This is a genomic window from Micromonospora chokoriensis (assembly GCF_000718555.1).
GTDB classification, from domain to species: Bacteria; Actinomycetota; Actinomycetes; order Mycobacteriales; family Micromonosporaceae; genus Micromonospora; species Micromonospora chokoriensis_B.
In genome coordinates, this window is sequence record NZ_JOAN01000010.1 from 1 (window position 1) to 57,671 (window position 57,671).

45 protein-coding genes (1 of these 45 running past the window's edge) are annotated in these 57,671 nt (G+C 72.4%); 17 read left to right on the forward strand and 28 right to left on the reverse strand.

Annotated features, from left to right (window positions below; all coding sequences use genetic code 11):
* Window positions 1–28 precede the first annotated feature (28 nt).
* Window positions 29–964, reverse strand: coding sequence for a S66 peptidase family protein (locus IF46_RS0114420; protein WP_030488845.1), 936 nt, complete (start codon window positions 962–964; stop codon window positions 29–31).
* A gap of 178 nt (window positions 965–1,142) precedes the next feature.
* Here IF46_RS0114420 and IF46_RS0114425 point away from each other — a divergent pair, with 178 nt between their 5' ends.
* Together IF46_RS0114425 and IF46_RS0114430 are read left to right on the forward strand one after the other, a co-directional pair.
* Window positions 1,143–1,910 (forward strand): type 1 glutamine amidotransferase, encoded by a 768-nt coding sequence (locus IF46_RS0114425; RefSeq protein WP_030488846.1) that lies wholly within the window; start codon window positions 1,143–1,145, stop codon window positions 1,908–1,910.
* Window positions 1,910–4,963 (forward strand): bifunctional [glutamine synthetase] adenylyltransferase/[glutamine synthetase]-adenylyl-L-tyrosine phosphorylase, encoded by a 3,054-nt coding sequence (locus IF46_RS0114430; RefSeq protein ID WP_030488847.1) that lies wholly within the window; start codon window positions 1,910–1,912, stop codon window positions 4,961–4,963. The genes IF46_RS0114425 and IF46_RS0114430 overlap by 1 nt, the downstream gene beginning before the upstream one ends.
* Window positions 4,964–4,968: 5 nt before the next feature.
* Here the strand turns inward: IF46_RS0114430 and IF46_RS0114435 are convergent, their stop codons facing one another.
* Window positions 4,969–6,624, reverse strand: a complete 1,656-nt coding sequence (locus IF46_RS0114435) for a hypothetical protein (RefSeq protein WP_030488848.1) — start codon at window positions 6,622–6,624, stop codon at window positions 4,969–4,971.
* 44 nt (window positions 6,625–6,668) lie between these two features.
* Here IF46_RS0114435 and mptB (IF46_RS0114440) point away from each other — a divergent pair, with 44 nt between their 5' ends.
* Together mptB (IF46_RS0114440) and mptB (IF46_RS32540) are read left to right on the forward strand one after the other, a co-directional pair.
* On the forward strand, window positions 6,669–8,069 hold the full coding sequence (gene mptB / locus IF46_RS0114440; RefSeq protein WP_030488849.1) for a polyprenol phosphomannose-dependent alpha 1,6 mannosyltransferase MptB: 1,401 nt from the start codon (window positions 6,669–6,671) through the stop codon (window positions 8,067–8,069).
* Between the two features lie 83 nt (window positions 8,070–8,152).
* Window positions 8,153–9,838, forward strand: a complete 1,686-nt coding sequence (mptB, locus tag IF46_RS32540) for a polyprenol phosphomannose-dependent alpha 1,6 mannosyltransferase MptB (protein ID WP_420063570.1) — start codon at window positions 8,153–8,155, stop codon at window positions 9,836–9,838.
* A 481-nt stretch (window positions 9,839–10,319) separates the two neighbouring features.
* Here the strand turns inward: mptB (IF46_RS32540) and glnA are convergent, their stop codons facing one another.
* Window positions 10,320–11,744, reverse strand: coding sequence for a type I glutamate--ammonia ligase (gene glnA, locus IF46_RS0114455; RefSeq protein WP_030488850.1), 1,425 nt, complete (start codon window positions 11,742–11,744; stop codon window positions 10,320–10,322).
* A 263-nt stretch (window positions 11,745–12,007) separates the two neighbouring features.
* Here glnA and IF46_RS0114460 point away from each other — a divergent pair, with 263 nt between their 5' ends.
* A complete protein-coding gene (locus IF46_RS0114460; RefSeq protein WP_030488851.1) occupies window positions 12,008–12,406 on the forward strand; it encodes an RDD family protein in 399 nt (132 codons plus the stop codon).
* A 249-nt stretch (window positions 12,407–12,655) separates the two neighbouring features.
* On the opposite strand, the gene IF46_RS0114465 is transcribed toward IF46_RS0114460, so the two are convergent.
* The 3 genes from IF46_RS0114465 to lipA form a co-directional block, all read right to left on the reverse strand.
* A complete protein-coding gene (locus IF46_RS0114465; protein ID WP_030488852.1) occupies window positions 12,656–13,342 on the reverse strand; it encodes a DUF4191 domain-containing protein in 687 nt (228 codons plus the stop codon).
* Between the two features lie 148 nt (window positions 13,343–13,490).
* A complete protein-coding gene (locus IF46_RS0114470) occupies window positions 13,491–15,155 on the reverse strand; it encodes a hypothetical protein (RefSeq protein WP_030488853.1) in 1,665 nt (554 codons plus the stop codon).
* 53 nt (window positions 15,156–15,208) lie between these two features.
* Window positions 15,209–16,204 (reverse strand): lipoyl synthase, encoded by a 996-nt coding sequence (gene lipA / locus IF46_RS0114475; protein WP_084597910.1) that lies wholly within the window; start codon window positions 16,202–16,204, stop codon window positions 15,209–15,211.
* Window positions 16,205–16,656: 452 nt separating this feature from the next.
* Here lipA and aspS point away from each other — a divergent pair, with 452 nt between their 5' ends.
* The gene (gene aspS, locus IF46_RS0114480; RefSeq protein ID WP_030488855.1) at window positions 16,657–17,943 is read left to right on the forward strand and encodes an aspartate--tRNA(Asn) ligase; all 1,287 of its coding nucleotides are present in this window, start codon (window positions 16,657–16,659) and stop codon (window positions 17,941–17,943) included.
* 55 nt (window positions 17,944–17,998) lie between these two features.
* On the opposite strand, the gene lipB is transcribed toward aspS, so the two are convergent.
* Window positions 17,999–18,640 (reverse strand): lipoyl(octanoyl) transferase LipB, encoded by a 642-nt coding sequence (gene lipB / locus IF46_RS0114485; protein ID WP_030488856.1) that lies wholly within the window; start codon window positions 18,638–18,640, stop codon window positions 17,999–18,001.
* A gap of 67 nt (window positions 18,641–18,707) precedes the next feature.
* On the reverse strand, window positions 18,708–20,540 hold the full coding sequence (locus tag IF46_RS0114490) for a hypothetical protein (RefSeq protein ID WP_030488857.1): 1,833 nt from the start codon (window positions 20,538–20,540) through the stop codon (window positions 18,708–18,710).
* A gap of 192 nt (window positions 20,541–20,732) precedes the next feature.
* On the opposite strand from IF46_RS0114490, the gene IF46_RS0114495 reads away from it, so the two are divergent.
* Window positions 20,733–21,956: a PHB depolymerase family esterase gene (locus IF46_RS0114495; RefSeq protein WP_030488858.1), complete on the forward strand. Its 1,224-nt coding sequence runs from the start codon at window positions 20,733–20,735 to the stop codon at window positions 21,954–21,956.
* Between the two features lie 93 nt (window positions 21,957–22,049).
* Here IF46_RS0114495 and IF46_RS0114500 read toward each other — a convergent pair whose 3' ends face one another.
* The 3 genes from IF46_RS0114500 to IF46_RS0114510 form a co-directional block, all read right to left on the reverse strand.
* The gene (locus tag IF46_RS0114500; protein WP_030488859.1) at window positions 22,050–22,949 is read right to left on the reverse strand and encodes a TIGR01777 family oxidoreductase; all 900 of its coding nucleotides are present in this window, start codon (window positions 22,947–22,949) and stop codon (window positions 22,050–22,052) included.
* A 159-nt stretch (window positions 22,950–23,108) separates the two neighbouring features.
* Window positions 23,109–23,585, reverse strand: a complete 477-nt coding sequence (locus IF46_RS0114505; protein ID WP_030488860.1) for a hemerythrin domain-containing protein — start codon at window positions 23,583–23,585, stop codon at window positions 23,109–23,111.
* A 93-nt stretch (window positions 23,586–23,678) separates the two neighbouring features.
* Entirely contained in the window at window positions 23,679–25,019 is a 1,341-nt protein-coding gene (locus tag IF46_RS0114510; protein ID WP_030488861.1) for a low temperature requirement protein A, read from the reverse strand.
* A gap of 152 nt (window positions 25,020–25,171) precedes the next feature.
* Between IF46_RS0114510 and IF46_RS0114515 the strand changes: the two genes are divergently transcribed.
* Complete coding sequence (locus IF46_RS0114515) at window positions 25,172–26,107, forward strand: SDR family NAD(P)-dependent oxidoreductase (protein WP_030488862.1); 936 nt, start codon at window positions 25,172–25,174, stop codon at window positions 26,105–26,107.
* A 62-nt stretch (window positions 26,108–26,169) separates the two neighbouring features.
* Here IF46_RS0114515 and sucB read toward each other — a convergent pair whose 3' ends face one another.
* Window positions 26,170–28,005, reverse strand: coding sequence for a 2-oxoglutarate dehydrogenase, E2 component, dihydrolipoamide succinyltransferase (gene sucB, locus IF46_RS0114520; RefSeq protein ID WP_030488863.1), 1,836 nt, complete (start codon window positions 28,003–28,005; stop codon window positions 26,170–26,172).
* 66 nt (window positions 28,006–28,071) lie between these two features.
* On the reverse strand, window positions 28,072–29,463 hold the full coding sequence (gene lpdA, locus IF46_RS0114525; RefSeq protein WP_036392184.1) for a dihydrolipoyl dehydrogenase: 1,392 nt from the start codon (window positions 29,461–29,463) through the stop codon (window positions 28,072–28,074).
* Window positions 29,464–29,641: 178 nt separating this feature from the next.
* On the opposite strand from lpdA, the gene IF46_RS0114530 reads away from it, so the two are divergent.
* A complete protein-coding gene (locus IF46_RS0114530; protein WP_030488865.1) occupies window positions 29,642–29,971 on the forward strand; it encodes a hypothetical protein in 330 nt (109 codons plus the stop codon).
* A gap of 51 nt (window positions 29,972–30,022) precedes the next feature.
* On the opposite strand, the gene IF46_RS0114535 is transcribed toward IF46_RS0114530, so the two are convergent.
* A complete protein-coding gene (locus IF46_RS0114535; RefSeq protein WP_030488866.1) occupies window positions 30,023–31,597 on the reverse strand; it encodes a leucyl aminopeptidase in 1,575 nt (524 codons plus the stop codon).
* 162 nt (window positions 31,598–31,759) lie between these two features.
* Between IF46_RS0114535 and gcvT the strand changes: the two genes are divergently transcribed.
* Complete coding sequence (gene gcvT / locus IF46_RS0114540) at window positions 31,760–32,890, forward strand: glycine cleavage system aminomethyltransferase GcvT (RefSeq protein WP_030488867.1); 1,131 nt, start codon at window positions 31,760–31,762, stop codon at window positions 32,888–32,890.
* Between the two features lie 72 nt (window positions 32,891–32,962).
* On the opposite strand, the gene IF46_RS0114545 is transcribed toward gcvT, so the two are convergent.
* The 4 genes from IF46_RS0114545 to IF46_RS0114560 form a co-directional block, all read right to left on the reverse strand.
* Complete coding sequence (locus IF46_RS0114545) at window positions 32,963–34,261, reverse strand: DUF2314 domain-containing protein (protein ID WP_030488868.1); 1,299 nt, start codon at window positions 34,259–34,261, stop codon at window positions 32,963–32,965.
* A 67-nt stretch (window positions 34,262–34,328) separates the two neighbouring features.
* Window positions 34,329–35,102 carry an adenosylcobinamide-GDP ribazoletransferase gene (locus IF46_RS0114550; RefSeq protein ID WP_030488869.1) on the reverse strand — a complete coding sequence of 258 codons (774 nt, stop codon included), beginning with the start codon at window positions 35,100–35,102 and terminating at the stop codon, window positions 34,329–34,331.
* Window positions 35,092–36,990: a bifunctional adenosylcobinamide kinase/adenosylcobinamide-phosphate guanylyltransferase gene (locus IF46_RS0114555; RefSeq protein ID WP_030488870.1), complete on the reverse strand. Its 1,899-nt coding sequence runs from the start codon at window positions 36,988–36,990 to the stop codon at window positions 35,092–35,094. Before IF46_RS0114555 ends, IF46_RS0114550 begins: the two co-directional genes overlap by 11 nt.
* A 61-nt stretch (window positions 36,991–37,051) precedes the next feature.
* Window positions 37,052–38,821 carry a serine/threonine-protein kinase gene (locus IF46_RS0114560; RefSeq protein WP_157563032.1) on the reverse strand — a complete coding sequence of 590 codons (1,770 nt, stop codon included), beginning with the start codon at window positions 38,819–38,821 and terminating at the stop codon, window positions 37,052–37,054.
* Between the two features lie 144 nt (window positions 38,822–38,965).
* Between IF46_RS0114560 and IF46_RS0114565 the strand changes: the two genes are divergently transcribed.
* On the forward strand, window positions 38,966–39,166 hold the full coding sequence (locus IF46_RS0114565) for a hypothetical protein (protein ID WP_030488872.1): 201 nt from the start codon (window positions 38,966–38,968) through the stop codon (window positions 39,164–39,166).
* Complete coding sequence (locus IF46_RS0114570; RefSeq protein WP_030488873.1) at window positions 39,166–39,963, forward strand: site-2 protease family protein; 798 nt, start codon at window positions 39,166–39,168, stop codon at window positions 39,961–39,963. The genes IF46_RS0114565 and IF46_RS0114570 overlap by 1 nt, the downstream gene beginning before the upstream one ends.
* A gap of 52 nt (window positions 39,964–40,015) precedes the next feature.
* On the opposite strand, the gene IF46_RS0114575 is transcribed toward IF46_RS0114570, so the two are convergent.
* The 5 genes from IF46_RS0114575 to nadA form a co-directional block, all read right to left on the reverse strand.
* Window positions 40,016–41,014: an aldo/keto reductase family protein gene (locus IF46_RS0114575; RefSeq protein WP_030488874.1), complete on the reverse strand. Its 999-nt coding sequence runs from the start codon at window positions 41,012–41,014 to the stop codon at window positions 40,016–40,018.
* Window positions 41,015–41,058: 44 nt separating this feature from the next.
* Window positions 41,059–45,540 carry a WG repeat-containing protein gene (locus IF46_RS35515; RefSeq protein ID WP_269639117.1) on the reverse strand — a complete coding sequence of 1,494 codons (4,482 nt, stop codon included), beginning with the start codon at window positions 45,538–45,540 and terminating at the stop codon, window positions 41,059–41,061.
* Window positions 45,541–45,992: 452 nt separating this feature from the next.
* Entirely contained in the window at window positions 45,993–46,586 is a 594-nt protein-coding gene (locus tag IF46_RS0114585) for a DUF3043 domain-containing protein (protein WP_030488876.1), read from the reverse strand.
* Window positions 46,587–46,702: 116 nt separating this feature from the next.
* Window positions 46,703–48,058, reverse strand: coding sequence for a UDP-N-acetylglucosamine 1-carboxyvinyltransferase (gene murA / locus IF46_RS0114590; RefSeq protein WP_030488877.1), 1,356 nt, complete (start codon window positions 48,056–48,058; stop codon window positions 46,703–46,705).
* Between the two features lie 212 nt (window positions 48,059–48,270).
* Window positions 48,271–49,470 carry a quinolinate synthase NadA gene (gene nadA, locus IF46_RS0114595; RefSeq protein ID WP_030488878.1) on the reverse strand — a complete coding sequence of 400 codons (1,200 nt, stop codon included), beginning with the start codon at window positions 49,468–49,470 and terminating at the stop codon, window positions 48,271–48,273.
* A gap of 68 nt (window positions 49,471–49,538) precedes the next feature.
* Here nadA and IF46_RS0114600 point away from each other — a divergent pair, with 68 nt between their 5' ends.
* The 3 genes from IF46_RS0114600 (at window position 49,539) to IF46_RS0114610 (ending at window position 52,407) form a co-directional block, all read left to right on the forward strand.
* Window positions 49,539–50,678: a glycerate kinase gene (locus IF46_RS0114600; protein ID WP_030488879.1), complete on the forward strand. Its 1,140-nt coding sequence runs from the start codon at window positions 49,539–49,541 to the stop codon at window positions 50,676–50,678.
* Between the two features lie 181 nt (window positions 50,679–50,859).
* Entirely contained in the window at window positions 50,860–51,228 is a 369-nt protein-coding gene (gene erpA / locus IF46_RS0114605) for an iron-sulfur cluster insertion protein ErpA (RefSeq protein ID WP_030337969.1), read from the forward strand.
* A 201-nt stretch (window positions 51,229–51,429) separates the two neighbouring features.
* The gene (locus IF46_RS0114610) at window positions 51,430–52,407 is read left to right on the forward strand and encodes a carbohydrate kinase family protein (protein WP_030488880.1); all 978 of its coding nucleotides are present in this window, start codon (window positions 51,430–51,432) and stop codon (window positions 52,405–52,407) included.
* 115 nt (window positions 52,408–52,522) lie between these two features.
* Here IF46_RS0114610 and IF46_RS0114615 read toward each other — a convergent pair whose 3' ends face one another.
* Both IF46_RS0114615 and IF46_RS0114620 read right to left on the reverse strand, forming a co-directional pair.
* Window positions 52,523–52,756 carry a sulfurtransferase TusA family protein gene (locus IF46_RS0114615; RefSeq protein ID WP_030488881.1) on the reverse strand — a complete coding sequence of 78 codons (234 nt, stop codon included), beginning with the start codon at window positions 52,754–52,756 and terminating at the stop codon, window positions 52,523–52,525.
* On the reverse strand, window positions 52,753–53,904 hold the full coding sequence (locus IF46_RS0114620) for a cysteine desulfurase family protein (protein WP_030488882.1): 1,152 nt from the start codon (window positions 53,902–53,904) through the stop codon (window positions 52,753–52,755). Before IF46_RS0114620 ends, IF46_RS0114615 begins: the two co-directional genes overlap by 4 nt.
* A gap of 171 nt (window positions 53,905–54,075) precedes the next feature.
* On the opposite strand from IF46_RS0114620, the gene coxB reads away from it, so the two are divergent.
* The gene (coxB, locus tag IF46_RS0114625) at window positions 54,076–55,047 is read left to right on the forward strand and encodes a cytochrome c oxidase subunit II (RefSeq protein ID WP_030488883.1); all 972 of its coding nucleotides are present in this window, start codon (window positions 54,076–54,078) and stop codon (window positions 55,045–55,047) included.
* Between the two features lie 9 nt (window positions 55,048–55,056).
* Window positions 55,057–55,482: a cytochrome c oxidase subunit 4 gene (locus IF46_RS0114630; RefSeq protein ID WP_030488884.1), complete on the forward strand. Its 426-nt coding sequence runs from the start codon at window positions 55,057–55,059 to the stop codon at window positions 55,480–55,482.
* Between the two features lie 197 nt (window positions 55,483–55,679).
* On the opposite strand, the gene IF46_RS0114635 is transcribed toward IF46_RS0114630, so the two are convergent.
* From IF46_RS0114635 to IF46_RS0114645, 3 genes are all read right to left on the reverse strand, one after another.
* Entirely contained in the window at window positions 55,680–55,877 is a 198-nt protein-coding gene (locus tag IF46_RS0114635; protein ID WP_030488885.1) for a hypothetical protein, read from the reverse strand.
* A 292-nt stretch (window positions 55,878–56,169) separates the two neighbouring features.
* Complete coding sequence (trpD, locus tag IF46_RS0114640; RefSeq protein WP_030488886.1) at window positions 56,170–57,213, reverse strand: anthranilate phosphoribosyltransferase; 1,044 nt, start codon at window positions 57,211–57,213, stop codon at window positions 56,170–56,172.
* A gap of 91 nt (window positions 57,214–57,304) precedes the next feature.
* Window positions 57,305–57,671 carry the 3' portion of a hypothetical protein gene (locus IF46_RS0114645; protein ID WP_030488887.1) on the reverse strand. Its footprint extends 29 nt past the window's final position, so the window shows 367 of its 396 coding nt (coding positions 30–396); its start codon lies beyond the right edge, outside the window — the gene reads right to left on this strand; the stop codon is at window positions 57,305–57,307.

Sequence of the window (57,671 nt, forward strand, 5' to 3'; positions counted from 1 at the left end):
GGGGGGGGGGGTGGGGTGTGGGGGTGGGTTAGTGGACTGCGGGGGCTGTGGTGAGGGTGGCGGTGGTGGTGTCGAGGGTTGCTTCGGTGCCTACTGGGACTGTTAGTTGGTTGGGGCCGTGGCCGATGGGGAGGCCGCCGAGGACCGGTACGCCGAGGTCGCCGAGGCGTTCGGTGAGCACGTCGACGATCGTGGTGTCCCAGCCGTCGCCGCAGTCGGTGAACTGCCCGACCGCCACTCCGGCCAGTCCGTCCAGCGCGCCGGCCCGGCGCAGGTGGGTGAGCATCCGGTCGACCTTGTACGGGGGTTCCTGCACGTCCTCGATCAGCAGCACCGCACCGGTCAGGTCGGGCAGGTCCGGTGTGCCGATCGACGCAGCGATCATGCACAGGTTGCCGCCGAGCAGGGTGCCGGTGGCGCGACCCGGGACGCGTACGCCGAAGGTCTCCTCGGTGGGCACTGCGGTGATCGACACTGGTTCGGTCGTCATCAGCGCCGCGTGCAGGGACTCGGCGGAACGCAGCGGCGTCCGCTCGTCGCGCCAGGCCGCCCCCGGGCCGTGCACCCCGGCCAGTCGGGCACCCCGCCACAGTGCGAACTGCAACGCGGTGATGTCCGAGAAGCCGGCCACCACCTTCGGATCGCGGCGGACGGCGGCCATGTCGATGGCGTCGACGATCCGCTGGGCCCCGTAGCCGCCCCGAGTGCAGATCACTCCGCGGATCTCCGGATCGGCGAAGGCCGCGTTCAGGTCGGCGGCGCGCTGGTCGTCGGTGCCGGCGAGGTAGCCGTGGCGGGCGTACGCGTTCGGCGCCGGTACCGGGCGCAGACCCCAACCGGTGAGCAGCTCCATGCCCCGGGCCACCCGCTCCGGCGAGGTCGGCCCGGACGGCGACACCAGCAGCACCGGGTCACCAGGGCGCAGCACGGGCGGGCGGACGGTGGCGGTGTCCTCGCTGATCACAATCGAGGAGCCTAACGACCCCACCGTCGTCGGGAGGCCGCGCGGGCGGTGGGAGGCCGCGCGGGCGGTGGGAGGCCGCGCGGGCGGTGGGAGGCCGCGCGGGCGGTGGGAGGCCGCCCGGGCGGCATCGCTTGTGCCGGGGCGTGGCAGCGCGTGCCGTACCAGCTAGCCTCGACGGGTGGCAACCGCGCTGGTGATCGAGAACGACCCGACGGACGACGCGCGCCGGCTGGGTGAGTGGCTGACCGAGGCTGGGCTGGAGCTGTGGGTGGTTCGCCCGCACGCCGGCGACGAGCTCCCCGCCGACCTGGAGGGGTACGCGGCGCTGGTGGTGCTCGGCGGCGACCAACAGGCGTACCCGCTGCCGGACGGCTCGCCCGGCGCACCCTGGTTTCCCGCCGTGGAGGGCCTGCTGCGCAAGGCGGTCCGGCACCGGGTGCCGACCCTGGCGGTGTGCCTGGGCGCGCAGTTGCTCGCCACCGCGCACGCTGGGCTGGTGGAGCGCAGCCCGTCCGGGCCGGAGATCGGCCCTGGCGTGGTGGGCCGGCGCGACGCCGCCGAGGGCGACCCGTTGTTCCGGTACGTGCCGTTGATCCCGGACGTGCTCCAGTGGCACTCCGACGAGATCACCGAGCTGCCTCGGGCCGCCACCCTGCTGGCCGCGTCCACCCGCTACCCGCATCAGGCGTTCCGGCTCGGCGACCGGGCGTGGGGGTTGCAGTTCCACATCGAGTGCGACGCCGCGATGATCGCCGGCTGGGCCACCGACTCGACCCAACTCGCCGAGCTGGGCTACGACCCGGAGTTGGTGGTCGCGGCCTGCGCCTCGGTGCTGCCCGACATCGAGGAGGTCTGGCAGCCGTTCGCCGCCCGGTTCGCCGCGCTGGCCCTCGGCGAGTTGGACGACAGCACGATGCGGCGCGGCCTGCCGTTGCTCGGGCACTGATGAGCCGGCCGACCAGGGCACCGGGCCGGCTCGCCCGGTACGGCTTCGGCACCGCCGAAGGCGACGGCGGCGCACGCGCCGCGGACCTGCTCGGCCCGGATGGGCTGCGGCTGTGGCGGCTGGAGGAGCAGGAGCCGGCCGACGCGCTGGCTGCGGAGCTGCTCGCCGCGCTGTCCCGGGCCGCCGACCCGGACCTGGCGCTGCGCCAGCTACACCGCATCGTGGAGGCCGAACGCCGCACGACCGAAGGCAGCGGCGAGTCGCCGCTGCTTGCGGAGCTGCACGCCGACCCTGGCCTGCGGCGACGGCTGATCGCGGTGCTCGGTGCGTCGGCGGCGCTCGGTGACCATCTGGTGGCCCATCCTGAGCAGGCCTTGACGCTGCGGACCGCCCCGGACGGGCTCGCCCCGCTCGCCGAGGGGCGGCTGGAGCCGACCGACGGTGACAACCCGGTGGCGGCGCTGCGGACCGCGTACCGGTTGGCGCTGCTGCGGATCGCGGCGGCCGACCTGACCGGCGGGCGTGGCCTGGAGCAGACGATGGCAGCGCTCTCCGCGCTGGCCGACGCGACGCTCTCCGCGGCGTACGAGATTGCCGTCGCGGAGTTGGCGGAGGGCAGCGAACGGCCCCGGCTCGCGGTCGTGGCGATGGGCAAGTGTGGCGGCGATGAGCTGAACTACGTCTCCGACGTGGACGTTATCTTCGTGGCCGCCGAGGACGCGGACCTGCCCGCCGCGACCCTGGTGGCGACCCGGCTGATCTCCATCTGCGGGTTGGTCGCCTGGCCGGTGGACGCCGCGCTGCGCCCGGAGGGCAGCCGCGGCCCGTTGGTGCGGACCCTCGCCAGCCACCTGGCCTACTACCGGCGATGGGCGCGCACCTGGGAGTTCCAGGCGCTGCTCAAGGCCCGCCCGGCCGCTGGTGACCTGCCGCTGGCCCAGGAGTGGATCGACCAGCTCGCGCCGCTGGTCTGGCGGGCGGCCGAACGACCCGAGGCGGTCGAGGACGTCCGCGCGATGCGCCGCCGGATCATCGACCACATCCCGCCGAAGGAGCTGGAACGCGAGATCAAGCGCGGTCCCGGCGGCCTGCGCGACATCGAGTTCGCCGTCCAGTTGCTGCAACTCGTGCACGGTCGCGGCGACGAGACGCTGCGCAGCCCCGGCACCATCCCGGCGCTGCGCGCGCTCGTCGCCGGCGGCTACGTCGGTCGGGCCGACGGCGAGGCGCTGCTGCGCGGCTACCGCTTCCTGCGCAGCGTCGAGCACCGGCTGCAACTACAGGGCCTGCGCCGTACGCACACCGTGCCCGCCGATCCGGGCGCGCTGCGCTGGCTCGCCGCCGCGCTGGGTTTCACGGCCACGCCGGGGCGCAGCGCCGTGGAGAGCTTCCGGGCCGAGTGGGTCACCCACGCCACCGAGGTACGCCGACTGCACGCCAAACTGCTCTACCGGCCGCTGTTGGAGTCGGTGGCCCGGGTGCCGGCCGACGGGTTGCGACTCACCCCGGAGGCGGCCCGGAATCGCCTGGAGATCCTCGGCTTCGCCGACCCGGCCGGGGCGTTGCGTCACCTCCAGGCGCTCACCGGCGGGGTGAGTCGCACGGCGGCCATCCAGCGGACGTTGCTGCCGGTGCTGCTCAGCGAGTTCGCCGACGCGCCGGAGCCGGATCGAGGGCTGCTCAACTACCGGAAGGTCTCCGACAAGCTGGGCAGCACGCCCTGGTATCTGCGGCTGCTGCGCGACGGCGGCCCGGTCGCCCGTCGGCTGGCCCGGGTCCTCGCCCTGTCCCGGTACGTCGCCGACCTGCTCGCCCGCGACCCGGAGGCGCTGCGGCTGCTGGCCGAGGAGAACGAGCTGGTGCCACGCTCCCGCGAGGTGCTGCGGGAGGGGTTCCTGGCGGCGGCGGCCCGGCACACCGACCCGGTCGAGGCCACCCGCGCGGTGCGCGCGCTGCGACGGCGGGAGTTGGTCCGGGTGGCCTGCGCCGATGTGCTCTGCCGGGCGGGCGCGCTCGCACCCAGCCCCACTCGGCCGGACGGCGCGCTCGCTCCCAGCCCCACCCCGCCGGACGGCGTCAACCGACCGGCCCCCGGTCTGTCCGACATCACCGAGGTCGGTACGGCGCTCGCCGACGTCACCGACGCCACCCTGGCCGCCGCGTTGCGCGCCGCTCAGGCCAGCCAGCCCGCGCCGGCCGGGCTACGGTTCGCGGTGATCGGCATGGGTCGGCTGGGCGGGTACGAGTCGAACTACCTCTCCGACGCCGACGTGCTCTTCGTCTACGACCCGCCGCCGGGCAGCAGCGAGAGCGCCGCCAGCGCCGCCGCGCACGCGATCGCCGAGGAGCTGCGCCGACTGCTCGGCGTACCCGCCCCGGACCCGCCGTTGGGCGTCGACGCCGACCTGCGCCCGGAGGGCCGCCAGGGTCCGCTGGTGCGCAGCCTCGCGGCGTACGCGGCGTACTACGCCCGCTGGTCGCGGGTGTGGGAGGCGCAGGCGCTGCTGCGTGCCCGGTTCGTCTGCGGTGACGCCGACCTGGGCGCCGAGTTCGAGGCGATGATCGAGCCGGTGCGCTACCCGGCCGACGGGCTGACCCGCGAGCAGGTCATCGAGATCCGGCGGATCAAGGCCCGGGTGGAAAATGAGCGGCTGCCCCGGGGCTCCGACCCGGCCACCCACACCAAGCTCGGTCGCGGCGGGCTGGCCGACGTGGAGTGGGCGGTGCAACTCGTCCAGCTCCGGCACGCCGGGGCGATTCCGGCGCTGCGCGGCACGCGTACTCTCGATGCCCTCGCGGCGGCCGAGCGGGCCGGCCTGGTCGACCCGGTGGACGCCGCGGAGATGGCCGCCGGATGGTCTCTGGCCGCGCAGGTCCGCAACGCGTTGATGCTGGTCCGGGGCCGGGCCGGCGACCAGCTGCCCCGGCACGGGGTGGAGCTGGCCGGTGTGGCCCGGTTGCTCGGTCGAGACGATCCGGGGGAGTTCCTCGACGAGTACCTGCGCACCGGCCGCCGCTCGCGCGCCGCCGCGCAGCGCGTGCTGGAGGGGTAGCGGCGTCAGCTGCCGAGGGTGTATTCGCCGGGGTGGGGGACCACGACGGTGGTCCAGTCGCCGTCGGCGGTGACGGTGGCGTCACCGGAGGCGCTCAGCCAGCGGCTGTGTCGCACCCGGACCGCCACCGGGCCGGCGCTCGGGGCCCGGAAGGTCACCGTGGCGCCATCGAGGCGGACCAGCTCGGCGGGGGCGGCGACAAGTGGCAGCGGGTCGGCCACCGCCCAGACCCGCCAGTGTGGGCCGGACCAGACCGGCGTCAGGTACGGCAAACCGCCCTCGACCAGCTCCGCCTCGGCCCGTCCCACCCAGGACAGCGGGGCGTCCGGCAGCGCCACGTACTGCACTGCGTTGTCGGTCAGCCAGGCCCGGTAGCTGTCCGGGTTCAGTGGTACGCCGGTGCCGGTCGCGCCGGGCACGGTCGTGAAGAACAGCGGGTTGCGGTCGATGTCGGCCTGCCGCAGCCACCCCCGGGCCAACGGCACCTCGCCGAGCCGCGCCGCCTCCCAGTAGTTGCGCGTCGGGGGAACCTCCACCCGCCCGGTGAGCCGCTGCCCGGCCAGGAACGCGCGCAGCGGCGCGTGGTAGCCGGGCGTGCTGGTCGGGTCGCCGATCCCGCGCAGGTCGGCGGGGACCGCCGGCGGCTGCCAGACGCAGACCGCCGCCAGCAGCGCGGTCAGGCCGACCCCGCCGACGAGCCGGGCACGGGTGAGCCCGGCCGCCCGGCGGGTGAGCCAACCCGGCGGGCTGGCGGCGGCGGCCAGCACCGGCAGCGCGAACATCGTGACCAACCGGGTGGCGTTCAACCCCACCGGTGTGTGCACCAGGGCGGCGGCGAGCACCCCCGCCGCGCAGAGCAGCGCGCCGAACCGCACCGGCCGGTACGCGACCAGAGCGGCCACCACCAGAGCGGTCAGCACCGCGCGCAGCGTGTCGGTGCGGCTGATGTTCATCCAGCCGCCGTCGCCGAAGAGCAGCGCGGTCGCGGCCAGCGGCACGGCCGCCGCGACCCCGAGCGCCACACCGTCGGCGTACCGGCGGCTGAGCAGCAACGCGACCCCCACCAGGCCGACGAAGAGACCGGCCACCGGGCTCGTCGCCGAGGCCAGCAACGCGGCGACCGCGGCCAGCCCGAGCCGTGACAGCGTCCGCCCGCCCGTTCGCGCCTGTTCGGGGTACGCGGCGGCGTGGCTTTCGGGGTACGCGGCGGCGTGGGTTTCGGGGTGCGCGGCGGTGCGGCCGAGCGTGAGCGCGAGGAGGGCAGCCAGCCCGAACGCCACCCCCAGCGCATACGTGACCCGGCCGGAGACCAGGTTGCCGGTGAGCGTGACCACCCCGACCAGGCTGCCCAGCAGCGGCCGGGGCACCGGACTACGGGTCAGCAACGCGGCCAGCGCGGCAGCCGACGCCACCAGAGCCAATGCTCCGGTCACCCGGACGCCGAGCAACGCCATCACCGGCTGGGAGACCAGGCTGTAGCCGAACTGCTGCACCCCGCCGTACCAGCGCAGATCCACCGGCGTCGGACCGTGGGCGGCGAAGAAGTCGGCCCGGGCGACCTGCGCGGCGAGGTCCGAGCCCATCAGCGGCAGGGCCAGCCAGAGCGCGCCGAGCACGACGGCGGAACCGGTGGCCACCGCCACCACCCGACTGCGCCGCATGCCCACCTCCGTACCGCGACCACCGTACTGGCAGCATGTCCGGCGTGCCTCACCACCTCGCGCGTTGGACCGGACTGGCCGGCTCGGCGCTGCTCGCCGTCGCCGCGTTCCTCGGCGGTGCCCTGCCCGGGGCACCCCTGCGCCCCACCCCGGTCAGCATCTGGCAGGGCCCGAACGGGCCGCTGGTCATCGCCGCCTGGCTGGTCGGCACCGCGCTGATGGCGTACGCCTGGTGGTCGCTGCGGGACCAGGTGCCGTCGACGCGCTGGGCGCTGATCACCGTTGGGCTGTGGCTGCTGCCGGTGCTGATCGCGCCGCCGCTGGCCAGCCGCGACGTGTACGCGTACGCCTGTCAGGGCGCCAGCTACGCCGCCGGGATCAACCCCTATGAGCAGGGCGTCTCCGCGCTGCCCTGCCCCTGGCTGGACACCATCTCGTACATCTGGCGGGACACTCCGGCGCCGTACGGGCCGCTGTTCGTGGTGCTCTCCGGAGCGGTGGTCACCGCCACCGGCTCACTCACCGGCGCGATCGTGGCGTTTCGGCTGATCGCGGTGGCCGGGGTGGCGCTGACCGCGTTCACCCTGCCGGTGCTGGCTCGGCGAGCCGGCGTACCCGCCCCTCGGGCGGTCTGGTTGGCGCTGGGCTGCCCGCTTGTCGCCGTACACCTCGTCTCCGGTGCCCACAACGACGCGCTGATGGTCGGGCTCCTGGTCGCCGGGCTGGCGGTGATCGCCGCCCGGCCCGGCCGCACCGGGCCGCTGCTCGCCGGCGGCGCGCTGCTCGGGCTGGCCGCCGCGATCAAGGTGACGGCGCTGGTCGTGGTGCCGTTCGCGGCGCTGGCCGCCATCGTCGGCGGGTACTCGGTCCGGGCCCTGATCCGGTACGGCGGATGGGTGGTCGGCGGCGCGGTCGCCGTCGTGGCCGGGGTGACCTACGCGGCGGGGCTGGACTTCGGCTGGGTGAGCGGGCTGGCCCGAGGCAGCGACGTGATCGCCTGGACCTCACCGTCCACCGCCGTCGGGCAGACCGTCGGCTACCTGGCGGTGCCCTTCGGCGCGAACATCGACGCGTTGCCGGTGACCCGGGGCATCGGCATGGGGGTGCTGGCGCTGCTGCTGATCTGGCTCTGGTGGCGAGCCCGCACCCGCGATCCGCTCTGGTACGCCGCACTGGCGCTGGCCGCCACTGTCGCCCTCGCGCCGCTGTTCCACCCCTGGTACTGGATCTGGCCCCTCGCGGTGCTGGCGGCCACCGCCCGTCGGACCGGATGGTTCACCGTGGTCGCCCTGATCGCGTCGTTCCTGGTGCTGCCCGACGGCACCGGGCTGCCCCGCTACACCAAGACGGTCGGGGCGCCACTGATGACGCTGTTGGTGATTGTGCTGGTCATCCGGTTGGTACGGTCGGCTCGGGCGGCCCGTCAGCCGGTCGCCGCCGACTGAGGGAAGGTGCGCCGGTGACCGCTCCCGGCGCGTCGCCCCCACCGGCTGGTCGACGGGCCGGGCGTTCCGCCCGGTACCCGGGCCTGGCCGGCGCTGCCCGGTACGCGGGCCTGGCCGCGCGTCGTGCCCGGTACGCGGGCCTGGTTGGCGCGGTTTTGCTCGCCGTGGCCGGATACCTCGGTGGGGCGTTGCCTGACGCCCCGCTCGGCGCGACACCTGAGTCGATCTGGCGAGCCCCGGGCGGCCCCGCGACGCTTACCTGTTGGCTGGTCGGCACCGCGCTGCTGGTCGGGGCGTGGTGGTCGCTGCGCTGGGGAGTGCCGTCGACCCGTTGGGCGTACGTCACCGCCGGACTGTGGGCGCTACCGCTGCTGCTCGCGCCGCCAATGGGCAGCCGGGACGTCTACTCGTACGCCTGCCAGGGCTGGACGTACGCGCACGGCGTCGACCCGTACACCGTGGGGGTGGCAGCGGCCGGCTGCCCGTGGGTGGACGCGGTGGCGCCGATCTGGCGAGACACCCCGGCACCGTACGGGCCGGTGTTCGTACAGCTCGCGGCGCTCGCGGTGCGCCTCGGCGGCGGGCTCACCGGAACGGTCATCCTGCTGCGCGTGATCGCCGTGGCGGGGCTACTGCTGGCCGCGTTCTGCCTGCCCGCTCTGGCCCGGGCCGCCGGGATGGCGGATGAACGCTCTGCTGGGGTGTCGACGGGGCGTTCTCCTGGGGTGCCGACGGGGCGGTCTGCTGGGGTGACGGCTGGGGTGACGGCTGGGGGGTCTGCCGGGTGGGCGGGTGGTGTGCCGGTGCGGCGGGCGGCGTGGTTGGCGCTGGCCGGTCCGCTGATCGGCGTGCACCTGGTGGCCGGCGCACACAACGACGCGGTGATGCTGGGCCTGTTGCTGGCTGGGCTGCTGATCGTGCTCCGTCGACCAGGTCGGCCGGCGACGTTGCTGGTCGCCGGTGTTCTGCTCGGGCTGGCGGTGACGGTGAAGGCCAGTGCCGTGGTGGTCGCGCCGTTCGCCGCGTTGGCCGCAGTGCGGGGTCGTCACACCGTAGGGGCGTTGCTGCGCGACGGCGGCTGGCTGGCCGGCGGGCTGCTCGCCGCGCTGCTGGTCACCTCGGCGGTGTCCGGCCTCGGATTCGGCTGGGTGGGTGGGCTCACCCACAGCGGGGACTCCGAGCAGTGGACGTCGCCACCCACTGCCGTGGGCCTGGTGGTGGACTACGCCGGTGCGCTGTTCGGCCGGGATCCCGGGGCGGTGCCGGCGGTCCGGGCGGTCGCCCTGGTCCTGCTCGCCGGTGTGCTGGTGGTGCTCTGGTGGCGGGCCTGGCAGACACTGCGCGAGTCGAACGACGTCGGGCCGGGGATGGCCCAGGCCGAGACGAGGGCTCGCCCGGTGCAGCTTCCGCCTGTGCCGCCTTCGCCTGTGGCGTCCCCGTCGGTGGCTCAGGCACAGGCTCGGGTGGCGTTGCGGGGTGCGGCGTTGGCGCTTGTCGCCACCATCGTCCTGTCACCGGTATTCCACCCCTGGTACGCCACCTGGCCGCTGGCGCTGCTCGCGCTCACCGCCGCCCGTACGACATGGTTCGTGCTACCGACGGCGGTGGCGGCGTTCCTCGCCCTGCCCGACGGCACCAACCTGGCCCGCTTCACCAAGGCCCCCGGCGCGGTGGCGATGACCGCCCTGCTCCTGGGCGTGCTCGTACTCGCCACCGCACGCCTGCGGGGTCCAACCCGCCGCAAAGATCGCGCTCGAACGTGGATGTAGTCCCTGTCGCCCCTGGTGGCCGGCCCGTTGCGTTAGAGGGAATGTTCGCTCGTCAACCCGTTGCTGCTCCGTCGATCATGGAGCTGTGGTGGGCGACAAAGTACATTTATCACGCCAAACCAGGCACCATAACTCCATGATCGACGAGGCCAGGCCGCCCCTCCTGCGCGATCTTGCGGTTGCTGTGGCGACAAAAGTGGGCATTCCGCGCGCATCGGCGACCGAAACTGCAAGATCGACGGGGGTGGGGCGTTGGCGCAGCGACGGACCTGGGTGTTGGGGGGTGCCAGGGGGCCCCTTGACCTGGCCGACAATCGCTGACGCGACGGTGTTGCCATCCGGATTCGTGCACGATCTTGGTGGTGCACCCCTGGGAGGCGTTGGCGTGGGGCGGGAACGGGCCGGGCCGGCTCCGCGATGAGCGGAGCCGGCCCGGCCGGTGTTCGAGCGACTGCTCAGCAGTCGTCGTGCAGCTGACTGCTCAGCAGTCGTAGTACATGGCGAACTCGTGCGGGGTCGGGCGCAGACGCACCGGGTCGACCTCGTTGGCGCGCTTCCAGTCGATCCAGGTGGAGATCAGGTCGGGGGTGAAGACGCCGCCGTCGAGCAGGTAGTCGTGGTCGGCCTCCAGCGAGTCGAGCACGGCCGGCAGTGAGCCCGGCACCTGCTTGACGTCGCCCCACTCCTCCGGCGGGAGGTCGTAGAGGTCCTTGTCGATCGGAGTCGGCGGCTCCATCTTGCTCTTGATGCCGTCCAGGCCGGCCATCATCATGGCCGAGAAGGCCAGGTAGACGTTGGCCGACGGGTCCGGCACGCGGAACTCGACGCGCTTGGCCTTGGCGTTGCTGCCGGTCACCGGGATGCGGGTGCAGGCGGAGCGGTTGCGCTGCGAGTAGACCAGGTTGACCGGCGCCTCGTAGCCCGGCACCAGGCGGCGGTACGAGTTGACCGTCGGGTTGGTGAACGCCAGCAGCGACGGCGCGTGGTGCAGCAGACCGCCGATGTACCAGCGGGCCATGTCGGACAGGCCGGCGTAGCCGGTCTCGTCGTAGAACAGCGGCTCACCGTTGAGCCAGAGGCTCTGGTGGGTGTGCATGCCGGAGCCGTTGTCACCGAAGAGCGGCTTGGGCATGAAGGTCGCGGTCTTGCCGTTGGCCCACGCCTCGTTCTTCACGATGTACTTGAAGAGCTGGAGCTGGTCACCGGCGTGCAGCAGGGTCGAGAACCGGTAGTTGATCTCGGACTGGCCGGCGGTGCCCACCTCGTGGTGCGAGCGCTCCACGTTGAAGCCGGTGTCGACGAGCCGGCGCACGATCGAGTCACGCAGGTCGGCGTAGTGGTCGACCGGCGGAACCGGGAAGTAGCCGCCCTTGTACGCGGTCTTGTAGCCGAGGTTGCCGCCCGGCTCCTCGCGGCCGGTGTTCCACGCGCCCTCGACCGAGTCGATGTAGTAGAACGACTGGTGCGCCGAGGTCTCGTGGCGGATCGAGTCGAAGATGTAGAACTCCGCCTCGGCGCCGAAATAGGCGGTGTCGGCGATGCCGCTCGCCGCCAGGTACGCCTCGGCCTTCTTCGCGACGTTGCGCGGGTCGCGGCTGTAGGCCTCGCGGGTGAACGGGTCGTGAATGAAGAAGTTGAGCGCGAGAGTCTTCTGTGCGCGGAACGGGTCGATGAACGCGGTGGCGACATCCGGGAGCAGGAGCATGTCCGACTCGTGGATCGCCTGGAAACCGCGGATCGACGAACCGTCGAACGCGAGGCCGTCGGTGAAGAGGTCGTCGTTGACGGACTCGACCGGCAGATTGAAGTGCTGCATCACGCCGGGCAGGTCACAGAAGCGAACGTCGACGAACTTCACGTCCTCGTTCTTGAGGTATCGCAGCAGTTCCTCGGGATTGGCGAACACACATCCTCCTGGCACGTCCACGGGGTGGCTAGGCTTCTGGCGACGCTATGGCCAGGCGGTTGCCCGGCCGTGTCTCCGTTGTTTCTGCCGTGTTACGTCGCTCGCGGAGCGTCAGTGACGTTCCTGTCCACGTCTCCGGCCCGCCAGGAACGCCGTACCGACTGTGCCAGTGTAATGACATCTGATGCCTTTGGCCTGAATCGGCACACAGTGGCGACGGCACCCGGCGAGCCCTCATCCCGGCGCGGATACCCTTGACCGCTGTGACCAATCCGCACGCTCCGGCAGCGCCGGCCACCGACCCCACCTTCACTCCGCCGACCCTCGGGCGACGGTTCGGGGCGCTGATCAGCGACTGGGTGCTCTGCCTGCTGGTGTCCAACTTCTTCGCCGATCCGGTACGCGACGGCTGGGCGCCGGTGCTGGTGCTGGTGCTGGAGTACGGCATCTTCCTCGGCCTGTTCGCGCAGACGCCGGGCATGTACATCACCAAGGTCCGCTGCGTGAACTGGCACGACGGCGGCCGGATCGGCGTGCTCCGGGGGCTGATCCGTGGCCTGCTGCTGGCCCTCGTCGTCCCCGCGCTGATCATGGACGAGCACCGTCGCGGCCTGCACGACCGGCTCGCCGACTCGGTCATCGTCGACGCCCCCCGCGGCTGACCGACCCGGAACCCCGCGACCCGCGACCCGCGACCCGCGAGATCGCACTCGATCCGGGATGTAGTGGCATCCGCCACGCACGAGGCCACTGCATCAAGGATCGAGCACGATCTTGGTTGGTTCCGCGCGCTGGGGGCGGGGGCATGAGGGTGCCGAGGCGGCCGGCGCGCTGGGGCGGGTGGCATGAGGGTGTACGCAAAGGAGCCGGACCCGTGTGGGTCCGGCTCCTTTCTACGCGTACACCTGGGGTCAGCGGCCCCGCGACTGGCGGGAGGCGCCTGGCGGCCGCATGTTCTTCGGGATCGCGCCCTTGGGCATCTGCGGCCGGGCGGTGAGCGCCTTGAGTCGCTTGTCCAGCGAGTTGACGTCCTTGCCGGAGAGGGCGCGGGGCAGGCGCAGCAGCGTCGTCCGAAGCTTGCGGATCGGCAGCTCGCCCTCCTCCTGCCCGATCACGTAGTCGTGCAGCGGAGCGGAGCCGATGACCTTGGACAGCCGCCGCTTCTCCTGGCCGAGCAGGCCGCGCACTCGCTGCGGGTTCCCCTCGGCCAGCAGGATCACGCCCGGGCGGCCGATCACCAGGTGGACCATGTCCATCTGGGTGGTCGAGCTGACCGCCGGGGTGACTCGCCAGTCGCCGCGCATGTTCTCCATGATCTGCGCCGCCGCGCCGGGTTGCCCCTCGGCGGCGTTCATCATCGCCTTGTTGGACCGCAGGTTGAGCACGATCAGCACCGCGAGCAGGATGAACAGGATGCCCAGCGGCAGCCAGATCCAGCCCCAGAGGATGACGGCGACCACGGTGAGCGCGAGCGGGAGCAGCACCGCCGCGGCGACCAACGGCGCGAACCACCGGTCCTGCTTGGCGGTGAACTGGAACACCATCCCGATCTGCTTCAGCCGCTGGCCGAACGAGACCTTCTCCTGGGGCTTTGCCATGCCGCAGAGTCTAGTGGTCGCCGCTGGCCCCGTTGATCCGCGTCCGGGTGCCGGGGCAGCTGAGGACGACGACGCCACCGAAGGAGCCCGGCAGGTTCGGCAACGACGCTGATTTTCGAGGCCGCCGCGCGAAGGCTCGGCTACCGGATCAGCGCGGCAGGTAGATGCGCCAACCCTCGATCGTGACCAGGTCGAGGCTGCCCGGCGTGCTGCGCTGCCGTTCGTCGAGCACCTCCGCCAGCGGCGAGCCAGCCGGCGCGACCCAGGCCGGTGCCGTCGCGCTGTCCACCTCCCGCCGGTACGCGGGGTAGCGGTCGAAACCGGGGCGCAGGTTGTCGTCGACGACCGCGCAGACCACCTGCTCGGCGCTGGCGAAGGTGAGTCGGTTGCAGGTCCAGTAGCCAGCGCGCACGTGCCGTACGCCGAGTTGGCGCAGGGTGCTCACCAACTCGGTGTGCCGGGCCTCAGCGGCTCGGGTCGCCGGGACGGTCTCTGCTGCCCGCCAGGTGGCGTGGGCGGCGGTGCCCAGCGTGGCGGCGAGCAGCACCACCGCGACCGGGCGGGCCAGCGTCGACCCGACACCGCGCCGACCGGTCGCCGACCGGCGCAGACCGTGCCGGGCCGCCGCCCATACCGGCCAGAGCAGCGCCGGGAGGGAGATGAGCAGGCAGGACAGGTAGCGGGAACTCTCCACCGGGGTCAGCCCGGCGGAACTGCTCACGGTGTACGCGCCGAGGGTGGCCACCGCGGCCAGCACGAGCGCCAGCCGGACCGCCGCCGAGACCCGGCCCACCGGGCCGGCAGGACCGGCAGCGTCGGAGGGGGGTCGACGCAGCGTGCGCCAGGCGGTGGCGCCGGCGATGGCCAGCAGCAACGGCAGGGCGAGCGCCCACCAGAGCTGCCAGGTGGCGCACTGCCCGGGAGCGCAGAAGCCCATGCCCAGCGACGGGCCGAGCACCAGGCCGCCGTGCAGCCGGTCCGCCCAGCCCGCGCTGGCGTTCGCACCGCTGGCGGCGAGCACGGCGTGCAGCGGATTCCGCCCGTTCAGCAGGCTGTGCAGCAGCAGCGGGGCCGCCCCCAGCACGGCCGCCGCACCGAGCAGGGCCCCGGCCGCCCCCCGTAGCTCCCGTCGGCAGAACCCGACGAGCACCGCCCCGGTCGCCACGACGTACGGCAGCACGAGCGGGTCGACCCAGAGCATCAGGCCGGCCAGGAACCCCCACGATGCCCAGCGCGCCAACCGCCAGCCGGGTCGCCCGCTGTCGGTCGACCGCCGGCCGGTGGCCAGGTCCACGGCGAGTACTGCCAGCGCCACCCCGGCCGCGTTCATCTCGGGGTAGCCGCCGCCGGCGATCAGCTGGTTCTTGATGATCCGGTCGGAGCCGAGGGCCAGCAGCGCCACCACCAGCAGCCCGAACCAGCGGTCCCCGGTCAGCCGCAGCGTCAACCGCCAGGCCAGCAGCAGGAACACCACGTACAGCGCGAGCGTGGGCAGCCGCAGACCGAGCAGTGACGGCCCACCGTTCAGGGCGAACACCGGCGCGGCCAGGTACGCCTCCAGCGTGCCCATGTAGTGCTGGCCGTAGAACCAGACCGGGAAGCCCTCGCCCCGGGCGATGTGCAGCGCGGCCAGCCCCATGGTGGCCTCGTCGCTGTTCGTCGGCGGCGTGGCGTGCAGCAGCAGCCAGAGGCGGTAACCCACCCCGGCGAGCACGGCCAACCCGGTGAGCCAGCCGACCAGACCGGGGCGTGCGCCGGGCCGCGGGCGCGGGGAGTCGGCGCCGCGCGGCTGCTCGCGTACGCCGACGGTCATCCCACGATCATGACACCCGGGCGCCGAACGGCCGTGCGGCGCTGCCGGCGGCGTTAGCTGGCGGTGACGACCGCGGCGGCGGCGCGGGCGTCGACGGCCTGCTGGTAGAGCCGACCGGCCCGGTACGACGAGCGCACCAGCGGCCCGCTCATCACCCCGGCGAAGCCGATCTCCTCGGCCTCCTCGCGCAGCTCCACGAACTCCTCCGGCTTGACCCAGCGGGTCACCGGGTGGTGTCGGGGGGTGGGGCGCAGGTACTGCGTGATGGTGATCAGCTCGCAACCGGCCTCGTGCAGGTCGCGAAGCGCCTGCGACACCTCGGACCGCTCCTCGCCCATGCCCAGGATGAGGTTGCTCTTGGTGACCAGGCCGTCGGCGCGCGCCTGCCGGATCACGTCCAGCGAGCGGTCGTAGCGGAACGCCGGCCGGATGCGCTTGAAGATGCGCGGCACGGTCTCCACGTTGTGGGCCAGCACCTCGGGACGGGAGCCGAAGACCTCGGCCAGCTGCTCGGGCACCGCGTTGAAGTCCGGGATCAGCAGCTCGACGCCGCAGCCGGGCTGCAGGGCGTGGATCTGTCGGACGGTCTCCGCGTACAGCCAGGCGCCGCCATCGGGCAGGTCGTCGCGGGCGACGCCGGTGATGGTGGCGTAGCGCAGCCCCATCGAGACCACCGACTCGGCGACGCGACGCGGCTCGTCGGCGTCGAACTCGGCCGGCTTTCCGGTGTCGATCTGGCAGAAGTCGCAGCGCCGGGTGCACTGGTCACCGCCGATGAGGAAGGTGGCCTCCCGGTCTTCCCAACACTCGTAGATGTTGGGGCAGCCGGCCTCCTGGCAGACGGTGTGCAGCCCTTCGCGCGAGACGAGCCCGCGCAGCTGGGTGTACTCCGGACCCATCTTGGCCTTGACCTTGATCCATGGCGGTTTACGCTCGATCGGCGTCTCGGCGTTGCGTGCCTCGATACGCAGCAGACGCCGCCCCTCGGGGGCCGCCGTTGCGGTGCGCGCTGCCTGGCCGGTCGTCGGCGCGGAGTGCTCGATCGTCACGAAAACGAGCCTACGCCGGACGGTGGGTGTCTATGTGCGTCAGGCGACCGGCGTCACGCCCCAGACGTTGTGACGCCGGACACCGGACAGTCGAAAAAGGGCGTCACAGACGGGGGAATCGGGTGCTAGGTTCTCCGCCAACAGCGACGACGGAGCCGAGTAGCGCCCGACCCGCCAGTGCAGAGAGCCGCCGGTGCTGAGAGGCGGTCTGGCGCCGGCGCGCGAAGACCCTCCCGAGCTGCGGGAAGAACGGTTGCGGGTCACCCGTGCCCAGTAGAGCCCGCCCGGCTGGCCCCGGTCATCAGGCGACGAAAGAGGCTCCCGCTTCGGCGGGGGCGAAGGTGTGGTGGCACCGCGAGGTTCCCGCTCGCCCACACCTCCCTGGGGCTGATGCGACGCATCGCTTCCCTAGGGCGGCGACGGCGTGGCGATCGACCGAGGAGCAGTACGCCATGCAACGAACCCTGTCCCACCAACTGCCCGCCCAGATCGGCACGACCGTGCGGATCGCCGGCTGGGTGCACCGCCGCCGACTGCTCAAGTCGGTGGCCTTCCTGATCGTGCGGGACGCCGCCGGCCTGGCCCAGGTGGTCGTCACCGACCCGGCCGTCCGCGCTGAGCTGGAGAAACTCACCGAGGAGACGGTCGTCGAGGTCACCGCGACGGTCACCGCGAACGAGACGGCGCCCGCCGGGGTCGAGCTGACCGACCCGACGGTACGTCCACTTGGGCCGCCCGCCGTGCCACCGCCGTTCGACCTGTACCGGCCGGCGCTCACCGCGAGCCTGCCCACCCAGCTGGACAACGCGTCCACCGCGCTGCGGCACCCGACCCGGTCGGCCGCGTTGCGGATTTCGGCGGCAGCGGTGGCCGGGTTCCGGGCCGCACTCGACGCTCACGACTTCGTGGAGGTCCACACGCCGAAGGTGGTCAGCTCCAGCACCGAGAGCGGGGCGAACGTGTTCGCGCTGGACTGGTTCGGCCGGCCCGCGTACCTGGCCCAGTCGCCGCAGTTCTACAAGCAGCTGATGGTCGGCGTCTTCGAACGCGTCTACGAGGTGGGGCCGGTCTTCCGGGCCGAGCCGCACGACACCGTCCGGCACCTCGCGCAGTACACGTCGCTCGACGCGGAGTTGGGCTTCGTCACCGACCACCGGGACGTGATGCGCGTGCTGCGCGACACCCTGGCCGAAATGCTGGACGCGGTGAGCGGGCGAGCCGGCGCGGCGCTGGCGACGCTCGGCGTCACGCCGCCGCAGGTGCCGGTCGAGATTCCGGCGGTGCACTTCACCGAGGCGCTGACGATCGCGGGTGCCCCCGCCGACGAGCCGGACCTCGCACCCGCCCACGAACGGGCGTTGGGCGAGTGGGCTCGCCGCGAACACGGGTCGGACTTCCTCTTCGTCACCGGCTACCCGATGGCGAAGCGGCCGTTCTACACCCACCCGGACCCGGCGCGGCCCGCGTACTCGAACGGTTTTGACCTGCTCTTTCGTGGTCTGGAGCTGGTCACCGGCGGGCAGCGGCTGCACCGGCACGCCGACTACCTGGCGGCGTTGGCGGCCCGGGGTGAGCCGATCGAGCCGGTCGCCGAGTATCTGGACGCGTTCCGGCACGGCATGCCGCCGCACGGCGGCTTCGCCATCGGCCTGGAACGGTTCGTGGCCCGGTTGGTCGGCGCGGCCAACATCCGGGAGGTCACCGCGTTCCCGCGCGACCTGCACCGGCTGACCCCGTGAGCAGAGCGGCCCCCGGCGTTGTCGCCGGGGGCCGCTGCTCAGACCTCGATGTCGCTCAGACCGCGATGAGGGTGGCGAGTCGGCGCTCGACCACCGGCAGCACGTCGGCGACGCTGATCGGGCGGCCCAGCTCGGCGGTGAGCGAGGTGACGCCCGCGTCCCGGATGCCGCACGGCACGATCCGGTCGAAGTACGTCAGGTCGCAGTCGCAGTTGATCGAGAAGCCGTGCAGGGTGACGCCCCGGGCCACCCGGATGCCGATGGCGGCCACCTTGCGGGCCGGCCCGCGATCGTCCTCGGGAACCCAGACCCCGCTGCGCCCCTCGATCCGGCCGGCGGTCAGCCCGAACTCGGCGCACACGTCGATGAGCAGCTCTTCGGTGCGGCGCACGTAGGCGACCACGTCCACCGGGTCGGGCAGCCGCACGATCGGGTAACCGACGAGCTGCCCCGGCCCATGCCAGGTGATCTTGCCGCCGCGGTCCACGTCGACGACCGGGGTGCCGTCCATGGGCCGGTCCCACGGTTCGGTGCGCTTGCCCGCGGTGTAGACGCTCGGGTGCTCCAGCAGCAGCACGGTGTCGCCGCGCTCGCCAGCCACCACCGACTCGTGCAGGCGCCGCTGCTCGTCCCAAGCGGCCTGGTAGTCGAGCAGGCCGGCACGGACGGCCGTCAGGCCGGGGGTCGTCGTTGTCACGGCGTCCAGCCTAGCCCCGCTACCGGGGATCTTCCCTGGTGAGCCGCCTCACCGCCGCTTCGCCCGGCTAGCGGTCGGCCGGCGGGATCCGCCAGAGCCAGACGTCGTCGACCCGTTGCGGCTCGCCGAACAGGGCGGTGCCGGTCCGCAGCAACGCCCCCTCGTCGATCTCGAACTTCGCGCCGTGCACCTCGTCGGCGAGCACCACCGTCTCGATCTGCCAGTGCCGCAGGTCCGACTGCACCTCCCGGATCGTGCCGTCGGTGACGATGGGGACCAGCCCGTCACGCCCGGCCTGGTCCATCAACGCGCTCAGGGTGCGTGGCACCGGGCCGATGCGACCCCGCCCGTCCGGCCCGCCGGGGCCGAGGAAGAAGCCGCCGGGGATCTTGAACTCGCCCTGCCGGTGCGACAACGCGTACGCCTGCCAGCGCTGGCCGTCCGGGTAGATGTCCACGGGCAGCGGCACCGGGGTCAGCACCCCGTCCGGTGAGACGTAGTCCCGCCACGTGCCGGAGGTGATGAACCGCGGGATCGGTTCCCGCTCGTCGGTCAGCAGCGGGGTGGGTAGCAGCGGCACCAGGGCCACCGCGAAACCGAGCAGCCAGGCCAACTCCGTGGAGCGGTGCCGCGGTGGTGTGGCGCGCAGTTGGTCGACGGCGTACGCCAGCAGCAGCCCGACCACCGGCACGACCACCAGCGCCAGTCGGGCCGGCAACGCGGCGTTCACCACCGGCAACTGTCCGACCAGGTCGAACGGCATGGGGAGGTCGGTGCGCCGCCCGTCGACCTTGGCGACCGGGCCGAAGGAGAGCACCGTGAAGATCAGCGCGAGAGCGCCCAGCGCCCAGAGGGTGGCCCGGCGGTGCGCGTCGGCCCGCCGCCAGAGCGCCACGAAGCAGACCACGGTGAGCACCAGCAGCGGGATGCCGAAGAACGAGTTCTCCTCGGTCGGATTCGGTGCCAGCGAGGTGCCCAATCCCGCCTCGCCGGCCAGCGAGCGGCGCGGGAAGGCGGCGAACGCCGCGATGTCCTCGGAGTGGATCACCGGGTCGAAGCCGGTGCCGTGGAACCGCTGCGGCCCGGCGAAGTGCAACCACAAGGGGTACGACAGCAGTGCGCCGGCGACCACGGCGGTCACCCCGAGCCCGCGCAGGAAGGTAGGCAGCGCGGTGCGTGCCTCGGCCCGGTTGACCGGGTGCAGCGCCCAGATGGCGACGAAGACCCCCAGCGCCAGCGCGGTGAAGAAGAGCCCCTCGGCGGCGATCGAGAAGGCCACCGCGACCAGCACGCCGAGGATCGCCCCGTCGCGCAGCCAGTGCCCGGCTCGGCGCAGCGCGAACAGCCGCCAGATCAGCAACGGCACCAGCCAGCCGGCGGTCCAGTTCAGGTGCGCGTTTGCGTGCGACACCATGCCGGGGGAGTAGGCGATGAACAGGGCGCCGACCCCGGCGGCCAGCCGGCTGCGGACCAGGCGCCGGGAGAGCAACCAGTACCAGACCAGCGCGGTGGCGAACAGGTTCAAGGTGAGGATGACCAGGAACGTCGCCGGTGGCCCGATCAGGTACGTCAGCGGGGCGAAGACCACCGCGTACACCGTGATCGAGGTGTTGACCGCGAGGTTCACCCCGTCCGGGACGTTGATCAGGTAGGTGAAGAGCGGGTTGTCCCCGTGGGTGACCGCGTGCCCGCCGAAGGCCAGCAGCCACTCGAAGAGCGCCTGGTCGCTGGAGTTGACGGTGATCGTGCGGACGTTCGGGTCCCGCCACAGCCCACTTGTCACCCACACGGCGAGCGCGAGCGCCACCAGCACGACGATCAGGTCGGCCCGGCGGTCCCGGACGACGCGCGGCGGTGACGTGGGTGCGGGCCCGGTGGCCAGCGACGGGGAGGACGGCACGCAGCGGACGTTACCAACCGGACCTGGACGGGCCGGTCAGACCGGCGGTTGTGGTGTGTTCCCCTTCCGGCGTACACAGCGTCCGTCGTAAATGTGTGAGCGTGCCCCATGTCATCGCGGTGACACATCGTCGTAACGTCCTGGCAATTCGACCGTGACCCAGTTCACAGTCTGCCCCTTCAGGAGGCCGCCGTGCGCCGCTCCTCGTCCATCCTCACCCGGCTGCTCGGTGCGGCCGCCGGGATCGCCCTCGCCGCCGCCGGCGCGGTCGCCATCGCCGCACCCGCGGCGGCCGCCACCCTCACCCAGGTCACCGGGTTTGGCTCCAACCCCGGCAACCTCGCCATGTACGCCTACCGACCGGACAGCCTGCCGGCCAACTCGCCCGCCGTCGTCCTGCTGCACGGGTGTACGCAGAACGCCTCCGGTTACTTCGCCAACTCCGGCTGGCAGAAGTACGCCGACCAGTGGAAGTTCGCCCTGATCGTCGCCCAGCAGCCCGCCGGCAACAACGCCAACTCCTGCTTCAACTTCTTCGAGTCCTCCGACACCACCCGAGGCCAGGGCGAGGCGCTGTCGATCAAGCAGATGGTCGACCACGCCAAGGCGAACTTCGGGGTGAACGGCTCCCGGGTCTTCGTCAGCGGGCTCTCCGCCGGCGGGGCGATGAGCGCGGTCATGCTGGCCACCTACCCGGAGGTCTTCGCCGCCGGATCGATCATCGCGGGGATTCCGTACCGCTGCGCCACCAGCATGGTCAACGCGTTCAGCTGCATGAACCCGGGTGCGGACAAGACCCCGGCCGCATGGGGTGACCTGGTCCGCGGCGCGTACTCCGGCTACACCGGCCCACGGCCCAGGGTGGCCATCTGGCACGGCACCTCGGACACCACCGTCACCCCGCTCAACGGCACCGAGTCTCGCGACCAGTGGACCAACGTGCGGGGCGTGTCGCAGACCCCGACCAGCACGTCGTCCCTGCCCGGCAACACCAGCCTGGAGGTGTACGGCAACGACGACGTGCGCCTCTACCGGATCTCCGGAATGGGTCACGGCACCCCGGTCGACCCGGGTTCCGGGGCTGAGCAGTGCGGCACCGCCGGGGCGTACTTCCTGGACACCATCTGCTCGACGTACCGCGACGCGCTCTTCTTCGGCCTGAACAGCGGCGGCACGAACCCCACCCCAACCCCGACGGCAACCCCGACCCCGACGGTGACCCCAACCCCGACCCCGACCACGCCGCCGACCTGCGTAACGGCCAGCAACTACGCGCACGTGGCGGCCGGCCGGGCGTACCAGTCCGGCGGCTACGCCTACGCCAACGGCTCCAACCAGCGAATGGGCCTGTACAACACCTTCTACACCACCGCACTCAAGCAAACCGCCCCGAACTACTGGGTGATCGGCTGCTGATCCCACCCCTGCCTCTGTTGATCAAGAGGTTTGCGTCATCCGGAAGCCGGAATCTGACGCAGACCTCTTGATCAACGCCAATGGTGGCGGGGGTCAGGGGGTCAGGGCTGCTTCTAGGGCTTGGGGGAGGGTGGGGTGCTTGTAGCGGTAGGCGGCTCGGGTGAGGACGCCGGGGAGGACTCGGGTGCTGGTCAGGGCTTCGTGGGCGAAGCCGCCGAGGGCCACCTTGAGCGCCAGGGCCGGGATCGGGATGACCGCCGGGCGGTGCAGTTGCCGGGCCAGTTCGCGGGTGAACTCGGCGTTCGTCACCGGGTTCGGTCCCACCACGTTGACCGGGCCGGCGATGTTGTCGTGCTTCAGCAGGAAGAGGGTCGCGTCCAGCCAGTCGGCCATCGAGATCCACGGCAGCCACTGTCGGCCGCTGCCCAGCCGGCCGGCGATGCCCAGCTTGAACGGCAGCAACTGCGGCTTGAGTAGGCCGCCGTCGCGGTGCAGCGGCAGGCCGGTGCGCAGCCGCACCACGCGTACCCCGGCGTCTTCGGCTGGCCGGGTCGCGGCCTCCCACACCCGGCAGACGTCGGCCAGGAAGCCCTCGCCGGCCGGCGCGTCCTCCTCGACGGCCCGGTCACCGGTGTTGCCGTACCAGCCGACCGCCGACGAGTTGAGCAGCACCGCCGGTCGGTCGGCGGTCGGTAGGCCGGCGAGGGTGGTCGCCAATGTCGTGGTGCTGTCCACCCGGCTGGTGCGAATCAACCGCCGGTAGTCGTCGTTCCAGCGCTTGTCGCCGACGCCCGCGCCGGCCAGGTTGACCACGGCGTCGGCCTCGGCGACCACGGCCGGGTCGAGATGCCCGGCGGCCGGGTCCCACTGGCGCTCCTGTGGCCCGCGCGGCACCCGACGGACGAGCCGGGTGACCTGGTGCCCGTCGCTGACGAGCCGGTCGGCCAGCCGGGTGCCGAGGAAGCCGGACGCGCCAGCCAGAAGGATCCGCATACCCCCATCTTCGCCCAAACCCTCGCCTCCGGATGCGCCCTGTGCCGCACCCCGTGCCTCACCCCGCGCCGATCTTGTACTTTGTGTTGCCGTTATACCCAGCTAAGTCCACTTTGTCGGGACAGTAAGTGCAAGATCGACGGGGAATGGGGTGGGGAGTTAGGGCCTTGGGGCGGGGCCTAGGAGATCCTCGGGCCTGCCGGGGCGGCCGGTGAGGGCGTTCAACGCGCTGACCAGCCGTTTCTCCTCGTAGCGGAAGTGTGACTCCAGCAGTGCGGCCAGCCCGTCCAACTCGGCGCGCACCTGGGCGACGGGCATCGCCGTGTCGTTGGACAGCAGCGCCTCGACCCGTTCCAGGATTCCCGCCACCACCTCGTGGTCGACGATCAGATTTTCGATGACCGGGCGCAGCTCGGGAACCTCGTCGGCCAGCAGCCGGAACGCGCCGGAGTCCTCGCCGGTGTGGTGTCGGCCCAGCGCGGCGCAGAAGGTCAGGCAGTGTGCCCGTAAGTCCCGGGACGGAGTGTCGAGGTTTTCCCGCAGGCGGGCCAGCTCCGCGCTGAGCCAGAGGTGGATCTCGATCATCTGATTGCCGACGGCGGCAAGCCGGCCGGCCGGTGAGCCGGTGGGGTGCACGTGCGTCCCCTTGTTGTCCGCGCGCCTCCATGCCCACGACGGCCTTCGTGCCGGGTGCACCGCGACGCTGCGCCGGATTCTAGCTGGCCATGATCACGGCGTGGTCGGCTCGTCGGGCTCCGGGACGTTGTGCCAGCGTGCACGCCAGGCTGCCTCGTGGGCTTCGTGGCTGGTCCGTTCCTGGAAGACGGCGGCCCGCAGCGCGTGCCGGGATTTCGACATCACCACCACCTCCACGGCCACCAGCGCCACGCAGATCACGGTCGCGAGGGTGAGCGCGCCCAGTGCCGGCAGGTGTTGGCCGACCGGGAGGGCTGCCGTGAGCACCACGATGACGCCGACGCGGGTCCAGCTGACGGTGTGCAGGGTGCGTAGCTGGAAGAGCATGTTGACGGCGAAGTAGCAGATCAGCCCGCCGAAGAGCATCGGCACCGCAGGCCCCTCGACCTTCTCGGCGATCCCACCGGCCGGATCGGTGATCTTGTGCAGGATCTCTTCGTTGCCGATCGAGAAGAGGATCACCCCGGCGATCATCGGCAGGTAGAGGTACGCGTACGCGTCGCGGGCCATCGCCACCCGGGGGGCGCCCTCCGCGGCGTGCAGGGCGATCCGAGCGGCCGGCCCGATGAAGTCGAAGTGCGCCCACCAGAGGGCGGCGGTGACCACGATGCCGAGCGCGGCGGCGGCCACCGCCGGCCAGGTGACCGGCTTGCCGAGCAGGTTGCCGCCCACCCCGGTGCTGATCACCGACTCGCCCAGCGCGATGATCAGAATGAGGTCGTAGCGCTCCGTCCAGTGCTCGGCGCTGGTCACCCCCCAGCCCCAGGTCCCGACGATGAAGCCGGTGGCGTACTGCACCAACACCACGGCGATCCACAGCCCGTCGCGGACGAGCGCCGCCCGGCCCGGGTCGTCGATCAGGGTCGGGACCAGCGCGGCGGCCAGCAGCAGGACGATGCTCGCCGCCAGTTCGGGGGCGAAACGGCGGAGCTGGCGACGCTCCTGCGGGCTGTCCCGGACCACGTGCTGATAGAGGGCCCAGTGGATGCCGCGGACCACGACGTAGCTGATGGCCACCAGCATTGGGCCGCCAGCGCTCCCCTTCGGGTCACTGAACGCCTGCGGCAGCGCCAGCGCGAACGCGAACAGGGCGACCATCGCGATCACCATGAGCACCGGGACGTAACCCTCGCCGAGCCGGACCCGGGTGGCGACCAGGCTGTGCACCACCCAGATCCACCAGAGCACGGTGAGCACCAGGCCGGCGTGCAGCAGTTGCCGGCCGGAGATGTTCGCGGCGGTCGCGCGGGTGATGATGAAGAACGAGAAGACGAAGACCAGATCGAAGAAGACCTCGAACTTGTCCACCCGGGCACCGGGAGCGATCGGGACTGCCGGCCCGAGCTGTCCACCACGCCGCCGGTAGCCGCCCACGACCCCACTCTGGCAGCGTCCGGCCTGGTCGGAGGCCCGAACGGCGATGGCGGCGGGTTCCAGCGTTACCTGTGCTCCGGGTCGGGGAAACACCCGGACCACGGCCTCCCGCAGGGGCCGGGCGGTGTGCCCAGACCGGACAAGGACGGATAATGACGACGAACAACCCAATCACGACTTCGTTCGCCCATAACTCCACTGCCATGGAGGTGATCCAGGGCGTGGACCTCGTCGGGCGGCGGGCGATCGTCACCGGCGGATCGTCCGGGATCGGCGTGGAGACCGCCCGCGCCCTGGCCAGCGCTGGCGCCGAGGTCACCCTGGCCGTCCGCAACCCCGACGCCGGCCAGCAGGCCGCCGACGACATCACCGGCAGCACCGGCAACGACCGCGTCCTGGTCGCCCCGCTCGACCTCGCCGACCAGGGATCGGTCGCCGACTTCATCGCCAACTGGGACGGTCCGCTGCACATCCTGGTCAACAACGCCGGCATCATGGCCGCACCCCTGTCCCGCACCCCGCAGGGCTGGGAGATGCAGTTCGCCACCAACCACCTGGGGCACTTCGCGCTCGCCACCGGGCTGCGTCGGGCGCTCGCGGCGGGCGACGGGGCAAGGATCGTCTCGGTCAGCTCCGCCGCCCACCTGCGCTCGCCGGTGGTCTTCGAGGACATCCAGTACGACGACCGCGAGTACGAGCCGTGGCAGGCGTACGGGCAGTCCAAGACGGCCAACGTGCTGTTCGCCGTCGAGGCGACCCGGCTCTGGGCCGACGACGGCATCCTCACCAACTCGCTGATGCCCGGCGCGATCCGGACCAACCTCCAGCGCTACGTCAGCGAGGAGGAGCTGAACCGGCTGCGCGCCGGGAACGCGGCGGCCTGGAAGACCGTCGAGCAGGGCGCCGCCACCTCGGTGCTGGCCGCCGCCTCGCCGCTGCTGGACGGGGTGGGCGGGCGCTACTTCGAGGACTGCCAGGAGGCCGCCCCCGCCCAGCCCGGCGGGCGGACGGGTGTCGCGGCGTACGCGCTGGACCCGGAGGCCGCCGAGCGACTCTGGCAGGTCTCGACCGCCCTGCTGAAGGGCTGAGACTACAAACGAAAGGGTGCCCCGGTCGACGACCGGGGCACCCATTCGGCGTTGCGGCTAGATCAGGACAGGCCCAGCTCCGCCTCGAAGTTGCCGGCCTCCAGCCGCTCCTTGACCGCAGCCAGGAAGCGGGCCGCGTCGGCACCGTCGATCAGCCGGTGGTCGTAGGACATGGCCAGGTAGACCATCTGCCGGATCGCGACGACCTCGCCCAGCTCCGGGTCGTTGACCACGACCGGACGCTTGACCACGGCACCCGTGCCGAGCATCGCGGACTGCGGCTTCGGCACGATCGGGGTGTCGAAGAGCGCGCCCCGGCTGCCCGTGTTGGTAAGCGTGAAGGTCGCCCCGGCGATCTCGTCCGGGCTGATCTTGTTGGTCCGGGTCCGCTCGGCCAGGTCGGCGACCCGCTTGGCGATGCCGCCCAGGTTGAGGTCACCGGCGTTGTGGATGACCGGCACCACAAGGCCCCGCTCGGTGTCCACCGCGATGCCGAGGTGCTCCGCTGCCGGGTAGGTGATCGTGCCGCCGTCCAGGTCCAGCTGGGCGTTGACGATCGGGTACGTCTGCAGCGCCTCGACGGCGGCGAGAGCGAAGAACGGCAGGAAGGACAGCTTCACGCCGTGCCGCTGCACGAACGAGTCCTTCGCCTGCGCCCGCAGCTTGGCGACCCGGGTGACGTCCACCTCGACCACAGTGGTGAGCTGCGCCATCTCGTGCAGCGACTCCTGCATCCGGGTGGCGATGGCCTTGCGGATCCGGGGGAGCTTCTCGGTGGTGCCCCGCTTGCCGCTCGGCTGCGGCTTGACGGCCGGCTTGGCCGCAGCCGCCGACGGTGCGGCGGCCGGTGCGGCGGCGGGAGCGGCCTTGGCGGCCTTCGCCTTCTCGGCGGCCTCCAGCACGTCCTGCTTGCGGATCCGGCCACCCACGCCGGTGCCGTTGAGCGCGGCCAGGTCGACGCCGTGCTCACTGGCGAGCTTGCGCACCAGCGGCGTCACGTACCCGGCGGCCTCCTCGCCGGCAGCCGGTGCCGGGGCGGACGGGCGCGGCGAGGTCGCCGCGGCCGGCTGCGCGGCCTGCTCGGTCTTCGCCGGCTGCGCCGAGCTCTCGGTCTCCGCGGCGGGCTCGTTGTACGAGCTGCCCGGCGTCGGCTCCTCGACCTTCGGCGTCGGCTTCGGCTCGGCCTTCGGCGCCGGCTTGGCCTCCGCCTTCGGCTCGGGCTTCGGCTCGGACTTCGCCGGGGCGGGTGCCGCGCCGGCACCGCCGATGATCGCCAGCTCGGCACCGACCGCAGCGGTCTCGTCCTCGGCGACCTTGATCTCCAGCACCGTGCCGGCGACCGGCGACGGGATCTCGGTGTCCACCTTGTCGGTGGAGACCTCCAGCAGGGGCTCGTCGACCTCGATGGTCTCGCCGACCTGCTTCAGCCAGCGGGTGACCGTACCCTCGGTGACGCTCTCGCCCAGGGCCGGCATCTTGACCGCGGTGCCCTCGCCCGACGAGGCGGCGGCCGGAGCCGACGCCTCGGCCGGAGCCTCATCCTGGGCGACCTCGTCCGCGGTGCCCTCGGCGGCGGCCGTCGGCTCGGTGGCCGGCTCGACCGCCTCGGCCGGGGCCTGCTCCTGCCCGGCGGCGGCCTCGCCACCACCGGTCGACTCGCCCTCACCGGCGATGACGGCCAGCTCGCTGCCGACCTCGGCGGTCTCGTCCTCGCCGACCACGATCCGGCTCAGCACGCCCGCCGCGGGCGACGGGATCTCGGTGTCGACCTTGTCGGTCGAGACCTCGAGCAGGGGCTCGTCAACCTCGACCGTGTCGCCCTCCTGCTTGAGCCAGCGAGTGACGGTGCCCTCGGTGACGCTCTCGCCGAGCCGGGGCATGGTGACCGATACCGGCATTTTCTGAGACTCCTTCATTCCCCTGGTGGGATCTTCGCCCGTCGCCGGACGCCGCGGTTTGGATGATCAGGCGTGCGCGTGCAGCGGCTTGCCGGCGAGGGCCAGGTGCGCCTCGCCCAGGGCCTCGTTCTGGGTCGGGTGGGCGTGCACGAGCTGGGCGACCTCGGCCGGGTACGCCTCCCAGTTGTAGATGAGCTGCGCCTCACCGATCAGCTCACCCACCCGGGCGCCGATCATGTGTACGCCGACCACCGGGCCGTCCTCGACCCGGACCAGCTTCACGAAGCCGGTGGTCTTGAGGATCTGGCTCTTGCCGTTGCCACCCAGGTTGTAGTTGTACGACTTGATCTTGTCGGCGCCGTACTGCTCCTTGGCCTTCGCCTCGGTGAGACCCACCGACGCCAGCTCCGGGTCGCAGTAGGTGACGCGCGGGATGCCGACCTCGTCGATCACGGCCGGGGTCTGCCCGGCGATCTCCTCGGCCACGAAGATGCCCTGCTGGAAGCCCCGGTGCGCGAGCTGCAGGCCCGGCACGATGTCGCCGACCGCGTAGACGTTCGGCACGCTGGTGCGCAGCCGCTCGTCGGTCAGCACGTAGCCGCGGTCCATCTTGACGCCCTGCTCCTCGTACCCGAGGTTGGCGGTGTTCGGGCCGCGACCCACGGCGACCAGCAGCAGCTCCGCCTCGACGGTCTCGCCGCCCTGGATCGTGAGCTTGACGCCGCTCTCGGTCTTCTCGACCTTCTCGAACGGCTTGCCGACCTTGAAGTTGATCTTACGCTTGCGGAACGCCCGCTCCAGCGCCTTCGACGACTCCTCGTCCTCGGCGGCGACCAGTCGGGGCAGCGCCTCGACGATCGTCACGTCCACGCCGAAGGACTTCCAGACGCTGGCGAACTCGACGCCGATCACGCCACCACCGAGCACGATCACCGACGACGGCACCCGGTCCATCGTGAGGGCGTGGTCGCTGGTGATGATCCGCTCGCCGTCGACCTCCAGGCCGGGCAGGCTCTTCGCGTACGAGCCGGAGGCCAGGACGATGTTGCGGCCGGTGTAGCGCTTGCCGTCCACCTCGACCACGTTCTTGCCGACCAGCCTGCCGGCGCCCTCGACGATGGTGATGCCCTTGTTGCCCTTCAGCATGCCCTGCAGGCCCTTGTACAGGCGGGAGATGACACCGTCCTTGTACGCGTTGACCCCGGCCATGTCGATGCCGATCAGCTCGGCCTTCACGCCGAACTGCTCCGACTCGCGGGCCTGGTCGGCGATCTCGGCCGCGTGCAGCAGGGCCTTCGTCGGGATGCAGCCATTGTGCAGGCAGGTGCCGCCGAGCTTGCCCTTCTCGACCAGCGCGACCTTCAGGCCCAACTGGACGGCGCGCAGCGCGGTCGCGTAGCCGCCGCTGCCACCTCCGAGAATGACAATGTCGAAGGTCGCTTCGTTCGGCTCGCTCACGTCCAACTCCCAGGTCGCGTCGCTGCATCGGGGGTCACGGGGATGTAACACAGACACACCCCACCTCGGTCATCTTGTCACCACTGAGCACAGGGTGCGTACTGAGGTGCCCAACGACACGTCATCGACACGTACCCTTGGCACCGTTGTCGATGACGCACGGTGGGGGAGAGAACCGGTGGGGTTGTTCCGGCGCCGCAAACAGACGGCTACGCCGAGCCATGACCGTGCCGCCGATCGGGGCGACCTGGTCCATCTGGAGAACTTCATCCGGAGCCGGCCCGGCGTCGAGGCGTACATCGAGCCGCGGACGACGGTGACGGAGACCACGGTCATCCTGATCGCCGACGACGGGGAGTGGACCCGCCGGCGCATCGACGGCCCGGACGGCGCCCGGCGCTTCGCGCACCGGATGGGCATCCCGGTGTACGACGTCCGGCTAATGGGCTACCCGCAGCGGATGCGCGACTTCAACGAACGCCGCAAGCGTCGCCCCGACCACTACTGAGATATGCCGAAGGGCCCCCTGCCAACGCAGGAGGCCCTTCCGCGCGATCCGTCAGCCGTTGGTGGCGACGTCCTCGACCAGCTGGACGAGGGTGCGGACCGGGACGCCCGTGCCGCCCTTGGTCCAGTAACCGGTCGGCTCGCCCGAGTGGTAACTCGGCCCGGCGATGTCGATGTGCGCCCAGGCCACGTCGTCGGTCACGAACTCGCGCAGGAACACGCCGCCCTGCAGCATGTGACCGGCCCGGTCCATCCCGGCGTTGACCTGGGAGATGTCCGCGACATCCGACTCCATGCCCTTACGGACGTCGTCGGGCAGCGGCATCGGCCAGGCCGGCTCGCCGACCGAGTCTCCGACGACCTTCACCCGGTCGCACAGCTCCGGGGTGCCCATCACGCCGGCCATCCGCTTGCCCAGCGAGATGACCTGGCCGCCGGTCAGGGTGGAGGTCTCGAACAGGTAGTCGGTGCCATCCGCGCAGGCGCGGGCCATGGCGTCGCCCAGGATCATCCGGCCCTCGGCGTCGGTGTTGAGCACCTCGACCCGCTTGCCGTTGAACATGGTGATCACGTCGCCCGGCCGGTAGCTGGTGCCCGACGGCATGTTCTCCGCCATCGGCAGGTACGCGCTGACCGCCACCGACGGCTTCAGCGCGGCGATCGCCAGCATGGCGGCACCCACCGCGGCGGCGCCCGCCATGTCGGACTTCATCTCCCACATGCCCTGCGCCGGCTTGATCGAGATGCCGCCGGTGTCGAAGGTGATGCCCTTGCCGACAAGCGCGACCCGCTTGCCGTTGCCGCTGCCCTGCGGGGTGTAGGTCAGCTTCACCAGCCGCGGCGGGGCCTCCGAGCCCTGCCCGACCGCGACGATGCCGCCGTACCCGCCAGCGGCCAGCGCCGCCTCGTCCAGCACCTCGACGCCGAGGCCCGCCTCGCGGGCGGCGCTGGCGACCGCGTCGGCGAACGACGGCGGACGCAGCTCGTTCGGCGCGCTGTTCACCCAGTCCCGGCTGAGCCGGACCGCGCTCGCCACCACCTGCGCCCGGACGACCTCCGCCTGGGCACCCGCGTCACCGGCGTCCGGCACCGCGATGAGCACCTCGGCGACCGGCTCCCGCCGGGTCGGCTGGGGGCGGGTCTTGTAACCGGTGAACCGGTACCCACCCAGCAGCGCGCCCTCGGCGACCGCGCGCAGCTCGGCTGAGGCGTCCGCGTCGTCCGGCAGCGGCAGCGCCAGTGCGACCTTGGGTGCGCCCGCCAGGGCACGGATCGCCGCACCGGCGGCCCGGCGCAGCGTCTCCGGGGCCGGGGCGGCACCCGACGGCTCCGGGCCGAGCCCGACCGCGGTGACCAGCGGGGCGGTCACGGTGCCCAGCGTGGCCAGCTTGATGACCTCACCCGGCCCACCGGTCGCGCCAAGCAGCGCGAGGGTCTCGGTCAGCTTGCCGTCGAACGCGGCCGCGATGCTCTCCGCGCCGCTGGCCAGCAGCAGGGTGCCGGCGAGGCCGCTGGTGGCGCCCTGCTCTCCGGTCTGGCTGTGCACGCCAATCACGATCGCGTCGACGGCGAGCTCGGCCGGGTCGGTGTCGACCAGGCTCAGGTTGGTGGTGCGGGGTGAAGTCACTGAAGCTACTCCGGGCGGGCCGGGCCGGTCGCGGCATCGCGTACCAGCGGTGATGGTCTCCGGCGGAACCTACCCGCCGGACGTCATGGCTGTCCCGCCGACAGCGCCAGCGGGTTCCCGCCGATGCTAACCAGCGACGTTGCCCCCGGTAAGTTGCCACCCATGACCGACGTGACCTCCGACGCCGCCGCGACCCGGCTGCGTCGTTCCCCGCTGCACGAGCGGCACCTCGCCGCCGGAGCCAAGTTCGCCCCCTTCGGGGGCTGGGAGATGCCGCTGGAGTACGCCGGCGGCGGCGTGCTCAAGGAGCACACCGCGGTGCGTACGGCGGTCGGGGTCTTCGACGTGTCGCACCTGGGCAAGGCCCGGGTGAGCGGCCCCGGCGCGGCCGACTTCGTCAACTCCTGCCTCAGCAACGACCTGGGCCGGATCGGTCCGGGCCAGGCGCAGTACACGCTCTGCTGCGACGACGCCACCGGCGGTGTGGTGGACGACATCATCGCCTACCTCTACGCCGACGACCACGTCTTCCTCATCCCGAACGCGGCGAACACCGCCGAGGTGGTGCGTCGGTTGCGCGCCGCCGCGCCCGCACAGGTGACCGTCACCGACGAGCACGAGGCGTACGCGGTGCTGGCCGTGCAGGGCCCCCGCTCGGCCGAGCTGTTGGCCGCCCTGGACCTGCCCACCGAGCACGGCTACATGAGCTTCTCCGCAGCGAGCCTGGCCGGGGTGGAGCTGACCGTCTGCCGTACCGGCTACACGGGTGAGCTGGGCTACGAGCTGGTGGTGCCGGCGGAGCACGCGGTGGCCGTCTGGGACGCGCTCTTCGCCGTCGGCGCGACGTTCGGCCTGCGGGCCTGCGGGCTGGCCGCCCGGGACACGCTGCGTACCGAGATGGGTTACCCGCTGCACGGGCAGGACCTCTCCCTGGAGATCAGCCCGGTGCAGGCCCGCTCCGGCTGGGCGGTCGGTTGGGACAAGCCGGCCTTCTGGGGCCGCGACGCGCTGCTCGCCGAGAAGGCCACCGGCCCCCGGCGTACGCTGCGCGGCCTGGTGGCCGTCGACCGCGCCATTCCTCGCCCCGGCATGACCCTGCACGTAGGCGACACTCAGGTCGGTACCGTGACCAGCGGCACCTTCTCCCCAACCCGCAAGCAAGGCATAGCCCTGGCCCTGCTGGACACCGACGCCAACCTGGCCGACGGCGACCAGGTAGAGATCGACATCCGAGGCCGTCGAGCCCCCCTGAAGCTGACGAAACCCCCCTTCGTAACCCCCTCAGTGAAGTAACCCCACCCCTCGGCGCCGGTGATCAAGAGGTTTGCGTCAGGTTCGGACGAGATTCTGACGCAAACCTCTTGATCAACTAGGGCGGTGGGTTGGGGGTTCGCCGGAATCTAGGACTGCTTGGGTCCAGCCGCCTTCGATGACGCCTGTCGCGTCCAGGACGGCCCAGTCGACTACTTCGGACGTTTCCACCACCACTGGGGCGCCGATGCGCACGCTCTGGTCGGTGTTGGCGTCGCTGGCGCTCACGCCGACGATGCGTTCCGGGGCTTCCCACGAGGTGACGCCCGCCCAGACGTACTCCGGGCCGTCGTCTCCCGGCAGGCCGTACTTCACCACCAACTGCGACTCGGCGGGGAGCTGGCCAGCGACGAATCGGGCCCGCGCGTCACCAAGCGCGGCCCGGGCGGTGGCGACCGCACGGCTCATCGCGTCACCGGCGCGGGCGTAGCGCACGTCCGGCTGGATCCCGGAGAACAGGGTCGCGCAGGCGGCGGCGTAGTAGCGCCCGTCCGGGCCGGGGTGCCCGGCCGGCGGGCGCAGGCTGAGGAACGAGTCGGCCTCCGGGTCGGTCGCCGGGTCCAGTTCGAGGCGCAGCAACACCGGGGCGGTGGCGCCGTGCTGCTCCGGGTTGCCGTACGCCACCGCGATGTCGTGCCCGGTGACCGTGGCCAGCACCGGCAGCTGCACGAACGCGGGCACCTCCTCGCCGGTGAGCCCGTCGGTCCAGTCCCGCAGCAGCCGTCGGGCCGCGCCGGTCATCACCGCACCCCAGGCGCGGGTGAGGTGGTCGGGCACCCCCTGGGTCTGCAACTCCAGCAGGCCGAAGCGGCGTAGCCCCTTGGTGGTGAACCACAGGCCCTCGGTGTCCGACGAGTACGGCACCAGCACCCAGTCGACCAGGCGGATGCGGCCCTGCTCGTCGGGGAGGGAACGCAGCGCAGTCGCCGGGTCGAGGAACTGGAGGCCGAAGACGTCCACCACGTCGCTGTCGACGGATTCCGCCACGGCGGCCGCGACCGCCCGTGCGGCCCACTCGTGCGCGGGCGGCCAACCGGGCCGGTACTCGGCCTGTACGACCACCAGGTGCGTCGCCGCCGCCAACCGGGCCAACTGCTCCTTCGTGGCGCCGAATGCGGTGAGCAAGTCCGGCGGCAGCTCGGGGAACTCGGCGATCGGCCGGGTGTCGACGCTCATCAGCGGGCTGTCGAGCATCTGCCGGGCCAGCCCGTGCACCGGCTCGGTGAGCCGGCCGGTCAGGGCCGCCACCGCGGTCTTCGTACTGACCTTCGGTAGCCCGACCATCGGCACCAGGTAGGTCGCGCTGAGCGACTCCGGCACCGGTACGGGCAGGAAGTCGTCCGTGATGAGCATGCTGGGGTCCCCCGGTGGCCGCGCCGGTGTTGTCGAGCCGAACGCTACCCGGCCCGCCGTGCCCGCTTCAGCCGGACAGCACCAGACCCAGGTAGACCAGCGTGGTGACCACCTCGACGGTCGCGCCGAGGACGTCGCCGGTGATCCCGCCGAGTCGGCGTACCACGTGGGTGAGCAGCAAGAGCGCGACGGCGAGCGCGGCGACGACGGCCAGCGGCCCCTGCCACGGACGGCCCGGCACCGCGGGTACCGCCAGCAGCACGACGGCGATCGCGCCGGCGGTCAACGCCACCGGGCCGACCGTGCCGGCCACCAGCGCACCCAGCCCATCGGGCCGGGCCGCCGGCACTGCCCGCCGGCAGGCCACCGTGACGCCGAACCGCCCGGCCGCGGTCGCCACGACCACCGCCGCGAGACACGCCAGCCAGGACCGCCCCGCCAGGTCGGCGAGCGCCGCCGCCTGCACCAGGAGTACGACCACCAGGGCGACCACTCCGAACGGGCCGACGTCCGGCTTCTTCATGATCTCCAGGGCGGCTGCACCCCGCCGGTACGAGCCGAGCGCGTCCACGGTGTCGGCCAGCCCGTCCAGGTGTAGCCCTCGGGTGAGCAGCGCGGCGACGCCGACGGTCACGCCGGCCGCCACCAGCGGGGGAGCGAGCGCGCCGGTCAGCAGCAGCACACCGGCCAGCACGGTGCCGAGCAGCGCGCCGACCACCGGGGCGAGGGCCATCGCCGTGCCGGCGACCGGGCGATCGATGCGCCCGGCGCGCACCGGCAGCGTGGTGAACGTGGTGACCGCCAGCCGGGCTCCCGCGAGGAGCGGCGACTCAGCCGGCACGCCAGCCCGACGTCGGCTGCTCGTCCGCCCCGGTGCTGGCCGGGCCCGGCCCGGCCGGCTCCGGCTCGGCGTAGTCGGGCTCAGCCAGATCCGCGTCGGCGTAACCCGGGTCGGTGGACTCCGCAGCCGGGTCGGTCTCGTCGCCGTCACCGAGTGACGGGTGGGCCGGCAGGGCGGCGGAGAGCGCCAGCACCGAGCGCAGCAGCGGGAGCGCCACCAGCGCGTTGGCGCCCTCGCCGAGATCCAGTCGTAGGTCGAGCAGCGGGGTGAGGCCCAGCACGTCGGCGGCGAGCCGCACGGCCGGGTGCCCGCCGTGATCGGCCAGCAGGCACCAGTGCCGTGCCTGCCCGGCCAGGTCACGGCTCACCATGCCGGCGGCCACCCCGACCGGCCCGTCGAGCAGCACCGGCACCCGGCGGGCAGTGGCGCCGAGCAGCACGCCGGTGGCCACGGCCAGGTCACCGCCGCCCAGCTCGGCCAGGATGTCCTTGGCACCGCGCGGCGAGCGGCGGGTGCGGTGCAGCGCGTCGCGTACCGCCGCGCAGCGGATCATCCACGCCGCGTCGTCGATCTCGCCGGAGTCGGTGATCACCCGGCCCAGCACGGCGGGCGGCTCCGCGCCCGCGGTTGCCGCGAGCACCGCCGCGGCCGCCGCCTCGGTGCCGGCTCCGCACGCAGCGAGCACCAGCAGTTGTACGCCGGCGTCGGCGGCCTGCTCGGCCAACCGCCAGCCGTAGCGCAGCGCGGACTCCACCTGCTCCGGCGTGAGCGCCGGCTGCTCCTCCATCGGTGCGGAGGCCGGAGTGTCCACCACCTGCAGGCTGGCGCCGCTCTCGGCGGCCAGCCGTGCCAATGCGCCCCGGCCGGCACGGGCCTGCGTGGCGCGTCGCTTCGACTCACCGGCCACGGTGCCCGCCGACGCCCCGCCGGCGTGGTCGCCGTGCAGCAGCAACACCCGCACCGAGCCCCAGGCGGCGGGGGTCGAGGTGCCCTGGGTGGCGGCGGCGAAGCCGACCACCCGGTCCAGCACGCCCAGCCCGGCGCCCGGTACGTCAAGCGTGGCCAGTCGGTCCACCGCCTGCGGGCCCGCGTACTCGTCGGGCATCGGCAGCTCCATGCCGGGCTGGATGACCAGCCCGGTGGCCACCATCGGCAGCGCCATTGTCGGTGCGGCCCAGGGGGTGCCCGACTCCTGGCTCGGGGCGGCCGGGGGCGTGTGGGTCAGCACGTCGGGCAGCTGCACCTCGGGGGTCGGCTCGGCGTCGGCCAGGATCGCCCGGATCGGCGCGGACGCGGTAGCGGGGGCGGCCGGCACGCTGGCGGTGGCTGCCGGCTCGGTGGCGGCCGGCTTGAGCCAGACCGGCTGACCGGCGACGACAAGCACCACCGCGTCGGCGGCGTCGGCGACCGCGCGGTTGGCCGCGCCCAACGCGTCGGTGAACGCCCGGCCCAGCGGGGTGGTCGGCACCAGCGACAGCCCCACCTCGGGGCTCACCAGCACCACCCGTGCCGAGCAGGCGCGGATCGCCTCGGCCAACTCGGCGATCGTCGCCACGTCGTCGGCGGGCTGGTGGTCCGGGTCGAGCAGCACCGTCACCCAACCACCCAGGTCGTCGACGAGCAGCGTCTCGTTGGGCTCGGCGGAGGCGAGCACGTCGGCCAGCCGGCGCGGGTCCTCGGTGGTCTCCTCGGTGGTCCAACTGCCCGGCCGTCGGGCGCGGTGCGCCGCCAGCCGGGTCGCCCACTCGGTGTCCTCCGGGTCGCCCTCCGGTGCGGTGGCGACGTAGCGGACCACCGGCGCGTCGGTGACCAGGGACTCGGCGAACTCGGACTTGCCGGACCGGATACCGCCGAGCACCAGGACCGTGTTCCACCCGTCTACGGACATGCCCGTACCTTAAGGCCGCCCAGGGTCGCGGTGCCTGCCGGCCCGGTGCTCTCGCCGTCGGTCAGTCGCAGTGCTCGAACCCGCTGCCGTAGCTGACCCCGCCGGTGGAGCCGCCCCACTTGACGCACGTCCCGGTGGCGCTGGCCTTCACCGGCCCGGCGTAGTAGTCGAAGGACCCGCTGTCGGTGCTGCGGGTTCGCCCCTTGACCTCCAGGTACGCCGAGGCCGCCGACTTCGTGCCGACTGCGGTGTCCTTGAGGGTGACCACGCAGTTGGTGCCGGTGCCTGCGTCGTACAGCAGGAAGACCCGGCCCTTGCGCTGCCCGTCACCGCCGGCCAGCGTCGCCGAGTCGATCACCTGGTAGCCGCTGCCACACGCCTGCGCAGCCGTGTACGGGTTGGGCCGGCTCGACGGGGTTCGGCTGGGCGTCGGCCGGCTGCTGGTCGTGCCGGTCGGCGTGCCGTCCGGCAGCTCGGTGCGGGCGGGGTCGCCGCTGGTGGTCGCGTCGGCGGCCGAGCCGGTCGGGTCGGCCGTCGCGGTGCGGGTGACGCCCGGCGTTGCGCTGGGCCGAGGCCCGGTGGTGGTCGTCGCGCCTTCGTTCGGCAGCGCGGCGTCGGTGGCTGCCACCGACGCGCCGGCCAGCGCGGCCGGCCCGTCCGCCGCACCGGAGTTGGTCTCAGGACGCAGCGCCACCACGACCACCGTGACGGCCAGCGCGACGAGGACGACCGCGCCGGCCCCGATCAGCAGCGATCGGCGGCGGCCCGCCGAAGCGGGCCCGAGCGCGTCCTCCCGGGTTGGCTTCGGCTCGGTCGTCGGTTCGACCGCGACGCTCGCCGGTGGACGCGGCGCGCGGACCGGAACAGCGGGGACCGGAACAGCGGGGGCAGGGACGGCGGGGGCAGGGACGGCGGGGGCAGGGACGGCGGGGGACGCCAGGGCCGGGGTGGGGGCGGCCAACGCCCACGGTGGGCGGGCGGAGACCGGGATGCTCGCCAGGGTCGCGTCGCGGACATCGGCGGCGGCAGCGGCCAACTCGGCGGCGCTACCGAACCGGTCCGTCGGAAGCTTGGCCAGCGCGCGGGCCACCACGGTGGCGACCGCCGGTGGCGTGTCCGCCGGCAGCGCAGTCGGGTCCTCCTGGGCATGCCGCAGCGCCACCGCGAGCGGATTGTCGCCGTGGAACGGCGGCTGCCCGGCGAGGCAGAAGTACGCCACCGCGCCGAGCGCGTAGATGTCGGTGGCGGCCGAGACGGGCTGCCCGGTGGCCTGCTCGGGGGACATGTACGAGGCGGTGCCGAGCACCATGTTCGCGGCGGTGAGCCCGGCCATGTCGCGGGACCGGGCGATGCCGAAGTCGACGAGCACCACCCGGCCGTCGGCCTTGACCAGCAGATTGCCCGGCTTCACGTCCCGGTGCACGATGCCGGCGAGGTGGGCGGTGTGCAGCGCGTCCGCGGCCTGCGCCAGCACCGACATGGTGGTGGCCGCATCCAGCCGCCCCACCGCGCGTACCCGGGCGGACAACGGCTCGCCCTCGACGTACTCCATCACCAGGTAGTCGACCTGGCTGCCGTCGTCGAGCGTGGCCTGCCCGACATCGTGCACCGGGACCACGCCGGGGTGCCGCAGCGCGGCCAGCATCCGCGCCTCGGCCCGGAACCGGGCGGTGAACTCCGGATCGGCGACCAGCGAGGGCAGCAGCACCTTCACCGCGATCTCGCGTTCCAGCAGCACGTCCGTGCCGCGCCAGACCGCGCCCATCCCACCTGTCGCCACTCGCTCGCCCAGCCGGTACCGGTTGCCGAGCAGTACCCCCCGCGTCAACACCGAGCCACCGTACCGGCCGGCGTCAATCGAATTGATCCACCCCGTGGATCCCGCCAGGGCGAGCGAGCGGCCGTTGCGCGCCGGGCCGACTACGCTGGCGAGGGTTCGTCCCACGGGGACTTCAGCGGCGAGGGGAGACGCGGCATGGCGTGGAGCTGGCGGTACGAGGGCACGGACGGCAAGACGGTCGAAGGGCCGGCGGAGTCGTTCAGCAGCCAGGCCGATGCCGAATCCTGGATCGGTCAGACCTGGCGGGAGCTCGCGGCGTCCGGCGTCACCTCGGTCGCGCTGCTGGAGGACGACCGGGTGGAGTACCGGATGAGCCTGCTACCCACGGCCGAGTGATGGCCTACGACCGGCCGGCCGGCGACGGGCTGGTCCTCGGCGTACCCAAGGCGGCGTTCCGGCCCAGCCCGGTCTTCCTCGGCCTGGTCGCGCTCTTCGCGGTCACCGGGGTGCTGGCCTGGAACGGCTACGGCAGCGTCCGGTTCAACGTGTTCCTCTTCGTGGTGTCCGGCTGGCTGGTGTCGCTGTGCCTGCACGAGTACGCCCACGCGGTGGTGGCCTACCGGGCCGGCGACCGGGACATCGCCCATCGCGGCTACCTGACGCTCAACCCGTTGAAGTACACCCACCCGTTGCTGTCGATCGTGCTGCCGGTGGTGGTGGTGCTGCTCGGCGGCATCGGCCTGCCCGGTGGCGCGGTCTGGGTGGACCGGCACGCCATCCCGGGCCGACTGCGGCACACCCTGGTCAGCCTCGCCGGCCCGGCGACAAACGTGCTGTTCACGCTGGTGCTGGTGGCGGCGGTACGGCTCGGCATCGCGTCGGGCGGGCCGGTGGAGTTCTGGGCCGGGGTGGCGCTGCTCGCCTTCCTCCAGCTCACCGCCAGCGTGCTCAACCTGCTGCCAGTGCCTGGCCTGGACGGCGGCAACATGATCCAGCCGTGGCTCAACCCGCAGTGGCGCAAGATGTACGACCTGTTCGCCCCGTACGGCTTCATTCTGCTCTTCGCGCTGCTGTGGAACCCGCGCATCGGTGGGTGGTTCTTCGACGCGGTCTTCGCGGTCGGTGACCTGCTCGGTCTGCCGTCGTGGCTCTACGCCACCGGCCTGGACCTGATCCGCTTCTGGCAGAGCTGAGCTGAGCGGCCGGCCGGCGTGGAAGACCCACGCCGGCCGGACCGCAACGGCGTCAGGGACGCTGCGCGGGGGACTCGGTCTTCGCCGGGTCCCGCTCGACGATCGGCTCGACGATGTCGTCGATCGCCTTGAGTAGGTCGGCGTCGAGCTTCACCCCGGCCGCCTTCACGTTGTCGTGCACCTGCTCGGGGCGGGACGCGCCGATGATCGCCGACGAGACGTTCGGGTTCTGCAGCACCCACGCCACGGCGAGCTGGGCCATGCTGAGCCCGGCCTGCTCGGCGAGGGGCTTGAGCTGCTGGACCCGGGTGAGCACGTCGTCGTTCATGAACCGGGAGATGAAGCCCGCACCCGACTTCTCGTCGGTGGCGCGGGAACCGGCCGGCGGCGGCTGACCCGGCAGGTACTTGCCGGAGAGCACACCCTGCGCCATCGGCGACCAGACGATCTGCCCGATGCCCAGCTCCTCGCTGGCCGGCACGACCTCGGTCTCGATGACCCGCCAGAGCAGCGAATACTGCGGTTGGTTGGAGACCAGCGGGATGCGCAGCTCCCGGGCGAGCGGGTGCGCGGCGCGCAGCTGGGCGGCGGTCCACTCGGAGACGCCGATGTAGTGCGCCTTGCCGGAGTGCACGACGTCGGCGAACGCCTCCATCGTCTCTTCCAGCGGGGTGCTGTAGTCGTAGCGGTGGGCCTGGTAGAGGTCCACGTAGTCGGTGCGCAGTCGGCGCAGCGAGCCGTTGATCGACTCCATGATGTGCTTGCGGGACAGGCCACGGTCGTTGCGGCCGGGGCCGGTCGGCCAGTAGACCTTGGTGAAGATCTCCAGGCCCTCGCGGCGCTCGCTCTGCAACGCCCGGCCGAGCACGTCCTCGGCCCGGGTGCCGGCGTACACGTCGGCGGTGTCGAAGGTCGTGATCCCCGCGTCGAGGGCGGCCCGGACGCAGGAGAACGCGGCGTCCTCCTCGACCTGCGAACCGTGGGTGATCCAGTTGCCGTACGAGATCTCGCTGACCAGCAGGCCGGAACGGCCCAGGTGTCGGAATTCCATGTACTGACCCTAGCTCCGGTGGATCACCGGTGGCGACCGGCGACTCAGAGCACCGGATTGGCATCGGTGAGTAGGCGGTCGATCTCCGCCAGCACCTCGGCGCGATCGCGGTGCACCAGGTCGATGAGCGGCTCGCCGCGCCGGTCCAGCGCACCCCACCGCCCGGCAGGGCTGCCGACCAGGAACGCCACCGGGTGGATGACAAGCATCGGGTGCGCCGGCGCGACCAGCACCGCGCCGGTGCGGTCCACCACGCCCCGCCGACCGGCCACGTCGACCACCGCGAGCCCTTCGTCGGTGAAGCCGTCGATCTGCTGGCCATCGGCCAACTCGGTGACGAAGCCGTGGTAGCGGGTGGGCACGACGATCCGGCCGGTCCGGTCGACCGCCCCCCACCCCTCGCGCCGCACCGCGGCCAGCCCGCGGCGAAACGGTCGTACCTCGGCGAAGTTGGGCGCGACCTGCACCGCGCCGGTCGCGTCGATCGCCGTCCAACCGCCCTCACCGACCACCCAGGCCAAGCCGTCGCTGAAGGGCCGCGCGGCCCGGAAGGAGGGCGGGATCACCGTCGTACCGAGCAGGTTGATCAGCGACCAGCGGTCGGTGTCCGGCCGGCGGACCCAGGCCAACCCGTCGTGGAAGGGCTGCGCCTCGGCGTACCGGGCGGGGATGACCGGGTCGCCGTCCTGGTTGCGGTAACCCCACAGCGGCCCGTCGCGGTCCGGCAACGGGGGCCGGTCCCGGTCGAGCACCTCGTCCCGACCCCGGGGGTACGCCCCGAAGCCATCCGCCTCGGCCCGGGCGGTGACCGCGTCGAGGGCCACCCGAACCCGGTCCAGCAGTTCGGCGTCGCCAGCGCCGCGCAGGTCGAGCGCCTTCTCGAAGTGCTGGCAGGCCTCCATGAGCCGTCCCTGGTCGTAACACGACCGCCCGGCGTGCTCGTGCAGCGCGGCCCGCAACCGATCCGGCAACTCGACCGAGTTGGCCTGGGCGAAGAGCTGGTCCGCCTCGGCGAAGTCGCCGCGCCAGCGCAGCACGTGGGCCAGCCGGGCCTGGGCCAGCGCGGTCCGGCGCAGCTCGCCGGTCGCCTCGGCGTAGGTGAGGGCGAGCCGACCATCGGCCAGCGCGTCGTCCAGGTCACCGAGAATCCGCGAGGCCACCGCCCGCAGGCTGAGCAGCCGGGCCCGGGTGCGGTTGTCGATCGCCGAGCCCAACTTCTCGGTCAGCCGTCGCCGGATGGCCCGCAGGTCGTCGGGCTCCGTCAGCTCCTCGCGCAGGGTGACCGGGTCCAACCGCCAGCGGTACGCGGCCAGCACCTGCTCCGGGTCGCCCTGATCGGCCAGGGACGGGCGGGTCGGTGTCGGTGTTGTCGGTGTCGGGGGAGCGTCGTTGGGCGGCGCGGACACCGGCACGTTCTCCTCGTCCGAGCCACTTCGTGGGCCGGGTACGGCCGAGGCGGGTGGCCCGGACGTCGGCACCGCCGACGCCGGTGGTGCGGAGACGGTTGCTGGTGGTGCGGAGACGGGCGCTGGTGGTGCGGAGACGGGTGCTGGTGGTGCGGAGACGGGCGCTGGTGGTGCGGAGACGGGCGCTGGTGGTGCGGAGACGGGTGCCGGTGGTGCGGAGATGGGCGCCGCGGCGGGCGGTGGCACCGACGCGGGTGGTGCGGAGACGGGTGCCACGGAGCGCGGCGGGGTCGACGCGGGCGGCGCGGACACCGGGGCCGCGGTAGGCGCTGGTGGTGCGGAGACGGGCGCTGTGGGCGGTGCCGCCGAGACCGGCGGCTTCGTGTCGTCCGTGAACGTTGCCGGCAGCGCGGCGTCGACTGACCACTCGTCGGCTCGCGAGTCATCCGCCGGGCCCGTGTCGGGATCGTCAGCGGCGTCCGCCGACTGGTCGTGTGGCGCGACCTCGTCCGTCGGGTCGTGCTCGACCGGATCGGTGTCCTCACTGGGCAGTGCGGCGGAGGGTTGCAGGTCGACCTCAACCTCGACCTCGACCTCGACCTCGGGGTCGGCTTCGGCCTGCTGGTGGGGCATCGCGATGGCAGGTGTACCGGAGACGGGCCGGCTGCCCTCCACCGATCCTGTGTCGAAAGCCGGCTGTGCGTCGTCGTCCAGGTCGTCCGCCCAACTGCGGGGGGCGCCGGAGACGGGGCGGGCGGGCGGCGCGGAGACCGGGGCGAACACGTCGTACGGTGTCGATTCGCCGCCGCGCTCGTCGGCCACGTCGAGGTCGGCGTCGGCCCTCGGGGGCGATGTCTCCCGCTCCGGTGTGGCCGGTGACGTGGCGAGGTCGGAGTCGCCGGCCGTCGACTCATCGTCGGCCGGGTCGAGCGACTGCTGATCCGTCGCCGGCTCGCCCTGGCCGGACTCGGCCGGCTGAGCGGGGCTGAACCACGCCTCCGGTCCGCGGGTGCCCGGAACATTCTCCGGCTCGCGAACGGGCGCCACCGGCTTTTCCGAGGCCGGCGGGGGTACGTAGCGGCGTGGCGTACCAGGGGCCAGCGGGAGCACCGGCGCGGCGTCCTCCACCGGCGGCCGCGATGCTGCCGGAGCCGGAGCCGGAGCCGGAGCCGGAGCCGGAGCCGGAGCGGCCGGAGCCGGGGGTGTCGGGCCGGGGACGGCCGGGGGTGTCGGGGCGGGGCGGGTCGCCGGTGGGTTCGGCATCTGCCAGGTGGGTGGCGGGGCGACCGGCGGGCGTGCGTCCGGGCCGGGGTAACGCGGCGGCGGGGCGGGGTGTGCACCGGCCTCCGACCGCTCGTCGGGGCCGGGCGGGTCCACCGGCGCGGGCAGGTACTCCAGCCGAAGGCGCGCGGCAGGTGGACCCGAGACGGGCAGGTCGGAGGCGGGCGAGACCGGGGCGGCGGACACCGGTCGGTTCCACGCGGGCGCGGCGGGGGAGACGGGCGCTGGCGACACCGGCCGCTCGGGGGAGGCCGGGGAGGTCGGGGCGATCGGCATGGCTGAGACCGGTCGGTTCCACGCGGGCGTGGCCGGGGAGACGGGTGCCGGCGACACCGGCCGCTCCGGGGCGACCGGTGGGACCGGCAGGGCGCGGCCGGACGTGGGCGCAGCCGTCGCGGCGGGGCGCACCGGCCGCTCGTCGTGCCGTGCCGGGGTTGCCGCCGGTCGCTCGTCGGGCCGGGACGGCGTGGCCGCGGGCCGTTCGGGCCGCGCGGTCGGCCGTGACGACGTGCCCGGCTCGGCGCTGCGGTACGGGTCTGCGGGGCGGTGCGGCTCGGCGCTGCGGTGCGGGTCCGTGGTGCGGTGTGGGTCGGGGCTGCGGCCCGGCTCCCGGCTGCGGTCGGGGGTGCGGTCCTGCCGCACCGGACCCGGCGGCGGCCAGGGCAGGCTGCCGTCCGACCGTTGGCTGGGCTGCGGCCGGGGCTCGCGGTACGCGTCCTCGCGAGGCGCGTCCTCGCGGTACCCGTTCTCGCGGTAAGCGTCCGGGCGGGCCTGCTCGCGGGGTCGCCGGTCCGGGTACGCCTCGGCGCGGGCCGCCGCCTCACGGGGCTGCTGCCAGTGCGGGTCGGTGTCGGGCCGCCGCCGGTCGTCGTCGAGTCGGGGCTGGTCGGGCGTCTCCGGCTCGGGCCGCCGCCGTCGCCCACCGTTGGGTGACTGCGCTGCGCCGATTCCTTCGTCCGCGCGGTAGCGCGGCTCGGGGCGGCGGGGGTCGTCGGCGGTCCGGTCCGGGTAGCCGTCGGCGCGGTATCGCGTGCGGCCGTCCACGGGCGCCCACTGGTCGGCGCCGTCGGCGATCCGGCCGTCGTGGCCACGGGTGGGTCGGCCGCCGTATCCGTCGCCGGGGTGCCGCTCGTAATCAGCGGCGGGTCGCTCCGGTGTGCCGCGCCGACGCGGTGCGTCGTTCGGCTCCGGCACCCAGCCGGGTTCGGGTCGGGGCACGGGGGAGACCGGCGGCGTGCCTCGGTAACCCCGATCCCGCTCGGTGGGCTCCTGCGGTGGACGACGGCTGTCGTACCGCTCGGGGGTGGGCTGGTCCCGGTGCCAGGCGGCTTCCCGCGCGGGGCCCCGTTCGTCGGCGGGGCGTCGGTCGGACCAGGCGGTACGCCGGTCGGACTCGGGGGAGCGGCGTTCGTCGCGGCGGGGCGGCTCGGGTAGCGGACGACGGTACGGCTCGTGGTCGTAGTGGTGGGAGTCGGCACTGTCGGGCCGGCCGTAGGTGGACGCGTCCGCTGAGCGCTCGTCGCCTCGGGGTCGGCCGTAGGCCGGGGTCTCGCCCGGCTCGTCGTCCACCCAGGACCAGCCGCGGGATTGCTGTTCCGCGGGTGGTTCGTCGGACCACGACCGGCCAAGGTAGGTGCCGTCCGGGCGGGTGGGCGCGAGTGGCGGCACCTCCGCGCGGCCGGTCACCGTCGCCCGGCCACGCGGTGGTGGCTGGTGCGGCATGCCGATGTCGCCGGCGTAGCGCTGGCCGGGGAACTGGGGGTGCCACTCGGTGGTCGGTTCGACCACCCAGGACGGTTCGTTCGGGTCTGGCCACCGGTCGGTGTAGTGGCCGCTCATCCGTCGAGCCCGTCGCCACACCCGGCCGCTGGGCCGATTCTCGCCGGGGGTGAGCTGTCCGCAGCCGCCGTCGGGTGACCGCCGGGCGTCCGGTCGCCGCCTGCCACGCTCCGGTGGCCGGCTCGCGTCCGCTCGCTCACGCGTTGTCACCTCGTTGCAAATTGTCGCGCTGGGGCCTCACGTGCCGGTCAGGTCGCTGCTCCCGCAGGCCGTGGCTGCGGATGGAGGGTAACGGCGTGGGCTCGCTCACCGCCACTGTGGCGCCGACCACCAGTGCAAACGTTATCCCATTGGTTTCGGACATTTAGTCCGATAACCGAATCTGGTCACTGGTTGGGCTGCCGATGCTGGTCAAGATCGGCGCAGGTACGGCGAAACTGCTGCCTCCGGGACGTTCGAGGCAGCAGTTTCGCTGATGTCGCGCAGATCGGGGAGGTGCGGAACCCCGGAGGTCAGACCTTGTCGCCCAGATTGACCTGGGGCGCCGGAGCGCGCATCCGCCGGAAGGTGATCGACCGCATGACGGCGTAGAGGAAGAGCGAGCCCATCCGCTGGTCGGTCTTCGGGAAGCGCTCCCGGACCAGCTTGCTGATCTTGCGGCAGATCAACACCGAGTCGACGACCACGCCCAGCGCCAGTGCGCCCCAGAGCACGTTGGAGATCAGCCGGACCAACGGTGGCATGGCTGCGTTCGACCCGACCAGCACGATCAGCGCGCCGCCGAAGAACCAGGTGCCGACGGTACGCCGGGAGTCGACCACGTTGCGGGCCAGCAGTCGCTCCGGGCCACGGTCGCGTGGGCCGCCCTCGCGGCGGAACTCCGACGCGGCCTCGGCGCGCAGTTGGCGGCGACGCTCCCGCTCCTCCTCCTTGGTGAGGGGGCGGCTGGGGCCGGCCGGGCGACGGCCGGCGGTCGGCCGCTTGGGCGTCTCCCGACCCTTGGCCGGGGTGTAACCCCGGGGACGCTCGGCGGTCTCGTCGGGGGTCACCGAGGAGACGGCCTCGTCGACGAGGTCAGTGGACTTGCGGCGAAAGAGCGACGGCACGCCGCAAGGGTAGCCAACGGTTAACGCCCGCTGCACATCGCGGTGCAATGCAGCGACGGCTTCGGGTCACCGCGGTGACCCGAAGCCGTCGTAACCGACGAGAAGTGTGTCGGGAGTTACGGACGCTCGACGTGCGCGCCCAGGTCGGCGAGCTTCGCCTCGAAGTCCTCGTAGCCCCGGTTGATCAGGTCCACGCCGTACACCCGGGAGGTGCCCTCGGCCGCGAGTGCCGCGATCAGGTGGCTGAACCCGGCCCGCAGGTCCGGGATGACCAGGTCGGCGGCGTGCAGCTTGCTCGGCCCGGCGATCACCGCGGAGTGCTTGAAGTTGCGCCGGCCGAAGCGGCACGGGGTGCCGCCGAGGCAGTCCCGGTAGACCTGGATGTTGGCGCCCATCGAGTTGAGCGCCTCGGTGTAGCCCAGCCGCTGCTCGTAGACCGTCTCGTGGACGATCGACAGGCCGCGAGCCTGGGTGAGCGCCACGACCAGCGGCTGCTGCCAGTCGGTCATGAAGCCGGGGTGCACGTCGGTCTCCAGCGCCACCGCGTTCAGCTCGCCACCCGGGTGCCAGAAGCGGATACCGCCCTCCTGGCCCGGGTCGCCCAGCTTCGGCGCGCGGGCGTCGGTGACCTCGTACTCGCCGCCGACCGAGCGGAAGATGTTCAGGAAGGTCATCATGTCGGCCTGCTGCGCGCCGAGCACCTCGACGTGACCACGGGTCGCCAGGGCGGCAGCGGCCCAGCTCGCGGCCTCGATCCGGTCCGGAATCGGCCGGTGGGTGTAGCCGTGCAGCTTCGGCACGCCCTGAATCTCGATCACCCGGTCGGTGTGGACCTTGATGATCGCGCCCATCTTCTGCAGGATGCAGATCAGGTCGATGATCTCCGGCTCCACCGCGGCGTTGCGCAGCTCGGTGACGCCCTCGGCCATCACGGCGGTCAGCAGCACCTGCTCGGTGGCGCCCACGCTCGGGTACGGCAGGGAGAACTTGGTGCCGTGCAGCCCGTTCGGCGCGGACAGGTGCAGACCCTCCGGCCGCTTCTCGACCGTGGCGCCGAACTCCCGCAGCGCCTGAAGGTGGAAGTCGATCGGGCGAGGGCCGATGTGGCAGCCGCCCAGATCCGGGATGAACGCGTGCCCGAGCCGGTGCAGCAGCGGGCCGCAGAACAGGATCGGAATCCGGCTGGAACCGGCGTGCACGTTGATCTGGTCGGTGCTGGCGCTCTCCACGTTCGCTGGGTCGAAGACGAGCTCGCCGTCCTCGGCGCCGTCGGTGACCTTGACGCCGTGCAGGCCGAGCAGGCCCCGGACCACCTCGACGTCACGGATCTTCGGCACGTCGAACAGTCGGCTCGGGCTGTCGCCGAGCAACGCGGCGACCATCGCCTTCGATACCAGGTTCTTCGCGCCGCGCACGCGGATCCGCCCTTCGAGCGGAGTGCCTCCATGCACAACCAGGACGTCGTCGGTCAACGCAACCTCCAGCGCGTCGGTGCTGCCGTGTTGATGGTGGGGCGCCTGAGCTTTCTCGCTACCCCGGATGCGGCCATATCGAAACGGCCCGCGTGTGTCGTCGCTTGGGCAGCATAGCCCTCGGTGACGAAAAAGGACTCGGTCACATCGGCGTGTGTGCCATTAATCGGTGATCCGGCACTTTTGCGTACCAAGAGCGCTACAGAACGTGATCAGGACACTGTCGGCGGCGGAGTGTCCGCGCCAGGCAGGGCGAGCATCTGGTCCAGCGCGACCCGGGCGTGATGCGCGGTGTCGGCGTCCACCGTGATCTGGTTGACGACCCGGCCCGCGACCAGCTCTTCCAGGGCCCAGACCAGGTGCGGCAGATCGATCCGGTTCATCGTCGAGCAGTAGCAGACGGCCTTGTCCAGGAACATGATCTGCTTGTCCGGGTGTGCGAGCGCGAGCCGGCGGACGAGGTTCAGCTCGGTGCCGAGCGCCCACGCCGAACCGGCCGGAGCCGCCTCGATCGTCTTGATGATGTATTCGGTCGAGCCGACGTAGTCGGAGGCCGTGACGACCTCGTGTCGGCACTCCGGGTGGACCAGGACGTTTACCCCGGGCACCCGCTCCCGTACGTCGTTGACGCTGTCCAGCGTGAATCGGCCGTGCACCGAGCAGTGCCCCCGCCAGAGGATCATCTTGGCGTCCCGCAGCTGCTCCGGGGTGAGCCCGCCACCGGGCTTGTGCGGGTCGTAGAGCACGCAGTCGTCAAGCGACAGGCCCATCTCCAGCACCGCGGTGTTGCGGCCCAGGTGCTGATCCGGCAGGAAGAGCACCTTCGAGCCCTGCTCGAAGGCCCAGTCCAGGGCGCGCTTGGCGTTGGACGAGGTGCAGACCACGCCGCCGTTGCGGCCGACGAAGCCCTTGATGTCGGCCGAGGAGTTCATGTACGTCACCGGCACGGTCTCGCCGGCGATGCCCAACTCGGTCAGGGTGTCCCAGGTGGCCTCGACCTGGCCCAGGACCGCCATGTCCGCCATCGAGCAGCCCGCCGCGAGGTCGGGCAGGATCACCCGCTGGGTGTCGGTGGTGAGGATGTCGGCGCTCTCGGCCATGAAGTGCACGCCGCAGAAGACGATGTACTCCGCGTCCGGGCGGGCCGCGGCCTCCCGGGCCAGCTTGAACGAGTCGCCGGTCACGTCGGCGAACTGGATCACCTCGTCGCGCTGGTAGTGGTGCCCCAGCACGAAGACCTTGCTGCCCAGCTTCGCCTTCGCGGCAGTGGCGCGGGCCACCAGATCGGGATCGCTGGGCGCCGGCAGGTCGCCCGGACACTCGACGCCGCGCTCGGTGTCGGGGTCGCTGCCCCGGCCGAGCAGCAGCAGAGCCGTCGCCGTGTTGGAGGGTTCCACCCAGGTCGAAGTCACGTAGCCAATGGTCCCACAGCGCGAGCGCGACGCAGCTCCGCTCGGTGTGGGCTGCCACACTGCTCGGCATGCGCGTGCTGCTCTGCCCGGACAAGTTCGCCGGCACCCTGTCCGCACCGGAGGTGGCCGCCGCGGTCGCCACCGGTTGGCGCACCGTCACCAGCGCAGACGAGCTGCTGATCCGGCCGCTCGCCGACGGTGGCCCGGGCTTCGTGGAGGTGCTCGCCGAGGCCCTCGGCGGCCGGCGGGTGCCGGTGTCGACGGTCGATCCGCTGGGCCGACCGGCGGCCGGTGAGATCCTGCTCACCGCCGACGGCGCGACCGCCTACCTGGAGAGCGCCCAGGCGTGCGGCCTGCACCTGCTCTCCGAGGCCGAGCGCGACCCGAAGACCACCACCTCGTACGGGCTGGGTTTGCTGGTGGCCGCCGCGGTGGAGAGCGGTGCCCGCACGGTGGTGATCGGGCTGGGCGGCTCCGGGACCAACGACGCCGGTGCCGGAATGCTCGCCGCGCTGGGCGTGACCCCACTCGACGGCACTGGTGCCGCGCTGCCGTACGGCGGGGCGGCGTTGGCCCTGGTCGACGCCCTCGACGGCGCGCCTCGGCTGCGCGGTGCCCGGCTGGTCGCGGCCACCGACGTGGACAACCCCCTGCTCGGCCTGCACGGCGCGAGCAACGTGTTCGGCCCGCAGAAGGGCGCCGACCGCGCTGACGTGCTGCTGCTCGACGCCGCCCTGGAGCGCTTCGCGGCGGTGCTGGAACGGGACCTGGCCGGCTGCCCGACCGGGCTCGGCGCGCTGCCCGCAGGCGGGGCCGCCGGCGGCATCGGCGCGGCGCTGCTCGCCCTGGGTGGGGAGTGCGAGTCGGGGATCGGTCTGGTGACCCGGGCCACCCGACTCGACGCCGCGCTGGACACCGTCGACCTGGTGATCACCGGTGAGGGGTCGTTCGACCACCAGTCGCTGCGTGGCAAGGTCGTCGCCGGGGTGGCCGGCGCTGCCCGTGACCGGGGAGTCCCCTGCGTGGTGGTGGCCGGGCAGGTGAGCACCGGCCGGCGGGAGGCTGCCTCGGCGGGGGTGACCGACGCGTACAGCCTGGTCGAGCACTTCGGCGGCGAGGAGGGCGGCGGGCTCGACGCCGCGCTGAGCCGGCCCGCTGCGGGGCTGCGTGACCTGGGCGCCCGGCTGGCCCGGCAGTGGAGCCGCTGAGCGTCTCGTCCGCGCGGTCGGCCCCGTCAGGACCGGGTCGACCTGCGGCGGGGGTCACGCCACGCGGGTGCGCCCGGCCGAGGCGGCGTACGATCGGCTGAGGACCACTACCGGGAATCACTGGACGGCGCGCGACGTTAGCCAGTGCGTCCGGACCCAAACCGCGCAGGGAGACTTCCACGTGACCACGCCAGCGCAGACCGAGTCGACCGAGGCCCAGGCCCCTACTTCCGTCGTCCTCACCGACGTCGCGGCGCAGAAGGTCAAGGCCCTGATCGAGCAGGAGGGCCGCGACGACCTGCGGCTCCGCGTCGCCGTGCAGCCGGGCGGCTGCTCCGGCCTGCGGTACCAGCTCTTCTTCGACGAGCGTTCGCTCGACGGTGATGTTGTGACCGATTTCGGTGGTGTCGAGGTCGTCGTCGACCGGATGAGCGCCCCGTACCTTTCCGGCGCGACGATCGACTTCGCCGACCGGATCGACGCCCAGGGCTTCACCATCGACAACCCCAACGCGGGCAGCTCCTGCGCCTGCGGTGACTCGTTCAACTGAGTCACACCACACAGACCAGCGACGATGGGGCCGTTCTCCGGGACGGCCCCATCGTCGTGCCGGTCACAGTGGCAACGGTCTCTACGTGGTCGGCGAAAGGTGGCCGTGGCGGGCTGGTTGCCGTTGTCCGACCGAGCGGTGACCATTGGGTTGCCGTGCCGGTAGGCTGACCGCGCCCTGCTCCCGACCCCGAGGGTTGACATGAAGATCGCCGTCACCGGCTCGATCGCCACCGATCACCTGATGAGCTTCCCCGGTCGCTTCGCCGACCAGCTCATCGCCGATCAGCTGCACAAGGTGTCCCTCTCCTTCCTGGTAGATGACCTGGTGCTCCGCCGCGGCGGCGTGGCGGCCAACATCTCCTTCGGCATGGGTCAGCTCGGGCTGCGCCCGGTGCTGCTCGGCGCGGTGGGGGCGGACTTCGCCGACTACCGCTCCTGGCTGGAGCGCCACGGTGTGGACTGCGACTCCGTGCACATCAGCGAGGTGGCGCACACCGCCCGGTTCGTCTGCACCACCGACACCGACATGTGCCAGATCGCGTCGTTCTACGCCGGTGCGATGAGCGAGGCTCGCAACATCGAGCTGGCCCCGGTCGCCGACCGGCTCGGCGGTCTCGACCTGGTGCTGGTCGGCGCCAACGACCCCGAGGCGATGCTGCGCCACTCGGCCGAGTGCCGCACCCGCGGGTACGCCTTCGCCGCCGACCCGTCCCAGCAGCTCGCCCGGATGGGCGGCGAGGACGTGGTGGCGCTGATCGAAGGCGCCGAGTACCTGATGACCAACGACTACGAGAAGTCGCTGCTGCAGAGCAAGGCGAAGCTCAGCGACGACCAACTGCTGGACCTGGTCAAGGTGCGGGTCACCACGCTGGGCAAGCACGGTGTGGAGATCGCCGGGCGTGGCATCGACCCGATCCACGTACCGATCGCGCGGGAGACCCAGGCGGTCGACCCGACCGGGGTGGGTGACGGCTTCCGGGCCGGCTTCTTCACCGCGCTCTCCTGGGGCGTCGGCCTGGAGCGGGCCGCCCAGGTCGGCTCGTTGCTCGCCACGCTGGTCCTGGAGACCATCGGAACCCAGGAGTACGACGTCCGCCGCGACCTGTTCATCAAGCGGCTGGCCGAGTCCTACGGCGACACCGCAGCCGACGAGATCCGCCCCCACCTCCTCCCGTAACCCCCGCCCCGCCCTCGGCGATCTTGCACTTTCTGTCGCCGTTTCGCGGCTTCTGCGCACCTTTGTCACCGCAGAAACTGCAAGATCGCCGGGGGACGGGCGGGGTGGGGTCGGGTTAGTGGGTGCGGCGGACGTCGTAGGCCGGGCCTTCGGGGCCGTTGACGGACCCCAGGTACTCGTGGCCGCGCATCCGGCACCAGGCGGGAATGTCGACCGCCGCGGCCGGGTCGTCGGCCAGCACCCGGACCACCGTGCCGACCGGCACTTCCGGCATCCGTCGCGCCGCCGCGATCACGGGCAGCGGACAGCGCTGCCCCCGGCAGTCGATCACCTCGTCCGGCATCGTCACAGCCCCACCACCCCGGCCTCGGCGCGCAGCCCGGCGACGATGCCCGGCAACTCGGTCAGGAATCGCTCCACGTCCGCCTCGGTCGTCTCCCGGTGCAGGCTGACCCGCACGTTGCCGTGCGAGAGCACCCCCATCGCCTCCAGCACGTGCGACGGACGCAGCGTGGACGAGGTGCAGGACGAGCCCGACGACACGGCGAAGCCCCGCCGATCCAGCGCGTGCAGCAACGCCTCCCCGTCGACGTACAGGCAGGAGAAGGTGACCAGGTGGGGGAGCCGGAGCACCGGGTCGCCGACCACCTCCACGTCAGGCACCTCCGCCGCGACCCGTGCCCGGATCCGGTCCACCAGCGGCTCCAGCCGGCTGGCCTCAGCGGCCGCGTCGGCCGCCGCCGCCCGCAGGCTCGCCGCCGCCGCCACGACCGCCGGCAGGTTCACCACCCCGGGGGTACGTCCGCTCTCCCGCTCGTCCGCCGGCCAGGGTGACTCCCAGCGAGTGCCCTTGCGGACCGCCAGCACCCCCACGCCGGGAGGCCCGCCCCACTTGTGGGCGCTCGCCGTGAGCACCGACCAGCCGGCCGGCAGCGGCACCCGGCCCACCGACTGCGCGGCGTCCACGTACAGCGGCACCCCCACGTCGGCGCACGCGCTGGCCGCCTCGGCGACCGGCTGCACGGTACCCACCTCGTGGCTGGCGGTGATCAACGCCGCCAGCGCGACCCCCGGAGCCCGAACGGCGGTCGACCAGGCGGTCAGGTCCAGCCGGCCCGACCGGTCGACCGGCACCGCCGTGGCGGTGCCGCCCCCCGCGACGTGTCGCTCTGCCGCATGCAGCACCGCCGAGTGCTCGATCGCCGAGTGCACAAGCGTCGACCCGACCCGGCGTCGCCCCGCCAGCCCTCCGAGCACCGCGCCGTGGGCTGCGGTCGTACCGCTGGGGGTGAAGGACACCTCGTCAGCGCGGACACCGAGCGTCAGCGCGGTGGCCTCGCGGGCGGCGTCGAGCAGTTGCCGAGCCCGGCGGGCCTGCGTGTAGAGCTTGCCCGGATCGGCCCAGCCGTCGTCGAGCGCGGCCAGCAGCGCCTGCCGCGCGACCGGATGCATTGGCGCGGCGGTAGCCGCGTCCAGGTAGACCGGGGATGCGCTCACAGGTAAAGACGGTATCGCGGCGGTATGGCTAGGAAGCCCCCGATGGGGGGTGGACAGCGACCCCACCACGGTCGAGTCCGTCATGGTCGAGTAATCTGCGACCGTCGGTGACGCCTTTGCCGCCGGTGCTGACGAAAGACGCACGGCGGCGCGCTAGGGAGGCAGGACCAGGTGGTCGCAAGGAGTTCGGAGGTACGGCCGTCGGCCGTACGGCACAGCGCTTCCCCGGGGGTTGGTGAACGCCGGGGGCGTGGTGCTGGTCGGTTGGCCGGGCTCGGTCTCGGTGGCGTGGCGCTGCTGGTCCTGCTCACGGGCTGTGACGTGGGTCAGACGTTCCACGGCTTCGGCTGGCCGCAGGGCGGCATCTCGCCGGAGTCCAAGCGGATGTACGACCTGTGGATCGCCTCCTGCATCGCCGCGCTCGCGGTCGGCGTCTTCGTGTGGGGCCTGATCTTCTGGTGCGTCGTGCGCTACCGCAAGCGTGGCAACGCGCTGCCGGTGCAGACCCGCTACAACATGCCGATGGAGTTCCTCTACACCATCGCGCCGATCCTGATCGTCTCCGTGCTCTTCTACTACACGGCGATCGTGCAGACCGACGTCGACAAGCTGTCGAAGAACCCGGACGTCACGGTCGAGGTCGTCGCGTTCAAGTGGAACTGGCAGTTCAACTACCGCGACGGCCAGGGCACGGAAGCCCGCACCACCGCGTCGACGCTCGGCAGCAGCGAGGTCATCCCGGTGCTGGTGCTGCCGACCAACCGGTCCATCCGGTTCGAGGAGACCAGCCGCGACGTCATCCACTCGTTCTGGGTGCCGGAGCTGCTGTTCAAGCGGGACGTCATGCCGGGCAAGATCCGCAACGTGTTCGAGGTCTCCAGCCTGGACGCCGAGGGTGCCTACGTCGGGCGCTGCGCCGAGCTGTGCGGCAGCTACCACGCGTTCATGAACTTCGAGCTGCGGGTGGTCTCGCCGGAGAAGTACGACCAGTTCCTGGCGGCCAAGCAGAGCGGCAAGTCCACCCAGGACGCGCTGACCGCGATCGGTGAGCAGCCGTACGCGCAGACCACGCAGCCGTTCGACACCCGGCGTACGCAGGACAACTTCAACCCGGACAAAGTTCCGGCCCGCACCGGAAGCTGAGGCAGCGGCATGAAGACCGAGTGGCGTATCTTCCTGATCATCGCCGGGTTCCTCTTCGGTGCCACCATCCTCTACGGCGCCTGGACCAACGGTGAGTCGGGCGGCGTCGAGTGGGTCGGCACCGTCGCCCTGCTGCTGTCGTTCCTGCTCTGCTCGATGTGCGGTGGCTTCTTCTGGTTCGTCTCCCGCCGCATCGACCTGCGTCCGGAAGACCGCCCGGACGCCGAGATCGCCGACGGCGCTGGCGAGGTCGGCTTCTTCAGCCCGGGCAGCTACTGGCCGTTCGGTCTGGCGCTGGCCGCCGCGATCGCCGCGCTCGGCCTGGTGTTCTGGCAGTACTGGCTGATCGGCGGTGGCCTGCTGGCCGTTATCTTCGCCGCCTGCGGGCTGCTGTTCGAGTACTACAGCGGCACCCGGCGTACCGCCGAGCACTGACCCACCCGGTCGCCATCGCGACCGACCCAGCACGACGAAGGCCCGTTCCCCGAGTAGGGGAGCGGGCCTTCGGTCATGCTCGACGCCGGATCGGCGGGCGGGCGGACGGCGCGTCAGCGGGTAGGCGTCGCGGTCGGGCCGCGCGGTGCGTGCTGCGGTTTAGGCGGCGCGGTGCGCATCGCGGGTTGGCCGCGCGGTCAGGCCGCGCGGCGGGCGGCCTGACCGCGGGCGGTCAGCCGGGTGACCGGGACGGCGAACGCGCTGACCAGCATGGCGGAGCCGCAGTCGGTGCAGATCAGCTCGGGACAGTCGGCGCCATGACCGTCGACGCAGGGCGGTGCGTCGAACAGCGCCGTGCCCTCGCAGACGTCGCAGTAGAGCTCGCGGTGCGACACGGGCGTCTCCTCTCGGACCAGGCGAACCGCCCCCGGATGCGACAGCGACGCACGGACGGAAGCGGAGAACTACTCAGCTGTAGTTTCCCAGACGGGTCCGACAAATCCCCGCGCACTGTCGCCGGGAGGGCCTCGCGGCGGGCTCGCGCCGGTGCGCGAGGCATGATCCACTCGACTTCATTGAAGTCGGGGTATCCGGGCTAGTCGGACACGGCAGATTCAAGGAACCCGAGTCGATCAACCGGGGACGCTGGTAGCGAGGCCAGGCGGTACCGGGGTCGGGTGGCAGAGGTCAGGCGGTGGCGGTCTGGATCCAGCGGTCCAGGGTCGCGGCAGCCGCGCCGGAGTCGATCGATTCGGCCGCGCGGGCCAGGCCGGCGCGCAGCGCCTCGGTCAGGTCGCCGTCGAGCGGGCCCTGGGTGGCCAGCGCCGCCGCCGCGTTGACCAGCACCGCGTCCCGGACCGGGCCCGTCTCGCCGGCCAGCAGCCGACGGGCCACGTCGGCGTTGTACGCGGCGTCACCGCCGCGCAGGTCCGCGAGGGTGGCCCGGGGTACCCCCAGGTCCGTCGCGTCCAGCACAGCCTCACGTACGGTGCCGCCCTGGGCCACCCAGACCCGGGTCGGCGCGGCGGTGGTGAACTCGTCCAGCCCGTCCTCGCCGCGCATCACGATCGCCGAGTCGCCGCGGGCCGCGAACACGCTGGCCATCACCGGGGCCATCCGCCTGTCGAAGCAGCCGACCGCGCCGGCGCGGGGCCGGGCCGGGTTGGTCAGCGGGCCGAGGAAGTTGAAGAAGGTGGGCACCCCCACCTCTCGGCGGACCGGGCCGGCGTGGCGCATTCCGGGGTGGAACCGGGCCGCGAAGCAGAACCCGATGCCGGCCTCCTCGACACAGCGGGCGACCTGCTCCGGGCCGAGATCCAGCGGAATGCCGAGGAACTCCAGCAGGTCGGCGGTGCCGCACAGGGAGGAGGCGGCCCGGTTGCCGTGCTTGACGACGCGGACGCCCGCGCCGGCGACCACCAGCGCCGTCATCGTGGAGATGTTGACCGTATGAGCGAGGTCACCGCCGGTGCCGACCACGTCGAGCGCGGTGCGGCGCAGCTCCTCGGGGAGCTCGACCGGGACCGAGCGACCCAGCATCGCCTCCACCAGACCGGCCAGCTCGGCCGGGGTCTCACCCTTGGCCCGCAGCGCCACGGCGAAGGCGGCGATCTGCGCCGCGCTCGCCGAGCCGGTCATGATCTCGTCCATCGCCCACGCGGTATCGGCGGTGGAGAGCTCCTCGCCGCGCAGCAGCGCGTTGAGCAGGTGCGGCCAGGTCCGATCGCCCATGGCGGGCCTCCCGAGCGTACGAAGTGCGGGTGGGCTGGAACCGGCGCCGAGAAGATCCGGCGCCGAGACGGTGCCGGAGGAGCGTGGGACGTCAGGCGGGTGCGTGCGTCCGCAGCAGCTCGGCCACCGTGCCGCCGGTGGTCACCGGGTCGAGCGGGTGCACCAGCGTCGCGTCGACCTCGGCGTACGCGGCGAGCCATCGGTCGGCGGCGCGGGCGATCACCAGGCAGGTCGGCGGGGAGTCGTCCCGGTCGTCCTTGATCTGCCGGGCGATGCCGATGCCGCCGCCCGGGCTCGCCTCACCGTCGAGCAGCAGGAGGTCGATCTCGTAGTCGTCGACAAGCCGGATGGTCTCCGCGTAGGTCGACGCCTCGACGAACTCGATCTGCAAGCCGGGAGCTGGGCGGGTGCCGACAGCCATCCGCATCCGATCACGGACCTGCTGGTCGTCGCTGTAG

Bases quoted from the DNA above. Each gene is read 5' to 3' on its own strand.
- IF46_RS0114430 (WP_030488847.1), top strand. From the start codon at position 1,910: ATGAGCCGGCCGACCAGGGCACCGGGCCGGCTCGCCCGGTACGGCTTC.
- IF46_RS0114435 (WP_030488848.1), bottom strand. From the start codon at position 6,624: ATGCGGCGCAGTCGGGTGGTGGCGGTGGCCACCGGTTCCGCCGTCGTG.
- IF46_RS0114465 (WP_030488852.1), bottom strand. From the start codon at position 13,342: ATGGCAAAGCCCCAGGAGAAGGTCTCGTTCGGCCAGCGGCTGAAGCAG.
- IF46_RS0114470 (WP_030488853.1), bottom strand. From the start codon at position 15,155: ATGACCGTCGGCGTACGCGAGCAGCCGCGCGGCGCCGACTCCCCGCGC.
- aspS (WP_030488855.1), top strand. From the start codon at position 16,657: ATGCAACGAACCCTGTCCCACCAACTGCCCGCCCAGATCGGCACGACC.
- IF46_RS0114500 (WP_030488859.1), bottom strand. From the start codon at position 22,949: ATGCGGATCCTTCTGGCTGGCGCGTCCGGCTTCCTCGGCACCCGGCTG.
- IF46_RS0114515 (WP_030488862.1), top strand. From the start codon at position 25,172: ATGACGACGAACAACCCAATCACGACTTCGTTCGCCCATAACTCCACT.
- sucB (WP_030488863.1), bottom strand. From the start codon at position 28,005: ATGCCGGTATCGGTCACCATGCCCCGGCTCGGCGAGAGCGTCACCGAG.
- gcvT (WP_030488867.1), top strand. From the start codon at position 31,760: ATGACCGACGTGACCTCCGACGCCGCCGCGACCCGGCTGCGTCGTTCC.
- IF46_RS0114545 (WP_030488868.1), bottom strand. From the start codon at position 34,261: ATGCTCATCACGGACGACTTCCTGCCCGTACCGGTGCCGGAGTCGCTC.
- IF46_RS0114555 (WP_030488870.1), bottom strand. From the start codon at position 36,990: ATGTCCGTAGACGGGTGGAACACGGTCCTGGTGCTCGGCGGTATCCGG.
- IF46_RS0114565 (WP_030488872.1), top strand. From the start codon at position 38,966: ATGGCGTGGAGCTGGCGGTACGAGGGCACGGACGGCAAGACGGTCGAA.
- IF46_RS0114570 (WP_030488873.1), top strand. From the start codon at position 39,166: ATGGCCTACGACCGGCCGGCCGGCGACGGGCTGGTCCTCGGCGTACCC.
- IF46_RS0114575 (WP_030488874.1), bottom strand. From the start codon at position 41,014: ATGGAATTCCGACACCTGGGCCGTTCCGGCCTGCTGGTCAGCGAGATC.
- IF46_RS35515 (WP_269639117.1), bottom strand. From the start codon at position 45,540: ATGAGCGGCCACTACACCGACCGGTGGCCAGACCCGAACGAACCGTCC.
- IF46_RS0114600 (WP_030488879.1), top strand. From the start codon at position 49,539: ATGCGCGTGCTGCTCTGCCCGGACAAGTTCGCCGGCACCCTGTCCGCA.
- IF46_RS0114610 (WP_030488880.1), top strand. From the start codon at position 51,430: ATGAAGATCGCCGTCACCGGCTCGATCGCCACCGATCACCTGATGAGC.
- IF46_RS0114630 (WP_030488884.1), top strand. From the start codon at position 55,057: ATGAAGACCGAGTGGCGTATCTTCCTGATCATCGCCGGGTTCCTCTTC.
- trpD (WP_030488886.1), bottom strand. From the start codon at position 57,213: ATGGGCGATCGGACCTGGCCGCACCTGCTCAACGCGCTGCTGCGCGGC.